The sequence below is a fragment of the Curvibacter sp. GW821-FHT01G03 genome (genome assembly GCF_059422285.1).
Genome location: NZ_JBWKWP010000002.1, coordinates 169,119 through 225,673, shown reverse-complemented (window position 1 = coordinate 225,673; position 56,555 = coordinate 169,119). Strand labels below are relative to the sequence as shown.

Sequence of the window (56,555 nt, the reverse complement as noted above, 5' to 3'; positions counted from 1 at the left end):
TCAGCGTGCAACAGACCTGCCCCACCTGCCGCGGCAGCGGCAAGGTGATCCCCGAGCCCTGCACCGCGTGCCATGGCCAGGGCAAGATCAAGAAGCAGAAGACGCTGGAAGTGAAAATCCCGGCCGGCATCGACGATGGCATGCGCATCCGCAGCGTCGGCAATGGCGAGCCCGGCACCAATGGCGGGCCACCGGGCGACCTGTACATCGAAATCCGCCTCAAGAAGCACGACATCTTCGAGCGCGACGGAGATGACCTGCACTGCTCCGTTCCGGTCAGCTTCATCACCGCCGCCCTGGGTGGCGAGATCGAAGTGCCCACACTGCAAGGCAAGGCTGCCATTGACATCCCTGAAGGCACCCAGGCGGGCAAGCAGTTCCGTTTGCGTGGCAAGGGTATCAAGGGCGTGCGCTCCAGCTACCCTGGCGACCTGTACTGCCACATCGCGGTCGAAACGCCGGTCAAGCTCACCGAGTACCAGCGCAAGCTGCTGCGCGAACTGGAAGAATCGCTGAAGAAGGGGGGCGGCAAGCACTCCCCCAGCGGCGACAGCTGGACCGACCGACTGAAGAATTTCTTCAGCTGATCCCAGCCCCCCCCCCCCCCCCCCCAAAGCCCGAGCCCGCTTCAAAGCGGGCTTTTTTTCGCCTGAATCCGGGAGCACGGCCTGCCCCCAGGCGAACCCAGCTCCCACTCTCAACGACGGAAGCCATCGCCGATAGAGATGCCAAGACCCTAGAATAGCCACGAAAATACTCATCGCATCTCAATCCGAGATGAAAACACCCCATGAAAAGCTCCGAGCGCAACTTTGCCCGCCGAATCGACCTGACCTCGCTGCAGCTGTTTGTGGCTGTCTGCGAGCTGGGCAGCATTGGCAAAGCCGCAGAGCGTGAATTCATCGCCGCCTCGGCCGTCAGCAAGCGCCTGAGTGACCTGGAGGCGACCGTCGACACCCAATTGCTGTACCGACACAGCCGCGGTGTGCGCCTGACCCCGGCCGGCGAGAGCCTGCTGCACCACGCCCGAACCGTCTTGTATGGATTGGAAAAGATGCAGGGCGAGTTGAGCGAATACGCCGACGGCGTGCGCGGCCATGTGCGCATCCACGCCAACATCTCGGCCATCGTTCAGTTTCTGCCCGAAGACCTGGGCGCCTTCACCCGTGAGCACGAGCAGATCAAGATCGACCTCGAAGAACACCTGAGCCCCGACGTCATGCAGGCCGTGACCGAGGGTGCTGCCGACCTGGGCATCTGCCATGTGCGCGATCAAGCCAGCACCGGTGCGCCATTGCAGACCCTGCCCTACCGGGAAGACCGCCTGGTGCTGGTGGTGCCACACCACCACCCCCTGGCCCAACAGGACAGCGCCCACTTTGCCGACGTGCTTGACCACGACATCGTGGGTCTGCACGCCAACAGCAGCATCAGCCTGGCCATGCAGCAGGCTGCCGCACGCGCAGGACGGGCACTGAAGTTGCGCATCCAGGTCACGGGGCTGGATGCCATGTACCGCATGATCGACAACGGCCTGGGCGTGGGCGTGCTGCCTGACCGGGCCTTTGCCCTGATGCAAGGCGTTGGCCAACTGCAGGCCGTGGCACTCAAAGATGACTGGGCCCACCGCGAGTTGCGCATCGTGGCCCGCGACTTCCAGGCCCTGCCGATGACCGCACGCCTGCTGGCCGACCACCTGCGCGGCAGCAGTCCGCCGCCACGGCCTCATGCCGCCAGCATCGCGGACACCGCCCTGCCCGCCGAGCCCCTGCCCGCCTAAAATCACCCTCCTCACGAAAGACCAGAGACCACCATGGGACGCACCCTTTACGACAAGATCTGGGACGAGCACGTCGTCCACACCGAAGAAGACGGCACCGCCGTGCTTTACATCGACCGCCATCTGGTGCACGAAGTGACCAGCCCGCAAGCCTTCGAAGGCCTGCGCGAGGCCGGCCGCAAGGTCTGGCGCGTGAGCTCCATCGTGGCCACCGCCGACCACAACACCCCCACCACCGGCTGGGAACTGGGCTACGACGGCATCACCGACCCGATCAGCAAAGAGCAGATCACCACCCTGGACACCAACATCAAGGAATTCGGCGCTGCCGCCTTCTTCCCCTTCATGTCCAAGCGGCAGGGCATCGTGCACGTGATCGGCCCGGAAAACGGCGCCACCCTGCCCGGCATGACCGTGGTCTGCGGTGACTCGCACACCTCCACCCATGGCGCCTTTGGCGCACTCGCCCACGGCATCGGCACCAGCGAAGTCGAACACGTGATGGCCACCCAGACGCTGCTGGCCAAGAAGGCCAAAAACCTGCTGATCAAGGTCGATGGCACCGTGGCCAAGGGCGTCACGGCCAAGGACATCGTGCTGGCCATCATCGGCAGGATCGGCACGGCCGGCGGCACCGGCTACACGATCGAATTTGCCGGCTCGGCCATCCGGGCGCTGTCCATGGAAGGCCGCATGACGGTCTGCAACATGGCCATCGAAGCCGGTGCGCGCGCCGGCCTGGTGGCGGTGGACGACAAAACCATCGAATACGTCAAGGGCCGCCCGCTGGCGCCCGCGGGTGTCGAGCTGGAGCACGCCATCACCTACTGGAAGACCCTGCACTCCGACGCCGACGCCACGTTCGACGCCGTGGTCGAGCTGGATGCCGCCCAGATCGTGCCGCAGGTCACCTGGGGCACCTCGCCCGAAATGGTGCTGGGCGTGGACGCCCGCGTGCCGGATCCCGACAAGGAAAAGGACGCCAACAAGCGTGGCGCCATCGAACGCGCCCTGACCTACATGGCGCTGGAGCCCGGCAAGCCCATCAATGACATCTTTGTCGACAAGGTGTTCATCGGCTCCTGCACCAACAGCCGCATCGAAGACATGCGCGAAGCCGCTGCCGTGGTGAAAAAGCTCGGCCAGAAAGTGGCCAAGAACATCAAGGTGGCCATGGTCGTGCCAGGTTCTGGCCTGGTGAAGGAACAGGCCGAGCGCGAAGGCCTCGACCAAATCTTCAAGGCCGCTGGCTTTGAATGGCGCGAGCCCGGCTGCTCGATGTGCCTGGCCATGAACGCCGACCGCCTCGAACCCGGCGAGCGCTGCGCCTCCACCAGCAACCGCAACTTCGAAGGCCGTCAAGGCGCCGGTGGCCGTACCCACCTGGTGAGCCCGGCCATGGCCGCCGCCGCCGCCGTGCACGGTCATTTCGTCGACATCCGTCAATTCGCCTGACCCCGAAGGAGACCCTTGCCATGAACCGCATCACCACCTTCCTGACCCTGTCCGCCCTGGTCGCCCTGATGGGCTGCAACACCGTCAAGGGCCTGGGCGAAGACGTCCAGAAAGCCGGCTCGGCGATCGAAAACGCGGCCAAGAAATAAGCCACAAGGCCCTGACTCATCATGCAAAAATTCACCGTACACAAGGGCATCGTGGCCCCGATGGACCGCGAGAACGTCGACACCGACGCGATCATCCCCAAGCAGTTCCTGAAATCGATCCGCAAGACCGGCTTCGGCCCCAACCTGTTTGACGAATGGCGCTACCTGGACCACGGCGAACCCGGCCAGGACCCCGCCAGCCGCAAGCCCAACCCTGACTTCGTGCTGAACCAGCCCCGCTTTGCCGGCGCGTCCGTGCTGCTGGCGCGCAAGAATTTCGGCTGCGGCTCCTCACGCGAACACGCCCCCTGGGCTCTGGACCAGTTCGGCTTCCGCGCCATCATTGCGCCCAGCTTTGCCGACATCTTCTTCAACAACAGCTTCAAGAATGGCCTGCTGCCCATCGTGCTGCCCGAAAGCACCGTGGCCCAACTGTTCGACGAAGTGCTGGCTTTCCCGGGCTACCAACTCACCATTGATCTGGATCGCCAGGTCATCGTGCGCCCGCAAGGCGAAGAGATCCCCTTCGAGGTCAACGCCTTCCGCAAGTACTGCCTGCTCAACGGCCTGGACGACATCGGCCTGACCCTGCGTCATGCCGACAAGATCCGGCTGTACGAGGCCGAACGCCTGGCCCAGAAGCCCTGGCTGGCCCAGACCATGGTCGGCTGACCACCTCACGTCCACTTCAACCCAGGCCGCCCCATCGGGTCGGCCTCACCTGATCCATCCCATGAAAATCGCAATCCTGCCGGGTGACGGCATTGGCACCGAAATCGTCGCCGAGGCCGTCAAGGTCCTGAATGTTCTCGACCTGAAGTTCGAAACCGAGACCGCCCTGGTCGGCGGCGCCGCCTACGAAGCCCACGGCCATCCGCTGCCCGAATCGACCCTGAAGCTGGCCAAAGAAGCCGACGCCATCCTGTTTGGTGCTGTCGGTGACTGGAAATACGACAAGCTCGACCGCCCGCTGCGCCCCGAACAAGCCATCCTGGGCCTGCGCAAGAACCTGGGCCTGTTTGCCAACTTCCGCCCCGCCATCTGCTATGAGCAGCTGGTGGGCGCCTCCAGCCTCAAGCCCGAGCTGATCGCCGGCCTGGACATCCTGATCATTCGTGAACTGACGGGTGACATCTACTTCGGCCAGCCCCGGGGCCGCCGCACCGCCGTGGATGGCCACTTCCCTGGCGCCGAAGAGGCCTTCGACACCATGCGCTACTCGCGACCTGAGGTGGAACGCATTGCCCACGTCGCCTTCCAGGCAGCCCGCAAGCGCAGCAAGCGCGTGACCAGCGTGGACAAGGCCAACGTGCTCGAGACCTTCCAGTTCTGGAAGGACATCATGATCGAAGTGGGCCAACAGTACCCCGACGTGGAACTGGACCACATGTACGTCGACAACGCCGCCATGCAACTGGTCAAGGCGCCGAAGAAATTCGACGTGGTGGTGACCGGCAACATGTTCGGCGACATCCTGTCCGACGAAGCCGCGATGCTGACCGGCTCCATCGGCATGCTGCCCTCGGCCAGCCTGAATTCGAGCAACCAGGGCCTGTACGAACCCAGCCACGGCAGTGCCCCCGACATCGCGGGCAAGGGCATTGCCAATCCTTTGGCTACAATACTGTCCGCTGCCATGATGCTCCGCTTCTCCCTCAACCAAGCCGAAGCCGCCGACCGAATCGAGTCCGCGGTGCAATCGGTGCTGGCTGCTGGCCTCAGAACCGTTGACATCTACTCGGAAGGCACCACCAAGGTCAGCACCCGCGAGATGGGTGATGCCGTGGTGGCCGCCATTACCAAGACGACCATTAAAGGCTAAGCAGTAGCCCGGTTCGTCACGCCCTCCCCGGCCCGACGAGCCGGGGTGAAGAAGATTTCATTTTTCTGAAAGGGCAATGTGATGAAGGTAGGTAATCTTGTAGGTTTGGTGGGTTGGCGCGGCATGGTCGGCTCGGTGCTGATCGACCGCATGACGGCTGAAGGCGACTTCGGCCTGATCGAACCCGTTTTCTTCTCGACGTCGAATGCCGGTGGCAAGGCCCCCGCGCAAGCCAAGAACGAAACCGTTCTGCAAGACGCCTACGACATCGCAGCCCTCAAGCGCTGCGACATCATCATCACCGCGCAAGGCGGCGACTACACCACCGAAGTCTTCCCGAAGCTGCGCGCCGCCGGCTGGAATGGCCACTGGATTGACGCCGCGTCCACCCTGCGCATGAAGGATGATGCCGTCATCATCCTGGACCCGGTGAACCTGCCCGTGATCCAGAGCGCGCTCGCCAAGGGCGGCAACAACTGGGTGGGCGGCAACTGCACGGTCAGTTGCATGCTCATGGGCGTGGGCGCACTGTACAAGGCGGGCCTGGTGGAGTGGATGTCCACCCAGACCTACCAGGCCGCATCGGGCGGCGGTGCTCAGCACATGCGTGAACTGCTGACCCAGTTCGGCACCCTGAACGCCGAAGTGCGCAACCTGCTGGATGACCCCAAGAGCGCCATCCTGGAAATCGACCGCAAGGTCATCGCCAAGCAGCGCAGCCTGAGCGACACCGAAACCGCCAACTTCGGCGTGCCCCTGGGCGGCAGCCTGATCCCCTGGATCGACAAGGACCTGGGCAACGGCGTCAGCCGCGAAGAATGGAAGGGCATGGCCGAAACCAACAAGATCCTGGGCATCGGCGAAGGCTTCAGCGCCCCCGCCATCCCGGTCGACGGTTTCTGCGTGCGCGTGGGCGCCATGCGCTGCCACAGCCAGGCCTTGACCTTCAAGCTCAAGAAGGATGTGCCGGTGGCTGACATCGAAGCCATGATCGCCGCTGACAACCCCTGGGCCAAGGTGGTTCCCAACACCCGCGAAGCCACCATCAAGGACCTGACGCCCGTGGCCGTGACCGGCACCCTGACGATTCCCGTGGGCCGCGTGCGCAAGCTCGCCATGGGACCGGAATACGTGGGCGCCTTCACCATCGGCGACCAGTTGCTGTGGGGTGCGGCGGAACCGTTGCGCCGCATGCTGCGCATCCTGCTGGACGCGTGATCATTTACAAAGGTAACTAAACGAAACCGTTCGGACGTTGTCAATTGGCAACGTCCAAACGGCTCGTTCAGCAGGCCTCAAAGCGTGCCGCGAGCTTCCAAGGCACGTCAGCTTGTCAGCATAAGGCCTTGATGCTATGGTGCTTTTTCACTATTTGAGTTCGGGACAAGTTACAAATGTTGAAAAAAGATTTGCCATGCAACCTGCTCCCGAGCACCAAGGCATGAAGAACCCCGCACGCAAGAATCGTTGGCAATGCACGGCCCTGGCAGCACTGTTGGTCTGCTCGGCAGGACTGTGGGGGGTTGAAGCCCAGGCACTGACACTGGGCAAGCTGACGGTTCAGTCGGCCCTCGGCGAACCCTTGCGCGCCGACATCGAACTGCCCGACATCACCAGCACTGAATTCGAAAGCCTCAAGGCCACCCCAGCCAACTCGTCGGCCTTCAGAGCGGCCGGCTTTGAGTACAACCCCGCCATCTCGGGCATGAACATCGACGTGGTACGCCGGGCTGACGGGCGTGCTTTTCTGCAAATCAAGAGCGACCGCGTCATCAATGACCCCTTTCTGGATCTGATTCTGGAGGCCAATTGGGCATCGGGTCGCATCGTGCGCGACTACACCCTGCTGTTTGACCCCCCAGCAGCGCGCCAGGCCGCGCCCAGCCCGATCAATCCGGCACAGGCCTCAGTGGCCAGCCCATCTGCGAGCCCATCCATCCGGTCGGCACCGCCCGTGGTGCTGGCACCCCAACCCGCACCCGCCCCGGCGGCCCCCAGTCGGCCGGTCTCACCCGCGGTGGTGGCCAAGCAGGCGCCAGCCCCAGCAGCGGCCCCCAACGGAGACACCCTGACCGTGAAGCAGGGCGACACCGCGGGACGGATTGCCGCCAGCATCAAACAGCCACAGGTCTCTCTCGATCAGATGCTGGTCGCCCTGATGCGAGCCAACCCCGAGGCCTTCCTGCGTGGCAACGTGAATCGCATCAAAGCCGGCGCTGTGCTGGCCTTGCCTGACAACGCCAGCGCCGCCTCGGTGCCAGCAGCCGAAGCCCGCCAGATCATCCAGGCGCAAAGCCGCGACTTCAATGATTTCCGTCGCAAGCTGGCAGATCAGGCCCCTCACGTGAAGGTGGCCGCAGCTGAGCGCAGTGCCAGCGGGCAGGTGCAGACCCAGGTCGAAGAAAAGAAGCCAGCCACCGCGGCCCCGGACAAACTCACCCTGTCCAAGGGTGCGCTGGAAGCGAAGAAGGCCGACGCCGCCGCAGAACAAAAGGTTGCCGAAGAAAAACAAGCCAAGGCGCAGGCCGAACGGACCGCCGAGCTGAACAAGAATCTGGCCGATCTGAACAAGGTAAGTGCCGCCGCACCAGCACCAGCACCAGCACCAGCACCAGCACCAGCACCAGCACCAGAAGCCCCATCGACCCCCGCAACACCGGCGGTCACTGCGCCATCAGTTCCTGCGCCCGCGCCCGCCGTGCCGCCCGAAGCGCCCGAAGCGCCCAAGGCGCCCCCACCCGCCCCGCCCAAACCTGCGGCGCCCCCCGTCGTGCCGGCACCCCAAGAAGAGGCCGGCCTGCTCAGCTTCCTTGGTGACGATCCGCTGATCCCTGCCGCGGGCGGCGGCATCCTGGCCCTGCTGGCAGGCCTGGTCGCCTACCGATACGTGAAGCGTCGGCGAGCCAACCACGTGGACAGCTCCTTCCTGGAGAGCAAGCTGCAGCCCGATTCGTTCTTTGGCGCCAGCGGTGGTCAACGCATTGACACCAATGATTCGACCAATGGCTCGTCGTCCATGGCCTACTCGCCCAGCCAGCTCGACGCTGGCGACGTTGACCCCGTGGCCGAAGCCGATGTGTACCTGGCCTATGGCCGGGACCTGCAAGCCGAGGAAATTCTCAAGGAAGCCCTGAAAATCAACCCAAGCCGTGTGGCGATCCACGCCAAGCTGGTTGAAATCTATGCCAAGCGGCGCGATGTGGTGGCCGTCAACGCAATGGCACTGGAGGCCTTCAAGCTCACCCAGGGCAAAGCCCCCGAATGGGACCGCATCCGCGAGCTGGGCCATGAGCTGGACCCAACCAACCCGCTGTACACCGATGGCGGCTTGCCAGAAGCACCGCCCCCCAGAGAAGGGCCCGCGTCTGTGCCGTTCTCGGCACCTACGCAGCCGCTCGGCCCAGACCTCGATCTGGACCTCGATCTGGACCTGCCACTGGACGATGTTCCCTCGCAGCCCGCACCGGCCCCGCTGCCCTCGGATGACCCGTTTGGCGACCTGAATCTGGACCTGGAACCACCACCGGCTGCCGTTCTCGAACCTGAGGAAGCGCCATTGCCAACGTCCGATGACATCAGCATCGACCTGACCGAGGAACTCGACTTTCCCAGCAGCAATGCCACCGAACCGGCGCGACTGACCCCGGTTGAGCCCGAGCTTGCGCCGGCTCCGAGTGACCCGGGCATGATTGAATTCGACCTCGATTCGCTGTCGATGGAACTTGAAAAGAGCCCTGAGCCCACCCAGGTCACTCCGCTGCCGGAGCCTCTGCCCGAGATTTCGGAGCCCGCCCCTCTGGTCGAGCCCACACTGGACTTCGAAGATGAGGATGACGAACTCGACATCCACCCCGAAGATCCCTTGGCCACCAAACTGGCACTCGCCGAAGAGTTCAACGCCATTGGCGACGCCGATGGTGCTCGCGCCCTGGTCGAGGAAGTCATTTCCGAAGCCTCCGGCGCGCTGAAGACCAAAGCCGAGCGTTTGCTCGCCCAGTTGGCTTGAAGGCGCAACCCACCGAACCCAGGCCCCCCGTGCGCATGGCCCTGGGTTTGAGCTACCAGGGCCGTGCCTACGCGGGTTGGCAAAGCCAGCCCACGGTGCCCACCGTACAAGACGCACTGGAAAAAGCACTGGCTCGCTTCGTTGACGCCCCCATCGTCACGCTGTGCGCCGGTCGCACGGATGCGGGTGTGCACGGTCTGATGCAGGTGGTGCATTTCGACACGCATGCCGACCGCCCCGACTTCTCCTGGGTGCGTGGCACGAACACCTTCCTGCCTTCGGACATCGCCGTTCAGTGGGCCCGCCATGTGCCGCAAAGCTTCCACTCGCGGGCCTGTGCACTGCGGCGCCGCTATGTCTACGTGGTGCTGCAGTCGCCGGTGCGGCCCAGCCTGGAGGCCGGCGCCGTGGGCTGGGTGTTCCGCAAGCTCGACCACGCCGCGATGGACAAGGCCGCTCAGTTGCTGGTGGGTGAGCATGACTTCAGTTCCTTCAGGGCATCTGCCTGCCAGGCGCTGACGCCCATCAAGACGCTGCACCACATCCACATCCACCGCCGACCCGCTCGCGCACTCGAAGATGGCAGCACCGACACCCGCCACAGTTTCGAGCCCTGTTACTGGCGTTTCGAGTTTGAAGGCAATGCCTTTCTGCACCACATGATCCGCAACATCATGGGTTGCCTGCTCATGATCGGCCAGGGTCTCAAGCCCCCGGAGTGGATGGCCCAGGTGCTGGCAGCCCGCTCACGGGATGCAGCGGCCCCCACCTTCTCGCCCGATGGCCTCTACTTCGCGGGACCCATCTATGGGTCGCAATGGGGCTTGCCCGAGCGCACTCCAGCCTATGATTGGCTGCCATGAAGACGATTGCCCTCCCCTCGCACCGCACCCGAATCAAGATCTGCGGCATCACCCGCGAAGAAGACCTGGATGCCGTGGTGGCCGCGGGTGCCGACGCGGTCGGTTTTGTGCTTTACCCCCCCAGCCCACGTTTCGTGAACCCCGCACGTGCGGCCGAACTGGCACGCAGACTGCCGCCTTTCGTGACGCCAGTGCTGCTGTTCGTCAATGCGAGCGCCACCGACGTGCAAGCAGCCTGCGCCCAGATCCCAGGTGCTCTGTTGCAGTTCCATGGCGATGAAAGCCAGGCAGACTGCCTCGCTGCGGCGGGCCCCGCCGGTCGCACCTGGGTCAAAGCGGCGCGAATTCCGCTCGGACCTGAAGCCCAGGCCTTCGACCTCGTAAAATACGCAGCAGATTACTCAGAAGCCAGTGCCATCCTGCTAGACGCCCATGTCGACGGCTACGGTGGCAGCGGCAAAACATTCAATTGGTCACTTCTTCCACCAAACGTCAGCTCTCACCTCGTTTTGTCTGGTGGACTCACGCCTGCAAACGTGACCGATGGCATTTTGCAAGTGCGCCCGCGTTGCCCCACGCTGGCCGTTGATGTGAGTTCGGGTGTCGAGGTGTCCAAGGGCATCAAGTCACCCGAGAAGATCTTCCAGTTCGTCGCCGCCGTGCGCGCCGCCGACGAACAACTTGCAAAGAGTTTTCAACATGTTCGAGTACCACCAACCTGATGCCTCCGGCCATTTCGGCCCCTATGGCGGCAGTTTTGCCAGTGAAACCCTCACCCATGCACTGACCGAGCTGCGCGAGGCCTACGCCAGATACCAGCACGACCCGGATTTCCAGGCCGAATTCCGCTATGAGCTGGCCCACTTTGTGGGTCGCCCTTCGCCGGTTTACCATGCCGCCCGCATGAGCCGCGAAATGGGTGGCGCTCAGATCTTTCTCAAGCGAGAAGACCTGAACCACACCGGGGCCCACAAGGTCAACAACACCATCGGCCAAGCCATGCTGGCCAAACGCATGGGCAAGCCCCGCGTGATTGCCGAGACCGGTGCCGGCCAACACGGCGTGGCCACAGCCACCATCTGCGCCCGCTATGGACTGGAATGCGTGGTGTACATGGGCAGTGAAGACGTCAAGCGCCAAAGCCCCAACGTGTACCGCATGCACCTGCTGGGTGCCAAGGTGGTGCCGGTCGAGTCCGGCAGCAAGACCCTGAAAGACGCGCTCAATGAAGCCATGCGCGACTGGGTCACCAACGTCGAAAACACCTTCTACATCATCGGCACGGTGGCCGGCCCGGCGCCCTACCCGGCCATGGTGCGCGACTTCCAGAGCGTGATCGGCGAGGAATGCCTCACCCAGATGCCCCAGCTGTTCAGGCACCTGAACATGGCCTCGGAACAGCCCGACGCCGTGGTGGCCTGCGTGGGGGGCGGCAGCAATGCCATGGGCATCTTCTACCCCTACATCCCGCATGAAAAAACCCGGCTGATCGGGGTCGAGGCCGCGGGCGAAGGCCTGGACAGCGGCAAGCACTCGGCCTCACTGCAAAAAGGCAGCCCGGGCGTGCTGCACGGCAACCGGACCTACATCCTCCAGGACGACAACGGCCAGATCACCGAAACCCACAGCGTGAGTGCCGGTCTGGACTACCCCGGCGTGGGCCCCGAGCATGCCTACCTGAAGGACATCGGCCGGGCCGAGTACGTGGGTATCACCGACCGCGAGGCGCTTGACGCCTTCCATTACCTGTGCCGCACCGAGGGGATCATCCCGGCTCTGGAGTCCAGCCATGCCGTGGCCTATGCCATGAAACTGGCCAAGACCATGCGTTCCGACCAATCCATCCTGGTCAACCTGTCGGGCCGAGGCGACAAGGACATCGGCACCGTGGCCGACCTGAGCCAGGCCGAGTTCTTCTGCCGCCCCAGCTGCCGCGGCCAATCCGTCAAAGGCGCCGAACAAGTCATGCAGGTGGTGAAATGAGCCGAATCGAAGCAACCCTCCAGGCCCTGAAAGCCCAAGGTCGAAAGGCCCTCATCCCCTACGTGACGGCCGGGTTTCCGCAAGCCGACATCACACCCGACCTGATGCACGCCATGGCAGCCGCCGGGGCCGACATCATCGAGCTGGGGGTTCCGTTCTCGGACCCGATGGCTGATGGCCCGGTGATCCAGCGTGCCGGAGAGAAGGCCCTGACCTTCGGCATCGGCACGGCCCAGGTGCTGGCCATGGTCAAAGCCTTCCGCGAACGCGACAACCGCACGCCCGTCGTGCTGATGGGCTATGCCAACCCGGTCGAGCGCTACGACCAGAAGCACGGCGACAATGCCTTCATCCGCGACGCTGCAGCCGCCGGTGTCGATGGCGTGCTGATCGTCGACTACCCGCCCGAAGAATGCCGCGACTTTGCCAGTCGCCTCAAGGAGGCCGGCCTGGACCTGATCTTCCTGTTGGCCCCGACCAGCACCGATGAACGCATCCAGCAAGTCGCCGAAGTGGCCACGGGCTATGTGTACTACGTGTCGCTCAAAGGCGTGACGGGCGCAGGCCACCTGGACACCGATGCGGTGGAGGCTGCGCTGCCCAAGATCCGCAAGCATGTCAAAATCCCGGTTGGCGTGGGCTTTGGCATCCGTGATGCCCAGACCGCTGTCGCGGTGTCCCGCGTTGCCGATGCCGTGGTCATCGGCAGCAAGATCATCCAGCTGATCGAAGACCTGCCTCGAGAAGAAGCCATTGCCCAGTGCAGCAGCTTCCTCGCCGGCGTCCGATCAGCACTGAACCAAAGCCAGGCCTGAACAAGCCCCTGGCATCAAGGAGAAACGCATGAGCTGGCTCGAAAAACTGCTACCGGCCAAAATCCAACAGACCAACCCCAGCGAGCGCCGCAGCGTGCCCGAAGGGCTGTGGATCAAGTGCCCCAGCTGTGAATCGGTGCTGTACAAGACCGATCTGGAACACAACCAGAACGTGTGCCCCACCTGCGGTCACCACCACCGCATCGGCGCCCGGGCCCGGCTCAATGCCTTCCTCGATGCCGAGGGCCGTTACGAGATCGGCCAGGAGGTGATCCCGGTCGACGCCCTCAAGTTCAAGGACAGCCGCAAGTACCCCGAGCGCCTGAAAGAGGCGCTTGAGAACACCGGCGAAACCGACGCCCTGGTGGTGATCGGCGGCTCGGTGCACAGCATCAACCTGGTCGCGGCCTGCTTTGAATTCGACTTCATGGGCGGCAGCATGGGCTCGGTGGTCGGCGAGCGCTTTGTGCGCGGTGTCGAGACCGCCATCGAGCAAAAAGTGCCCTTCCTGTGCTTCACAGCCACTGGTGGTGCGCGCATGCAAGAGGGCCTGCTGTCCCTGATGCAGATGGCCAAGACCAATGCGGCCCTGACCCGCCTGGCCAAGAAGGGCCTGCCCTACATCAGCGTGCTGACCGACCCGACCATGGGTGGCGTCAGCGCTGGCTTCGCCTTTGTGGGGGACATCGTGATTGCCGAACCCAAGGCCCTGATCGGCTTTGCCGGCCCTCGCGTGATCGAGTCCACCGTGCGGGTGACGCTGCCCGAGGGCTTCCAGCGGGCCGAGTTCCTGCAGTCCAAGGGAGCCGTCGATTTCATCTGCGACCGCCGGGAACTGCGCAAGACCGTGGCCAGCGCACTGGCCATGTTGCAGCGCCAGCCGGCCGACGCCGTGCTCTGAGCCCCTCCCCTCACATCTCCCTCAAAAGGCCTTTTCAAAGGCCTTTTGCTTTGTCAGGCCCAGCCCATGGAATCATCCACCCCGCCCACCTCACCCATCGCCCCCACCTTCTGGCAGGCCCTGCGTTACTGGTTCAAGCTGGGCTGCATCAGCTTCGGCGGGCCAGCCGGGCAGATCGCGATGATGCACGAGGAGCTGGTGGAACGCCGGCGCTGGATTTCAGAGCAGCGCTTTTTGCACGCCCTCAATTACTGCATGCTGCTGCCCGGGCCCGAAGCCCAGCAACTGGCCACCTACATCGGCTGGCTGCTGCACCGGCGTTGGGGCGGTTTGGTGGCGGGGGGGCTGTTCGTGCTGCCCTCGCTGCTGCTGCTGATGGGCTTGTCGTGGTTGTACATGCGCTTTGGCAGCACGCCGGCCGTGGCCGCCGCCCTGTATGGCGTCAAGCCTGCAGTGACCGCCATCGTGCTGGCGGCGGCCCACCGCATCGGGGGGCGCGCCCTCAAGAACACCCCTCTGCGCCTGATCGCGCTGGCGGCCTTCGTGGCCATTTTTGCCCTGAACCTGCCGTTCCCGCTGATCGTCCTGGGCGCTGCCGGGATCGGGTACCTCGGTGGCCGCTGGGCACCGGCCGCCTTCAGCCTGGGGGGCGGCCATGCCAGCGCCCATCAAGCCCGGCACGCCCCCGCCCTGATCGATGATGACACCCCCACCCCGGCCCACGCGCGCTTCAGCTGGGGTGGCTTCGCACGGGTGCTGCTGGCAGGCCTCGGCTTGTGGGCCCTGGCACTGGGCAGCCTCGTGGCCCTGCAAGGCTGGGACGGCCCACTCACACAGATGGCCTGGTTCTTCACCAAGGCCGCCCTGCTGACCTTTGGCGGTGCCTATGCCGTGCTGCCCTACGTCTACCAGGGGGCGGTCGAGCACTTCCACTGGCTGAATGCCACCCAGATGATGGACGGCCTGGCCCTGGGTGAAAGCACACCGGGCCCCCTGATCATGGTGGTGTCCTTTGTGGGTTTTGTGGGCGGCTGGGGGCAATCGCTGTACGGGCCTGAGGCCCTGCTGGCGGCTGGCATGGCCGGTGCAGCCGTGGTGACCTTCTTCACCTTTCTGCCCTCCTTTGTGTTCATCTTCCTGGGAGGGCCTTTCATCGAATCCACCCATGGCAAGCTGCATTTCACGGCGCCGCTGACGGGCATCACGGCCGCCGTGGTGGGCGTGATCCTCAACCTGGCGCTGTTTTTTGCCTGGCATGTGCTGTGGCCCGCTGGCTGGCAGGGGCCGTTTGAATGGCCTGCCGCAGTGATTGGGCTGGCGGCGCTGGCCGCCCTGATCCGCTACAAAGTGGGCGTGATGACCGTGGTCGGGGCGGCCCTGATGGCCGGCCTGGCCTTGCAGTGGCTGCGCTGACTCAGAACCCGATCAAAAGCCCATCAACACCGACGCCTGCACATACCCCAGCACCAGGTTGCCAATGTGCAGCGCCACCAGCAAGGCCAGTGGCGCCAGATCCACCCCACCGACCAACGGAATCACGCGCCGGAACGGGGTCAACAAAGGATCACACAGGCGCTGCAGCACATGGAACATGGGGTTGGGCGACTGCACCCAGGACAGGATGGCAAACACGATGACCAGCCCCGTCATGCCCGTGAGGGCCAGCTTGAGCATGCCGAACACCGCCAGCACCGGCAGACTGACCAGGCTGGCATGACCGCCCAGCAAGGCCCACAGCAGCAAAAATTGCAGCAACTCGATCAACCAGGCGCCCAGCAGGCTGGACACATCCCAGCGCCCGATCGGCGGCACCACCCGGCGCAAAGGCAGCACCAACCAATCGGACAAGGCAAACACCATCCGCCCCACCGGATTGCCGAAGGGCACGCGTTGCAGTTGCATGTACCAGCGCAACAAACAGGCGCCGCCGAACAGGCCGGCCACCACATCCAACAAAAGTGAAGCGATTTGATAAAGCATGATCGGAGCAGAACCTTTGAAGACGTGCAATGCCGCACCCAGCTGATTATCAACGCAGCACAGCGGTGACCTGGCTGCAGCCCTGCAAGCCATGCGCACAAGCGCTGGATCCATCGCTGCGAACGCATCGAATCCGCTTCGATCTGTACCAAGGCACCGGCAAAAAACTAAAATACGCGGTTTGGTCCTTAGAGACCCCCATTTGACCCGTTCAACGAACGCATTCCATGTCTGAAAACCAACACACCGCGCACGCCACCCCCGCCCAGGACGACAACCAGCTGATCGCAGAACGCCGCGAAAAGCTCAAAGCCCTGCGCGAAGCCCAGGCCCGCGGTGAAGGTGTGGCCTTCCCGAACGACTTCAAGCCCGAACACCATGCCGATGCCCTGCATGCGGCCTACGGCCACTCCGAGGCCGAAGACCTGACCGCCCGCCCCGTGACCGTCAGCGTGGCAGGCCGCATGATGCTCAAGCGCGTCATGGGCAAGGCCAGCTTTGCCACGGTGCAGGACGCCACCGGCCGCATTCAGCTTTATGTGACCCGCGATGCCCTTGGCGAAGCGCATTACGGGGCCTTCAAGCACTGGGATCTGGGCGACATCGTGGGCGCCGTGGGCACCCTGTTCAAGACCAAGACTGGCGAACTGTCGATCCATGTGACCCAGTTGCGCCTGCTGACCAAGAGCCTGCGCCCGCTGCCCGACAAGTTCCATGGCATGAGCGACCAAGAGCAGAAGTACCGCCAGCGTTACGTGGACCTGATCACCGACGAGCATGCCCGCAAGCGCTTCGCGGCCCGCAGCAAGGCAGTGAGCGGACTCCGTGAATTCATGGTGCAGCACGGCTTTCTGGAAGTTGAAACCCCCATGCTGCACCCGATCCCGGGTGGCGCCAACGCCAAGCCCTTCGTGACGCACCACAACGCGCTCGACCAGGAGATGTACCTGCGCATCGCGCCCGAGCTTTACCTCAAACGCCTGATCGTAGGTGGGTTCGAGCGCGTCTTCGAGATCAACCGCAACTTCCGCAATGAAGGCATCTCGGTGCGCCACAACCCCGAGTTCACGATGATGGAGTTCTATGCGGCCTACTGGAACTACCAGGACCTGATGAGCTTCACTGAAGCCCTGATCCGCGACGCCGCCCAGAAGTCCGTTGGCACCCTGCAACTGACCTACCAGGGCAAGGCCGTGGACCTGGCCCAGCCCTTCGAACGCCTGACCATCCGTGAGGCCATCCTCAAGCACACCCCCGACGCCCAGGTGGACGACGCGGCCTGGCTGATCCAGAGCCTGAAGAAGATCGGCCTGTCGGAAGAAAAAAACAAGCTCAGCGGCCGCAGCGTGGCCAGCCTGCAGGTCCTGCTGTTCGAGGAAACCGTCGAAGAGAAGCTGTGGCAGCCGACCTTCATCATGGAACACCCGACCGAGATCTCGCCCCTGGCCCGTGCCAATGACCAGCGCCCCGAAGTGACCGAGCGCTTCGAGCTGTACATCACCGGCCGTGAGTTCGGCAATGGTTTCTCCGAGCTCAACGATGCCGAAGACCAGGCCGCACGCTTCCACGCCCAGGTGGCCGCCAAAGACGGTGGCGATGACGAAGCCATGTTCTTCGACCACGACTTTGTGCGAGCCCTCGAATACGGCCTGCCCCCTACCGGCGGCTGCGGCATCGGCATCGACCGTTTCATGATGCTGCTCACCGACAGCCCCAGCATCCGCGACGTGATCCTGTTCCCGGCACTGCGCCGCGAGGCGTGACAGTGGGGGGAGGGAAAGCCCTCCCTTGGTAGGTCAAGACGGTCAAACCAGGGAGAAATGCCGGATTCGACAGTTCAAGTGACCCAAAAGCCCCTTAGCATGGGGCCCTAGATCGAATGCCTGAAGTGAGACCCAACATGCCTCTTTCTTACGGAAGCCCCTTCACGGTTCTGGTGGTCGACGATCAGGAGGCCATTCGCTTGGCGCTGGCGCTGGAGCTCAGACAAGTGGGCGTACAAACCGTGTGGCAGGCCGGCTCTGCCGAGGAAGCACTGGAAGTATTTGCCACCAAGCGCCCTGATCTGGTGCTGCTCGACATCCGCATGCCCGGCCATGATGGTTACTGGACCGCCCAGAAGATCCGCGACAGCGAGCCGGGCAACTGGACACCCATCATCTTTCTATCGGGCATGGACCGCGACGAGGACCTTTGGCGAGGCATCGAGGCGGGCGGCGATGACTACCTGATCAAGCCGGTGACCTCCACCGTGCTGGCTGCCAAGCTGCGGGCCATGCAACGCCTGCTGGGGATGCAGCGCCGCCTGGTGGCAGTGACAGAAGAACTGAACCTCGCCAATCAGAAGCTCAACGAACTGGTCGAGCGCGATCCGCTCACCGGCCTGGTGAACCGCCGCGGCCTGGACAGGCTGCTTTACGCCGAGATCCGGCAGGCCCGACGCGACAGCAAACCCCTGACCTTGATGCTGTGCGACATTGACCACTTCAAGCTCTACAACGACCGCCTGGGGCATGTCGAGGGCGACCAGTGCCTGCAGAAGATCTCGGGCATGCTCAGCACGATCTGCAAGCGGCCCTCAGATGTGGCGGCTCGCTACGGTGGCGAAGAATTCGCCCTGATCCTACCCGACACCCCTAAATCGGGAGCCATGACCTTTGCCCGGGCCTGCGCCAAGATGCTGCGGGGCCTGAAGCTGGCGCACCCCGACTCACCCACCGAACCCTGGGTGACGATATCGGGCGGTATCACCACCTGCCTGCCCGACGAGTCCACCAGCCCGGAAGGCATGCTGATGCGGGCAGACGAGGCACTTTATGCGGCCAAGGCCCAGGGCCGCAACCGCTTCTTCAGCTTCGAGTTCCAGATGGACACGGTGGAGCACCTGCAAAGCTGAGCGTGCCCCGCACAGCCTCAGGGCAGCAGACGTGCGGCCCTGACAGCGCGCCCTTCAGGGCAACAATGCCAGCGCGTTCAGATAGGCCGGCTGCAGCATCAGCTCATCCCAGGCCTGCGGCAGGGTCTCGGGCAGCAAGGCCAGTCGGCGCGACTCACTGTCCTGGCTGGGGTGCCAGAGGCCAGCAGCCCGCGCCGCAGTCAGGCCGTCCAGCAAACCGTCGACCGCACTGCCATCGCCCAGGCTTTGGTTGCACAACAACACCAGATCGCAGCCCGCGTTCAGGGCGGCCGCACCCGCCTCGGTGTAGCTCACCTCCCGGCCATCCAACAGCCGGGCACCAGCCATGCTGAGGTCGTCGCTGAAGATCGCCCCATCAAAGCCCAGTTGACGGCGCAGGATCTCCTGTAGCCAGCGGCTGGAAAAGCCCGCCGGGCGGCGATCCACCTTGGGGTAGATCACATGGGCCGGCATGACGCTGGTGAGCGTGCTCGACAACCAGGGGTAAGGTGCAGCATCGTCGGCCAGGATGGCCTTGAGGCTGCGCTTGTCCACCGGGATCTCGGTGTGTGAATCCGCCTTGACGAAGCCATGGCCGGGGAAGTGCTTGCCGCAATTGGCCATGCCCGCCTGCAGCAGGCCGTGCATCAGGCTCTTGGCCAGCAGGGACACCACACGCGGATCACGATGGAAAGCCCGGTCACCGATCACACCGCTTTCACCCCAATCCAGGTCCAGCACCGGGGTGAAGCTGAAATCGACGCCGCAGGCCCGCAACTCGCTGCCCAGCACATAGCCCACCGCGGTGGCAGCGTTGGTGGCGGCCAGCGCACCGCTGCCTGGGCCGCCCTTGCCGTCCTTCATCCACAGGTCACCCAAGGCGCGCATGGGCGGCAAGTGGGTGAAACCATCCGAGCGGAAACGCTGCACACGCCCCCCTTCGTGATCCACGCAGATCAGCAAGTCGTCGCGCACCGCCTTGATGGCACTGGTGAGCGCCAGCAACTGAGACCGGTTTTGCCAGTTGCGCGAAAACAGGATCACGCCGCCGGTCAACGGGTGGGCCAGGCGGCGACGGTCCGCGGCGCTGAGTTCGGTGCCGGCGACGTCGAGAATCAGAGGGGCATGGTCGGACATGGTGCGGGGTCTTCCAACGGGAAACAGAAAAAGAAATCGGGTTCAGGCCGCAGTGGCGGCGCCAGGTGCGGTGTGCTCCACCACCACAAAGCTGGCGGCGTAATCGGTCTCATCGGTCACGGTGACATGGGCACGCAGCCCGCGGGCTTCAAACCAGGTCTTGAGTTCGCCGTGCAGCACGATCACCGGCTGCCCACTGGGCAGCTTGGCAATCTCGCAGGAACGCCAGGTCATGGGCATGCGCATGCCCATGCCCACGGCCTTGCTGAAGGCCTCCTTGGCCGAGAAACGGGTGGCCAGGTAGCGAACACCACGCTCAGGCCAGCGTTCAGTGCGTTCACGCCAGGTTTGCAGCTCGGCGGGCGCCAGCACACGCTCGGCAAAGCGATCGCCATGCTGGGCCAGGCTGGCCTGGATGCGACGGACGTCGCAAATGTCGGTACCGATGCCGTAGATCATGACAAGACCCGCGACTCAGGCTGGCTGGGCCGCCACGATGCAGCGCAGGTAATCACGCACCGTGGCCTCGTAGCCCAGCTCCAGGGCATCGGCGATCAAGGCGTGTCCGATCGAGACCTCCAACACGCCAGGCACGCCCCGCAGAAAGGCGCTGAGGTTGTCTCGGGACAGATCGTGGCCGGCATTGAGCCCCAGGCCAACCGCCAGTGCAGCCTTCGCCGTGTCGGCAAACTGCGCCAGCACGCGGGCTTCATCAGGGGTGCCATGGGCACGCGCCCAGGTCTCGGTGTAGAGCTCGACACGGTCCGCGCCAAGGGCGCGTGCGGCCGCCATGGCTTCCGGAATCGGGTCCATGAACAAGCTGACCCGAACGCCGAGGGCGTGGGCTTCGTCAATCAGCGGTTTGAGGCGGCCGGCATCCTGAGGGAAGCTCCAGCCATGGTCGCTGGTGAACTGACCTTCGGTATCGGGCACAAACGTGGCCTGGTGCGGCCGGAACTGGCGCACAGAGTCCATCAGGTTGTGGAAGGGATTGCCTTCGATGTTGAACTCTGCCGCCGGCCACTGCTTGAGCAAGGCCGCCAAGTCGCCCACATCATCCGCGCGGATGTGGCGCTCATCAGGACGGGGGTGCACGGTGATGCCGGCTGCACCGGCCTGCAAACAAAGCGTTGCCGCCCGGGTGACGCTGGGGATGCCCAGGTGTCGGGTGTTGCGCACCAGTGCCACCTTGTTGAGGTTGACCGACAGGGCGGTGAGCGGATGCAGGGAGGAGGTCGCAGCGTTCATAGGTTTTGCAGGTCGATCATGAGTTGCCGGGTGCGCAAGGTGCGCGAACCGCAATGGTAGTGGAGCAAGGCCCGCAGTTGGTGCTTGAGCTCGGCCGTGCCATCTGCGCTGGCGCGCAAGGTGGCCGCCAGTGGCGCGGGCTCATCGAGGGCCCGCTGCAGTCCGATCCACCAGGCACCGGGCAGACCGCCACGCTCCTGAGGTCCGGCTTCGCGCAGCCCCCCCTCGGCCACCAGCACGTAAAGCCTTTGGGCGCTCAAGGGGGCCAGCGTAGCGGTTTGCTGGTCCAGCGCAGGCAGCAGGCCCAGGTCGCGCAGCAGCACCAGCTCAAACGCCCGCAGCACGGGCTGCAAGGCATCGCCATGTTCACTGGCCAGCACACGCACCACCGCGGCATAGGCATCGAACAGGCCCGGATGCGGGTCGTCACGCGCCAGCAGACGCATCAACAGCTCGTTGAGGTAGTAGCCTGACAACAAGGCATCGCCGGTGGGCATGATGTGCCCGCCCACCCAATCAGCCGCTTTGAGGGTGTGGATTTCGGCCTGCGGATCCGGTGTCAGGCTGTAGCCCAGGCGCAGTGGCTGCAGCGGCAACAGCACGGGCCGGAAATTGGAGGTGGGCTTCTTGGCACCCTTGGCCACCAAGGCCTGGCGGCCGTGGTGCCGGGTCATGACCTCAAGGATCAGGCTGGACTCACTCCAGTCGTAGCGGTGCAGAACGAAGGCGGGTTCGTCCGCAATGCGCTTCGGGGGCGCCACGGCGAGGTCGCTTACTCGTAGCCGAAGCTGCGCACACGGGCTTCATCGTCAGCCCAACCCGAACGGACCTTGACCCACAACTCCAGGAACACCTTGGCATCCATGAGCTTCTCAAGCTCCTGACGGGCTTCGGTACCAATGCGCTTGAGGCGCTCGCCCTTGTCACCGATCACCATGGCCTTGTGGCCGTCGCGCTCGACCACGATGGTGGCCGAGATGCGCAGCATGCGGTTATGGGTCTTGCTTTTTTCTTCGTCGAACTTGTCGATGACCACGGTCGAGGTGTAAGGCAACTCGTCACCGGTGAAGCGGAACAGCTTTTCACGCACCGTTTCGGAGGCCAGGAACTTCTCGCTGCGGTCGGTCAGCTCATCGGCGCCATAGAACCAGGCCTGTTCGGGCAGGTATTTCTCACAGATGCCAAACAAGCGTTCGATGTCGCCCTTGTTCTTGGCCGACATGGGCACAAACTCATTGAAGGGGTGGCGCTCCTGCATGCCCTTGAGCCAAGGGGCCAGTTCGGCGCGGCGGTTCACGGTGTCGAGCTTGTTGGCCACCAGCAGCGCTGGAATGCCCGGCTTGAGCAAGGACAGCACTTTGGCGTCGGCCAACGTGAAATTACCCGCCTCAACCACGAACAGCACCAAGTCCACATCACCGATGGCGCCCATCACGGTCTTGTTGAGCGATTTGTTGAGCGCCGTGCTGTGGCGCGTCTGGAAGCCAGGGGTGTCCACAAACACGTATTGGGTCTGACCCAGGGTGCGGATGCCGGTGATGCGGTGACGCGTGGTCTGAGCCTTGCGCGAGGTGATGCTGATTTTCTGCCCGATCAAGGCATTGAGCAGCGTGGACTTGCCGACGTTGGGCTTGCCCACAATGGCAATCACACCGCAGCGCTGACCTTCGATCGGGGCGGCGCCAGCCACCACATCAGCAGCGGTCACTGGGGCTGCGCCTGGCTTGGCCGCGGCCAGCATGGCTTCGAGGTCGGCATTCGTGCCGGCTACAGGCTTTGTAGCGTCGTTCATTTGTATTTCGCTTTCAGGGTGAGCAGCATCGCTGCTGCGGCGGCCTGCTCGCCGGCACGCCGGGAGCCGCCGATGCCTCGCTCGGTCAGGCCCAGTTCGGGAATTTCACACTCGACATCAAAGGTCTGGCGATGCGCCACCCCGGTGGTGAGCACCACGCGGTAGGACGGCACTTTCATTTTGCGAGCCTGCAACCACTCCTGCAAGCCCGTCTTGGCGTCCTTGCCCATGGCTTGCATCTGAGGGTTGATCTCCACGGCCTGGTAAAGCCGATGCACCAAGGCCTCAGCCGAGCCATAACCAGCGTCGAGGAACACCGCGCCGATCAGGGCCTCTACGGCATCGGCCAGGATGGAGGGGCGCTTCTGTCCTCCAGAGCGCGACTCCCCCTCACCCAGGCGAAGCACGCCGGGCAGATCAAGGTCCAGCGCCAGTTGGTGCAGGGTGTCTTGCTTGACCAGATTGGCCCGGGTGCGGGACAGATCGCCCTCGGTCAAGGTGCCCAGGCGCCGGTACAGCAGGCTGGACACCGCCAGGTTGAGCACGGAGTCGCCCAGGAATTCAAGACGCTCGTTGTGGTCAGCGGAAAAACTGCGGTGGGTCACCGCCCGCTGAAACAGCTTCGGGTCCGCAAATGTGTGTTGCAGCTTCTGCTGCAGGGTTTGAAGTCGAGGGTCCACCTAGTTGGTCTGCGCGCTGTATTTCATGACCAGATAAGCTGGCCCGATGAGATGAATTTCACGGACATAGGCGAAGGAGACAATGATTTTGTCGCCGTTCTTCCGAATGTCGAGGTCTTTGCCCGTGATCGATGTGATGTCGTCGATGGCCGCAGAGCGATCAAACGCCTGCTGGATTTCTGCCACCGTGTCGCCCGACTTGGCCCGGTCAATGGCCCGCTTGGCCGCGACATATTCAATGCCCGTGGGAACCACTTGAGCGCCCACGGCCAGAACAGACACGATCAGCGCTGCCATCAGCACCAAGGTGATGAACGACATGCCGCGCTGTGAAGAGCGGCCAATTGACATGCGTCTTTTCATATTTAAACCCCTCCTGTGCCCCGGAAACGGTGCATGCACACCTGCGCCCGACTCAATGGAATGGCCCGATGCGCTTCAGATTGCCGAAGTTCATCCAGACAAACACGGCCTTGCCGACGATGTTGGCATCAGGCACAAAGCCCCAATACCGTGAGTCGAGCGAATTATCGCGATTGTCGCCCATCATGAAGTAATGGCCTTCAGGCACCTTGCAGGTCACACCTTCAACGGTGTAGTGGCAGTTGGCCTTGAACGGAAAGTCTTCCACGCCTGGCACAAAGGCAGGACGGTCCGGGTCGTTGAGCAGACGGTGAGGCCGGTCACCCAAGGCTTCCTCGAACTGCTTGAAGTAGCGCACGGCATCTTCGTCGAAGAAATCAGGGACGGCTGTCGTCTCAAGGGGCTTGCCGTTGATGGTCAGGCGCTTGTTGAGGTAGGCCACTTCATCGCCGGGCACGCCGACAACACGCTTGATGTAGTCCAGGCTCGGCTTGGGAGGGTAGCGGAACACCATCACATCGCCCCGCTGCGGTGGGGTGCCATCGGTGATTTTTTTGTTGATCACCGGCAAGCGGACGCCGTAGGTGAACTTGTTCACCAGGATCAGGTCACCCACCAGCAAAGTCGGAATCATCGAGCCCGACGGGATCTTGAACGGCTCAAACAGAAAAGACCGCAAAACGAAGACCGCCGCGATCACCGGGAACAGGCCGGCGGTCCAATCGAGCCACCAGGGTTGCATCAGCAAGCGGCTCTTGGTGTCTTCGACATCGCCATCGACCTGCTTGATGCCCATGCGGGTGAGTTCCTCGCGGCGCTGGATTTGAGCCGCTTCCACAGCCACCACAGCCTGGCGCCGGCGTGGCAGAAAGTACAGGCGCTCTGCCAACCAGTACGCACCGGTGACCAGCGTGGCCAGGAACAGCAGCAGCGCAAAGTTGCCTTCGATGCCACCGATGTTCAGGTACCAGGCCCCGATGTAGGCCGCAAAGCCGGCCAGGATGATGGCCGTGACCGTTGACATGGCATTCATCATCAATCCTCCACCTGCAGAATGGCCAGGAACGCCTCTTGTGGCACCTCGACCGAACCGATCTGTTTCATGCGCTTTTTACCCGCCTTTTGTTTCTCGAGAAGTTTGCGTTTGCGGCTGACGTCACCGCCGTAGCACTTGGCCAGCACGTTCTTGCGCAGGGCCTTGATGGATTCGCGGGCAATGATGTTGGCACCAATGGCGGCCTGGATGGCCACGTCGAACATCTGCCGGCTGATGATTTCACGCATTTTGGCTGCGACCGCCCGGCCTCGATATTGGGACTGGCTGCGGTGCACGATGATGGACAAGGCGTCGACCTTTTCGCCATTGAGCAAGATGTCCACCTTGACCACGTCAGAGGCCCGGTACTCTTTGAACTCATAGTCCATCGAAGCGTAGCCGCGACTGACCGACTTGAGCTTGTCGAAGAAATCGAGCACGATTTCGCCGAGCGGCAGTTCGTAGGTCAACATCACCTGGCGACCGTGGTAGGCCATGTTCATCTGCACGCCACGCTTCTGATTGGCCAGCGTCATCACGGCACCGACATAGTCTTGTGGCATGTACAGGTGCACCGTCACGATGGGCTCGCGGATCTCCTGAATGCGAGCTTGGTCAGGCATCTTGGCAGGGTTCTCCACCATGATGACCTCGCCATCGCCCTTCACCACCTCGTAGACCACGCTGGGCGCGGTGGTGATCAGATCCTGATCGAACTCGCGTTCCAGACGCTCCTGCACGATCTCCATGTGCAACAGGCCCAGAAAGCCGCAACGGAAACCAAAACCCAGCGCCTGTGACACTTCGGGCTCAAATTGCAATGAGGCGTCGTTGAGCTTGAGCTTCTCCAGACTGTCGCGCAGAGAGTCGTACTGGTTGGCCTCGGTCGGGTACAGACCTGCAAACACCTGCGGCTGGATTTCCTTGAAACCTGGCAGCGCTTCGGAGGCCGGGCCAAGGTTGTTGGGCAATTTCTTTTCGAGCGTGATGGTGTCGCCGACCTTGGCAGCCTGCAACTCCTTGATGCCGGCGATGATGTACCCCACCTCACCGGCCTCAAGCGACTCGCGCGGCAGGTTGGCGGGCGTGAACACCCCCAGGTTGTCGGCGTTGTAAACCGTGCCCGTGGCCATCATCTTGAAGCGCTCGCCACGCCCCAGACGACCATCGACCACACGCACCAGCATCACCACGCCGACATAGCTGTCAAACCAGCTGTCGACGATCATGGCCCGCAGGGGCGCGTTCGGGTTGCCCTTGGGGGCCGGGATCTTGGCGACGATGGCTTCAAGAATCTCGTCAATGCCCATGCCTGTCTTGGCCGAGCAGGGAATGGCATCGGTGGCATCAATGCCAATCACATCCTCGACTTCAGCCTTGGCGTTCTCGGGATCAGCCTGTGGCAAATCCATCTTGTTGAGCACGGGCAGCACCTCGACACCCAGGTCGAGCGCGGTGTAGCAATTGGCCACGGTCTGGGCCTCGACACCCTGCGAGGCATCCACCACCAGCAGCGCGCCTTCACAGGCTGACAAGGACCGACTCACCTCATAAGAAAAGTCCACGTGGCCCGGGGTATCGATCAGATTCAGGTTGTAGATCTGCCCGTCCTTGGCCTTGTATTGCAGCGCGGCGGTCTGTGCCTTGATGGTTATCCCACGCTCTTTTTCGATATCCATCGAATCGAGCACCTGCGCCTCCATCTCACGCTCTTCAAGCCCTCCGCAGCGCTGAATCAAGCGGTCGGCCAGCGTTGATTTGCCATGGTCGATGTGGGCGATGATCGAAAAATTTCTGATGTGATTCATCAACGAGAACGCTTAAGTAATTGAATTGTCTGGGAGAGACGCAAGAAAAAAGGGCGCGTCTTGTGGCGACGCGCCCTGAACCAACAATCTATGGCAACTGCGATAGTTGGAGCTTCATTGTAGGCAAAAAGCCTGGGACGTACAGCCCGAGCAAGACCAAGACCCTGTCGTTGCAACGTTGCAACAGGAAACTTATCAACAGTTTATCCACAAATTTCTTCAGAACGTTCTGAGTCACATGTGGGCGATCTGTGGATCACTCTCCTCGGAGGGCCCGGCTTCCCGTATCGTGGTTTTCAGTCTTCTCGATATGCCTTAGCGCATCGGTCAACAGCGCGATTCTACCTAAACGGCGCATTAGGACTTGAATAGGTAAGTACCCGCAAACTTTTTATCCCCAAGCCCACCGCCGTTTGAAAAAAGCGCCAAGCCCATGAAAAACAGGGCCTGAGACCAAACAAACCCGAGCGGTCAGCAGGGTTGAAACAAGCCCGGCGTCCCGCTCAACGTGCGGGTCGCAACGTCGCCAGCTGCGTCCACTCGCCACGACGGAACAGCATGCTGATGACTTTGTTGCGGTCAGCCTTGGCCAAGGCCTGCTCAAAATCCTTCACGGAAAGTGTTTCACTGTTGGCCACAGAGAGAATCACATCGCCCTCGCGCAAGCCAGCCCGGGCGGCAACATCAGTCGCCGCGTCAACACGGACGCCGCCTTTGAGCTTGAGCTCTTTCTTCTGGGCAGCCGTCAGCTCGGTGACCACCAGCCCCAAGGACTGAGCCGCCGACGAGCTGCGCGGCTTGTCGTCACGTTCGGTTTTGCGTGCGGCCACCGAATCAGGCTCAATCTCAGCGACGGTGATCGCCAGATCGCGATTGCCCCCTCGCCGGAAGACCGTCAATGTACTGCGCGAGCCAGGCTTGGTGTTACCCACCAGACGTGGCAGATCGGCACTTTTCTCAATCGGCTTGCCGTCAAAACGCAGAATCACATCACCCGGCTCCACGCCCGCCTTGTCTGCCGGTGATCCAGACTCGACCCCCCTGACCAGGGCGCCCTGCGCCTTGCTCAGGCCCACAGAGTCGGCAACCTCTTTGGTCACCTGATCGATCTGCACGCCGATCCGGCCCCGGGAGACCCGGCCACTGACACGCAACTGGTCACTGACCCGGATGGCTTCGTCGATCGGAATCGCAAAGGAGATGCCCATGAAACCACCCGATCGGGAGTAGATCTGGCTGTTGATGCCAATGACCTCACCGCGCATATTGATCAGGGGGCCGCCCGAGTTACCCGGGTTGATCGCGACGTCCGTTTGAATGAAAGGCAGGTAATCACCTGTTTCACGCTGCTTGGCACTCACGATGCCGGCCGTGACCGTGTTCTCCAGGCCAAAGGGAGAGCCGATGGCCATCACCCATTCGCCGACTCTCAGACGGGACACCTCACCCAGCTTCACAGCCGGCAGGCCTGCGGCTTCAATCTTGACGACAGCGACATCGGTGCGTTTGTCCGAGCCAACAATGCGGGCCTTGAATTCGCGTTTGTCAGTCAAAGTGACCAGCACCTCATCCGCATCCTCGACCACATGAGCATTCGTCATGATGAAGCCGTCCGGCGTCAAGATGAAACCCGAGCCCACACCACGAGGCTGGGCCTCTTCTTCGGGCTGGGGGCGCTGAGGCTGCTTGGGGCCTTGTCGAGGTACCTGGGGCACCGGCAAGCCGAAACGCCGGAAAAACTCCAGCATGTCTTCGTCCATACCCGTGCCGGCGCCAGGCCGGCTTGAGACCTTCTCAAGCGTTCGGATATTGACCACCGATGGCCCCACCTGGTCCACGAGGTCCGTGAAGTCAGGCAAGGTTCGCTGCGTCGGGGCACTTTGGGCTTGGGCAGCGTGGGCCGGGAACAGAGACAGTGCGGAAGCACTGCCCACCGCAGCCAACAGCACCCAGGCATTCAGGTTTTTTTTCCAAGGGACGATCGGCATCATGGTCCTTTCAAGAATCGATTCATGCACCAGGTCCGAAACAGCTCAGGCCCGTCGCCGGATCAGCAACGAGCCGATGGACTCTGGGGAGGGATTTATTTGAGCCGCTCAAGGTTCTGAGCAAACAACTTCAAGGTCTGTGCGGGAACCTCGCCAACAAGGGTTACCCACCAATCGCCGAGCACACGCTTGCCCAGGGTTTGTGTGGCGCCCATGGAGAGCTGCACCTCATCGGCGGCGCGAGGCTGACGATCGTAGGGCTCAATGAACAGCGAAACGGTGGCCAGGCCATCAGAAAACGTCCATTGCAGGGTGGGTTCCGGCGGGCCCTTGGGGCCGATCGTGGGCGCAGGGGCCATCCCGCGCCTGTAGCAACTGACCGTCTGAAAGCCAGCCACAGGACTCTTGAGGGCCCAGCCCTCTTGCTGAGCCGTCGTCTTGGTCAGATCGGGGTGCTCCACCCGGTAGCCGCTGGTGGCCGCCATCATCTGGGCGAGCTTTTCCATTTTGACACTGGCATCGAGGTCCAGTTCGGAGAAGGCCGCCTGCTCCAGAACACGCCCGTCGGCATCCAGGGTCTGGATCTTGACCACCAACCCAGACTTTTTTTCACTCCAGATGCGGTAACCAAATCGTTGGGCGTCCTTGGGCTGGATCAGCACCACATCGGCATCGAAGCCTGCCACACGGTCCACGCCCTGAGCGCTGGCCTGGTACAGAGTGGCCAAGGCCGGATCGCCGCCTCGGCGCAAATTGGGGAAGACGCCGAAAGACTCGCGTTTCTCAGCCCTCGCCACCCTCAACTCGGGCAAAAAGGTGATGACCTGATCGTTGCGACGCAAAGTCGAACGGGGGGGGCCGGTCAGAGCGTCGATGCGTTCCATCTGCACATCGCCATCACAAACGTGCCAGATGCGCGAGCTGTACATGCCACCTGCAGCCGACATGACCACAAACGTCCCGACATAGGCTTTGCGGCTCGACGCATTGTGCATGCGCAACAACCACTGGTTCAAGTCAAGCTCTGGCGCGGCCGGCTTGGCGATCGGCGCTGGCCCCACGGTGGCCTGCACGGGCGGCTGCGCCTGCACCGCAAAAGCGCCAGACTGCAGACCCAATGCCACCATCAGAGGCAGCAATGCACGACCGATCCTCCGGGGCATGCCATCGGCACCAGGGGCAAGGCTCACCGTGATGCCCCCTCAAAAGTCGCGTTGCGCAGAAAGCCGGCCGGCGTCTGCAAAGCAGAGGCTCCGGCCGCCTGCTTGTGGGCGGCCAACAACTCATCCAGACGAGGATCGCGCAGCATGACAGCACCCTCGTCACCCGGCAGCGAGACGGCCACGGCCTGCACACCGGCAGCCGCACCGCCGTTCGCGGCCATTTGCTCACCCATGCGCGCGGGCTGCTGGTGGGCAATCACGCCCCAGCCCACAGCCGCAACCGCCACCACTGAAGCCAAGCCGGCAACCATGCGCCAGCGGAAAAGAGGTTGATTGGCTGCTTCTGCTTGAAATGTTCGCGGCGCCTCTGGCTGGGGCTGCAAGGCAGGCACCAGGGGTTCAATCTGCTCGTCAGCCAGACGGGCACGCAAACGCACCATGAAGTCAGGCGACAGGTCTGGCACGGCAGCGGCCACATTTGCGCTTGAACCCCACTCACCACGAAGCACGTCCCGGCTGAGGTGGTAGACCTCCCACGAGACGGCAGCATCGTCGTCTGCATTCAACTGATCCAACAACTTGGCAGCATCGGCGTCATCAAGGCGCCCATCAGCCAAGTCAGAGATCAACTCGCGGTTTTCAAGCTTTCGGTCCATTTGCAATCCCTTGGTTCATCACCAACGTTTCCCAGTCTGATTGGTCAGCAACGGCTTGACCTTGGCCGAAATGGCCTCCCGGGCGCGAAAAATCCGGGAGCGCACCGTACCAATCGGACAATTCATCACCTCAGCGATTTCGTCGTAACTGAGTCCTTCGATCTCCCGCAGCGTGACGGCCTGCCGCAAGTCTTCAGGCAAGGCTTCCATGGCAGAGTTCACCGCTTCGCCGATTTCTTTGGCAGCCAAGACGGTTTCCGGGGTTTCATCGCTGCTTAGTTCGTTTGAAACCGGGGAAGTTTCATCATCATCGTCACGACCGCGCAGCGCGCTTTCGTTCATCACCGGGTTGCGGCGCAGATCGACCAGGGCCTTCTTGGCGGTGTTGACCGCGATCCGATAAAGCCACGTATAAAACTGCGCATCACCCCGAAATTGATGCAGCGCGCGGTATGCCCTGATGAAGGTCTCCTGCACCACGTCATCGACCAGATCGGAATCCCGGACCATGCGCGCCACCAGGCGGGCAACGCGCCGCTGGTACTTCAGAACCAGAAGCTCAAATGCGCGCTGATCACCAGCGACCGCGCGTTGAACCAACAACAGATCACTGTCGTCCGGCACTGGCAAAAGGGTTGTGGGGGTGAGGGTCATGAAAACGAAGACAACACCGAACTCAAGGCCCGATGGGCTCTTTTGACGGCTCGTGTGCAGCGCGCGAATATACCGCACAGCGCAGCAGGTGCCAGCGAGAAGGCTGGGTTCGGCGTTCCAGCCAGATCCATTTCCCGGCCAGCAAGCCCTCTGCCCGCCAACGCAGCAACAGGACGACCTGCAAATCCAACAGCACATTCAGCGAGCCATGCCCGACCCAGACAGACGCGCGACGCGTCTGCAAATGGAGCGACCAGGCCATGCCGTCCCAAGCAAGCTCCCCAGGCAGGGCACGCCAGGTTGACTGCACCATGAGCGCCAAAGCAAGAAGACACAGGCTCAAGGCGTTCAGCCCCCAAGCCATGGGAGGCGTGGTCTGATAGACCCAGAGACCCAGGCAGAACAGGGTGAAAACGAAAACGCCCCCTTCACCAAGCCGTCGAAGCCGCGAGGGCTTGATCGGATAGCGGACAGGGGGCGCGGCATGCATCAATCAGCAACCGGCATGAAGTGTGTATTGATCAGAGACCACAGGGCGAGCCGCCCTGTGCCGCCGGATCAAGCCAGACGCTTGAAGACCAGCGTGCCGTTGGTACCGCCAAAACCGAAGTTGTTCTTGACGGCCACATCAATCTTCAGATCACGGGCCTCATTGGCACAGTAGTCCAGATCGCAATCCGGATCCTGATTGAAGATGTTGATGGTGGGTGGGCTCTTCTGGTGGTGGACCGCGAGTGCGGTAAAGACACTTTCGATACCACCCGCGCCACCCAGCAAGTGCCCGGTCATCGACTTGGTCGAATTGACCACGGTCTTGTAGGCATGATCGCCCAGCGCCGCCTTGATGGCATTGGTTTCGTTGGTATCACCCAAGGGGGTCGAGGTGCCATGCGCATTCAGGTAATGGACCTGATCCGCATTGATCCCCGCATTGCGCAAGGCCATTTCCATGGAACGACGCGGGCCGTCCACGTTGGGGGCTGTCATGTGGTACGCATCGCCGGACATGCCAAAGCCTATGATCTCAGCGTAGATGCGGGCACCCCGCGCCTTGGCGTGCTCATACTCTTCGAGCACCATGACACCAGAGCCCTCACCCAGAACAAAACCATCACGGTCCTTGTCCCAGGGGCGAGAAGCCGTCTTGGGATCATCGTTGCGGGTGGACAGCGCACGGGCTGCGGCAAAGCCCCCGATGCCCAGAGGCGACACGGTCGACTCGGCGCCGCCCGCCACCATGACATCACAGTCGCCATACTCGATCATGCGAGCCGACAAACCGATCGCGTGCAGACCGGTGGTGCAAGCGGTGACCACGGCCACATTGGGACCCTTGAAGCCGTATTGAATGGAAACATGACCCGAGATCATGTTGATGATCGAGGCCGGCACGAAGAACGGCGAAATTCTACGCGGGCCCCGGTTGGTGTATTCGCCATGGGTCTGTTCGATCATCGGCAAGCCGCCGATGCCAGAACCAATGTTGCAGCCGATACGGGCTGCCTGCTCTTCGGTCAACGCGTCGCCGGTGGGCAAACCCGAGTCAACCACCGCCTGCATGGCAGCAGCCATCCCCAGGTGAATGAAGCGATCCATGTGACGCGCTTCTTTCTCCGGGATGTACTGGGTGATGTCAAACCCCTTCACTTCGCCAGCAAACTTGCAGGCGAAAGAGCTGGCATCGAACGACTTGATCAGGTCGATACCAGACTGGCCGGCCAGCAAATTGTTCCAGGACTCGGCAACCGTATTGCCTACGGGGCTGATACAACCCAGGCCAGTGACGACAACGCGACGACGGGACATATGAAAATCTCAGTTTGGCCGGACGCAAAGCGCCGGCGGTCTGTGACAAGCCAGGCAAAGCCGCAAGGCCCTGCCGGCCCGCACTCCAAAAGTGTAGGACCGGTCCGCCAGGGACTCAGGCCTTGTGGTGCGTGTTGGCGTAGTCGATCGCGTTTTGCACCGTGGTGATCTTCTCGGCATCTTCGTCCGGGATTTCGATGCCGAACTCGTCTTCCAGAGCCATCACCAGTTCCACCGTGTCCAGAGAGTCTGCGCCGAGGTCTGCGACAAAGGCTTTTTCGTTAGTCACTTGAGACTCTTCCACGCCGAGTTGTTCGGCGATGATTTTTTTGACACGTGCTTCGATATCGCTCATGGTTCCCTCTGAGGGTTGTGAAAAGATCCGTGATTTTAGCCGCCCCGGAGAACAATCCCGAAGCATTTGCCGCACGGACCAATCGGCTTTGATTTGCTGTTAATTTACATGTACATGCCGCCATTGACATGTAACTCTTGCCCAGTCACATACGAGGCCTGCGGCGAGGCCAGGTAAGCGACGGCATGAGCGATGTCGGCGGGCTGACCCAGATGACCCAAAGGGATCTGGGTCAGCAAGGCTTTTTGCTGCTCTTCTGGCAGCGAAGCCGTCATGTCGGTGTCGATGAAGCCCGGGGCCACACAGTTCACAGTAATGCCGCGGCTGCCCAATTCACGGGCCAGCGCACGTGTCATGCCAGCCACCCCCGCCTTGGCGGCAGCATAGTTGGCCTGCCCGGGATTGCCCGAGGCACCGACGACACTGGTGATGCTGATGATGCGTCCATAACGCTGCTTCATCATCTGACGCATCACGGCACGGCTCATGCGGAAGACCGACTTCAAATTGGTATCAAGCACCGCATCCCAATCCGCATCCTTGAGGCGCATGGCCAACATGTCGCGCGTGATGCCAGCATTGTTCACCAGGACCTGCAGAGCGCCCTGCTCTTTCACGATGCGATCGATCAGCGCATCGACGGCGGCACCATCATTGACATCCAGCCTGGCTCCCAACCCACCCACGGGGGCCAGCGTGGCGGAGATTCGGTCGGCACCCTCATCCGTCGTGGCCGTACCGATCACCTTCAAACCCCGCCGAGCCAACTCCATGGCGATCGCCGCACCAATACCGCGGGATGCACCCGTGACCAGGGCAACCTGTCCTTCAAATTTCACGTCAGTCATGCCAACAATCCTTTGGTTTCTGCCAGTGTTGCGGGATCCAGCACCACGCCACCCACCAGCTCTGCATCGATGCGCTTGGTCATGCCAGCCAAGACTTTGCCGGGACCGCATTCAATGACATGCGCCACACCGCGGGCCTTGATCGCCTGGATGCACTCCACCCAGCGAACAGGCTGAAAAGCCTGGCGGTACAAGGCATCCCGGATTCGCTCAAGATCCGCCTCGACTTGCACGTCGACGTTATTGACCACAGGAATCTGTGGCAGCCCCAGCGTCAGGGTTGCCAATTTTTCGCGCAGTTTTTCTGCAGCAGGCTTCATCAGACTCGAATGGAACGGCGCCGACACCGGCAAAGGCAAAGCCCGCTTGGCGCCTTGAGACTTGAGGTACTCGCATGCCTTTTCGACCCCCGCCTTGCTACCGGCAATCACCGTCTGCATCGGATCGTTGAAATTGACCGCCTCCACGACCTCCGGCGAGCCTGCGCCAAATTCGGCCGTCACAGCCTGGCAGCCCGCCACGACCTGCGCCGCGGGCATGCCCAGAATGGCGGCCATGGCCCCCACACCAACGGGCACAGCCTCCTGCATCGCCGCGGCACGGAAACGAACCAAAGGCGCGGCCTGCGCCAAAGTCAACACACCAGAGGCCACAAGCGCGGAGTACTCACCCAGGGAGTGACCCGCCACCACCGCAGGCGCCATGCCCGTCTCAGCCATCCATGCCCGGTAGGCCGCCACCGCAGCCACCAACATCACAGGCTGCGTGTTGGTGGTGAGCGCCAAAGCCTCTTTGGGACCTGAATGGATCAATGCAGCAACATCCTCACCCAAGGCGTCGGACGCCTCACTCAAGGCACTACGCACTTCGGGGTGATCACCCCAGGCATCCAGCATGCCCACCGACTGGGAGCCCTGGCCCGGAAATACAAATGCAAATGGAGTCATGTTTTTTTGGAGACTGGACAAACGAGAACCACGTCACCCCAACACCCGGCTGCGATAGAGCACAGGGGAGGCGACACCCAGACAGAGGCCAATCTGCTCAGGCCAGCCCTCATGCCGGCCTGCAGATATCCCCTAACGGTACCTATCAATAGCGCAGGAAAACCGCACCCCAGGTAAAACCACCCCCCACCCCTTCCAGCATCAGGTGCTGGCCTCGCTTGACCTGGCCGGCGCGCACCGCCGTGTCCAACGCCAGGGGAATGGAGGCTGCCGAGGTATTGCCATGCTGGTCAACCGTTACAACCACCTTGTCGAGGGGAAGCTTCAATTTGCGCGCCGTGCTCTGCATGATGCGGATATTGGCCTGGTGCGGAATCAGCCAGTCAATGTCAGCATCTGTCTTGCCGGCCTTGGCCAAAGTGGCACGTGCAGCATCTTCCAACACCCCCACTGCCAGCTTGAAGACGGCCTGACCGTCCATCTTGAGCAAAGGATCGCCCAGGACCTGACCACCCGAGACATGCCCCGGCACACAAAGAATCCCCACATGCTTGCCATCCGCATGCAAGTCCGAAGCCAGAATGCCCGGCTCATCCGAAGCCTCCAGCACCACAGCACCCGCACCATCGCCAAACAGCACACAGGTCGTGCGATCCGTGAAGTCCAGCAGACGCGAGAAAACCTCTGAGCCCACCACCAGGGCGCGCTGCGCCGCGCCAGACTGGATCATGGCATCCGCCACCGTCAGCGCGTACACAAAGCCACTGCAGACAGCCTGCACGTCAAAGGCCGCCGCACCGGCGTTGCCCAATTTATGCTGAAGAATGCAAGCCGTGGAAGGAAACACCATGTCGGGCGTCGACGTGGCCACAATGATCAAATCAATCTGCGAAGCTTCCAAGCCTGCGGCCTCCAAGGCCCGTCGACTGGCCTGCAAGGCAAGATCGCTGCTACCCATGTCGGGCGCTGCAAAGTGCCGGGCACGAATTCCAGTGCGCTCGACAATCCACTCATCTGAAGTTTCGACACCCTTGGCAGCCAGTTCGGCAGCCAGATCTGCGTTCGTCAGTCTGCGGGGGGGGAGATAACTGCCGGTACCGGCTATGCGCGAATAACGTCTCATTGTGCGGAGGAGCCCGCCACGCCGGCCCCGGCTTCACCCGGCACCGCCGCCAACAAAGGCGCAGCGCGAGCAATCCGGACCTTCACGCGGTCAAGCAGGTTGTTTCGGGCCGCATCATACGCCCGGTTCAAGGCCTGCTCGAAAGCGAACTCATCTGCCGAGCCGTGGCTCTTGAACACCAGGCCCCGCAAACCCAAAAGAGCCGCCCCGTTGTAGCGACGATAGTCCATTCGCTTCTTCAAAGAAGAAAGGACCGGATAAGCACAGATGGCCGCTATTTTTCGAAAGATGTTGCGAGAAAACTCTTCACGCAAGAAGCCGACGATCATGAAGGCCAAGCCCTCCGTGGCCTTCAAAGCCACGTTGCCGACAAAGCCATCACAGACCACGATCTCGGTCGTACCCTTGAAGATGTCATTGCCTTCAACGTTGCCAAAAAAATTCAGATCCCCCGAACCCGCAGCAGATCGCAGCAACTCACCCGCTTTTTTGATCGTGTCATTGCCCTTGATGACTTCCTCACCAATGTTGAGCAAACCCACAGACGGATGAGCCTCATCTTTGAGGACAGACACCAGAGCCGACCCCATGACCGCAAACTGCAACAGGTGCTCGGCCGTGCAATCCACATTGGCGCCCAGGTCCAGCACGGTGGTAGCCTGGCCTTTGATGTTGGGCATCAAGGCAGCAATCGCCGGGCGATCAATGCCATCGAGGGTTTTGAGCAAATAGCGGGCAATGGCCATCAAGGCCCCGGTATTGCCAGCAGAGACCGCCACATCGGCACGGCCGTCCTTGACCTGCTGGATGGCCACACGCATCGAAGAATCCTTCTTCTTGCGCAGCGCCACTTCCACCGTATCGTCCATGCTGACGACTTCAGAGGCCGCCAACACCTCGGCGCGGTCATGCACCAAACCCGTCAGCGCCTCAGGCTTGCCAACCAGCAAAAGCCGCGCATCCGCATGCTGCTCCAGAAAATGCCGGCATGCAGCCAGCGTGACGCGGGGGCCATGGTCGCCCCCCATGCAGTCAACAGCCAGTGTGATCATTCAGAGCTCAATCAACCGCCCAAGCGGCTTCGAAATGGATAGCCAACAAAAGAAAAGCCCGCGCTACTTGGAATGTAGCATCGGGCTTCGATGGCTCCGGAAGCAGATCAGGCTTCGGACTTGTTCTTCAGAACCTGACGACCACGGTAGAAGCCGTTGGGGCTGATGTGGTGACGCAGGTGGGTTTCACCGGTGGTAGGTTCCACGGCGATGCCCGGCACGTTCAGGGCATTGTGCGAGCGGTGCATACCGCGCTTGGAAGGGGACTTTTTGTTTTGCTGGACGGCCATGTCAGGCTCCTGGACTAAAGGGTTGTTACATGAGCCTGGGGCCAGCGAGAAAATCACGCCAGCACAGGCAGTTCTGTGCGAAATCAGTGAGAAATCAACTCACAATCAACTCAATCAGCGCGGCAACCAGATCAAAAAGACGCCGAGGAATTCGCGCGAAGCCTTTGATTATAGCTCATCTCAAAAGGCAAGCCCAGTCACTCTTTTTTGAGCTTGGCCAATGCCGCAAACGGATTGGGCTTGGCGGCCTCGGCAGCCTGGTATTCCTCGTCCTCCACCGCCATGGGCAACACCTCGGGGCAGACCTCATGGCGTGGCACCACGGGCAGCTCCATCAACAACTCATCTTCAATCAGCTCATGCAGATTGAACTCGCGACTGAGCACCAACACATCTTCTTCGGATTCATCATCTTCAGCTTCTGCTGTGGCCTCATCACGCACAAAGCGGAAGGAACGCTGACACGACAGCAACACCTCCACCGGCCCCAGGCAGCGCTGACAGATCTGCACCAGGCTGGCCTGAGCCTCCAGGTGCAGCCACACCTGATCGGCGCCACCGGTCACGGGCCGCGATTCACCTTGCGCCAACCAACGAACCTCGTGCTCGTCAATATGCGCCGTCACGGCCTCTTCAGCCAAGCGCGCAAAAGACAGCAAAGGCGCCTGCCCAGACAGGGTGTCGCCAGCCTGCGCCAACGCCTTCAGGTCGAGGCGCTCCATGAAATACTCTTTCTTCATGCGCGCAGTGTAAGAGAATCCCCGGCATGACCCCAAGCGCACCCACCCACCCCAGCCCATCGCGCACACTGGTGCTGGGCTCCACCTCCCGCTATCGCAAAGAGTTGCTGAGTCGACTCGGCCTGCCCTTTGAAGTGGCCTCCCCCGAAGTGGACGAGACGCCGCAGGCCTGCGAAGCCCCGGCCGAACTGGCCAAACGCCTGGCCCTCGCCAAAGCCCACGCCGTGGCCAGGCAGTTCCCCTCGGCCGTTGTCATCGGCTCCGATCAGGTGGCCGACCTCCATGGCGAACCCCTGGGCAAGCCTGGCAACCACGAGCGTGCCGTGGCCCAGTTGCGGCGCATGCGAGGCCAGACTGTTGTGTTCCAGACGGCGGTGGCCGTGGTCTGCCAGGCCACCGGTTTTGCCCAAAGCGATCTGTCCGCGGTGCGGGTGCAGTTTCGCCAACTCAGTGACGCTGAAATCGAAACCTACCTGCAGCGCGAGAAACCCTATGACTGCGCAGGCAGCGCCAAAAGCGAAGGACTGGGCATTGCCCTGCTCTCCTCGATCGAGAACGATGACCCCACCGCCCTGATCGGCCTGCCGCTGATCCGCACCTGCCGACTGATCCAGGCCGCCGGCATCGAGGTACTGACATGAGCAACACCCATTCAAGCCCTGCAGGCCGCCTGTTCCTGGTTCCAGCGCCGCTGGATTTCGGCTGCAACCAGCAAGCGCCGGTGACCGATGTGATCCCAAGCAAGACCCTCCTCACGGCCGCCGGATTGCGTCATTGGGTGTGCGAGAACGCCAAAAGCACGCGCGCCTACCTCAAGCGCATTGGCGAACACCACCCCTTGGCAGCGCCCATTCAAGAGCAATCCCTGCAAGAACTGCCGCGTACCGTGCACAAAAAAGGGGACCACCAAGCCGGCCAGTTTGACGCCCGCCCCCTGCTGGCGCCAGCCCTGGCGGGTCACGACATGGGGCTGATCAGCGAAGCGGGCATGCCCGCTGTGGCAGACCCAGGCTCGTCGGTGGTGCGCGCCGCCCACGACCTGGGCATTGAGGTGGTGGCACTGACAGGCCCGATCTCTCTGCTGTTGACCCTGGCCGCCAGCGGGCTGAACGGACAGAACTTCGCCTTTGTGGGCTACCTGCCCCAAGACAACGGAGAACGCAACCAGCGCCTGCGAGAACTCGAATCACTGGCACTCAAGACCGGACAGACCCAATTGTTCATTGAAACGCCCTACCGCAATCAAGCCCTGTGGCAGGGCCTGCTGCAGAGCCTGCAACCCAATACCCGCCTGGCCATCAGTTACGGCCTGACCCTGGACCAGGGGAAAAACCGCAGCAAGCTGGTGAAGGATTGGCGCCAACAGGCCCATCAAGACCCGAAGGCCTCCGGAAAAACCAAGGACTTCCCACCCAATGACCTGCCGGCGGTCTTCGGCATCGGGCGCTGAACGCCCCGTGCAAGCACCCTGTGCTCTCAAACCTCAGCGCAAGGCAGGTACAGAGCGCAGGGCACGCACGGCACCCTCTCCAAAAGCCGCACCAAAGCGCTTGGCCAGGCGTTCGGCCACGTTGTCACGGCGGGTGTAATCCACCAGATCTTCGGCCTTGACCACCTCACGGGCCACGTAGTCGAGGTTGCCAAGCTGATCGGCCAGCCCCATCTCAACGGCCTGCTCACCGGTCCAGAACAAGCCACTGAACATCTCCGGTGTTTCTTTCAGGCGCTTGCCGCGCCCATCCTTCACCGCCTTGATGAACTGCTGGTGAATCTGGTCGAGCATGGCCTGGGCGAACACACGCTGGCGCTCGGTCTGGGGGCTGAATGGGTCCAGAAAGCCCTTGTTCTCGCCGGCCGTCATGAGGCGCCGCTCCACGCCCAGCTTGTCCATCAGCCCCGTGAAGCCGAAACCATCCATGAGCACACCGATGCTGCCCACGATGCTGGCCTTGTCGACAAAGATCTGATCTGCCGCCGCAGCGATGTAATAAGCGGCCGAAGCACAGGACTCCTCCACCACCACATACACCGGCTTGGAATGCTTGGCCTTCAGCCGCCGGATCTCGTCATTGATGATGCCGGCCTGAACTGGGCTGCCACCGGGTGAGTTGATCAGCAACACGACCGCCTGAGCGCCGTCGTCCTCAAAGGCGCTGCGCATGGCGGCCACCACAAACTCGGCACTGGCGTCAGCCCCTGCGGCAATCTCGCCTTTGATTTCAACCACGGCCGTGTGGGGAGAGCTTTTGTCGGTCACTGGGGCGGCCCGACTGAACAACATCCAGGCACTGACCGACAGCAGCAGCAGCCAGGCCAGCCGGATGATATTGCGCCAGCGCCGCGCCGCCTGCTGCTCACGCAGCGAAGCAAAGGCCAGCTTTTCAAGGGTTTCACGCTCCCAACCGGACGGCAGGGGCGAAGCCGTTGCAGAGGAAGCAGGTGCCGCAGCAGACACCGTCGGCGCAACAGGCTCAGGAGCCGGCGTCAACACGGGCTCATCGGTGGGTTCGGGCGTGCGGGGATCCGTCATCTCAGAATTCAACAGGGTGCAGGTTATAGGCAGTATGCCAGTGCACCACGCCATCCCTTTCCGACAGTTCGATGCGGATCAAGCCGCTTCGGCAGGGGCCGCCTCGGCACTGCCCCGTGTCGGGCGCATAGACCGCACCATGTGTGGCACAGAGCAGCCACCGGCCCGAATCATCAAAAAAACGATTCGGCTGGTAGTCCATTTCCATGGCCACATGGGTGCAGCGGTTCAGGTAGGCGTGGGCACGACCCTCATAGCGTATGGCAAAGGCACGGCAGGTCTGCCCGGCATAGGCCACATCAAAGGGTACTCCGTCCCCGCCGTCGATCAGATCGTTGCTGTTACACAACGGAATCATCACTTCCATCACCCCTCCCTGACCCCACCAGCACTGGCGTGGCCTTCAAGTTCAAGCGTTATTGAGCAGCCACTGGTGCAGATCAGCCACCGAATGCGCCACATGGCGCGGTCGCAGGACCTCAAACGCATCAGGCTCATGGGCACCATAACTCACCCCCACGCTGGCACAGCCGGCGTTCAGCGCCATCTGCAGATCATGCGTGGTATCGCCAATCATCAAGGTTCGTTCGGGCGCCACGTCAAACTCGGCCATCAACTCGTGCAGCATGCGAGGGTCGGGCTTGCCTGCCGTCTCATCGGCCGTGCGCGACCCATCAAACACCCCGCGCAAGGCCACAGAATGCAGCGCCTCATTCAGGCCCCGCCGGCTCTTGCCCGTGGCCACCGTGATGAGGTGCTGGCGTTCGCGCAGGGCGGCCAGCAGCGGCAACACCCCGTCGAACAACGCAATGTCGTCCTGATGCTTTAAATAGTGAAAGCGGTAACGATTCCCGAGCTCGGCGTACTTCTCAGGCGGAACATCGGGTGCCGCATGGGCCAAGGCCTGCATCAAGGCCATCCCGATCACATACGAGGCCGCCTCGTCGCTGGGACGCGCGCCCCCCACGTCCACCACGGCCGCCTGGATGCAGCGCACGATGATCTGGGTGGAGTCAAACAGGGTGCCGTCCCAATCGAAGGCAATCAGATCGAACTGGCGGGGTCGGCTGGAGGCGGTCATGGGCGGGGTTGGGCGTCAATGAAAGATTGCAATTCGGGTGGCAGGGGCAATTCCAACTGAATGGCCTCGCCGCTGGCAGGGTGCTTGAACTGTAACCGCCATGCGTGCAGAAACATGCGCTTGAGGCCATGCCTGACCAGGCGCTTGTTCAGTTCGAAATCGCCATATTTGTCATCACCCGCAATCGCGTGCCCACTGCTCGCCAGGTGCACCCGGATCTGGTGGGTGCGCCCGGTCTTGATCGTCACCTCCAGCAGCGAGAACGCAGGAAGCCCCGCCCACTGAACTGGTGGCAAAGCCGAACGCACGCGGACCAGGGTGACGGCGCGCATGGCGTCCGGATGATCCTTGTCGACCACCTTCACACGCCGCTCGCCGTCCGGGAGCAGGTATTTGTGCAAAGCCGAATCGATCACCTTCTTGTTGGCCGGCCAGGCCCCGATGGCCAGCGCCAGGTAGGTCTTGCCGGTCTCGCGGTCGCGGAACTGGTCTTGCAGATGCGTCAGCGCCGAGCGCTTCTTGGCCAGCAGCAAGATGCCCGAGGTCTCTCGATCCAGCCGGTGCACCAGTTCCAGAAAGCGCGCCTGGGGTCGTGCCTGGCGCAACTGCTCGATCACACCAAAACTCACGCCACTGCCGCCGTGCACGGCCACCCCGGCCGGCTTGGCAATGGCCAGCACATGATCATCTTCAAAAAGAATCGGAAATTCACGGGCTGGTGCCGGGGTTTCCGCCTTCTCAACGGCACGATCAGACAGACGGACGGGCGGCACACGGACGGAATCGCCGGCCTGCACCCGGGTATCGGCGGCCACCCGCCCCTTGTTGATGCGCACTTCACCACTGCGAATGATGCGGTAGACATGCGTTTTAGGCACCCCTTTGAGGTGCCGGATCAGAAAGTTGTCGAGGCGCTGGCCGGCGGATTCTTCGTCCACCAGCAAGAGGCTGGCCGCAGCGGCGGCGGGCTTGATTTGAGGGCCGACTTTGCCCTCTATAATGTGTTTCACTAGCGCTTTGCTGTAACTGGTTGATTCGTCTGGAGTTTAGTCCAGTCCCACCTCCGCAGCGCTGGCAAGGTCGATGCCGACTGACTTGTGAACTGTAGATCACGCACCAGAGTTCGTGATGACAGTGTCCCAAAGCCAGATGGGCCGGCACTTTGAAACACCGATACGGAATACCCATGCCTGAGAGCCCGCTGAAATTGCCGGGGTCTCGGGCGGATCAAAGCGAGACAACCTGTGCTGATGGCGCTGATTCAGACCTGCTTGCGGTGGCTTATGCCACCGTCAAATGGCATGCAATCGCCCATGGTGCCCGCCTACCGGTCACCTGACGCCGCACCCTTTGCGGCCACACAGCCCCTACACTCACTCGCCCCCATCCACGCGCCCCCGCCCGATACCTGAGCCACCAGCTCAGGCGTCTGTGCACCCACGGCAATTCCCTTCGTTTCAAAGCGTCTGTTCCGGCATCGTTGGCTCATTTCGGGCCTGTTGAAGATTTGACGATTGCATGGACCTACAGGGTCCAGGAAGGACACGCATCATGAAGCGGATGCTGATCAACGCCACCCAGGCAGAAGAACGCCGTTTGGCCATCGTGGACGGGCAGAAACTGCTCGACTACGAAATCGAAATCGAAGGGCGCGAGCAGCGCAAGGGCAACATCTACAAGGCCGTCGTCACCCGCGTCGAGCCCAGCCTCGAAGCCTGTTTTGTCGACTACGGCGAAGACCGCCACGGCTTTCTGCCCTTCAAGGAAATCTCGCGCCAGTACTTTGCCCCGGGCGTGTCGCCCAGCCAGGCGCGTATCAACGACGTGATCCGTGAAGGCCAGGAACTGCTGGTCCAGGTCGAAAAAGAAGAACGCGGCAACAAGGGCGCGGCCCTGACCACCTTCGTGAGCCTGGCCGGCCGCTACGTGGTGCTGATGCCCAACAACCCCCGCGGTGGCGGTGTCTCGCGCCGCATCGAAGGCGAAGACCGGGCCGAGCTCAAAGAAGCCATGGACCAGTTGGACTACCCCAACGGCATGTCCATCATTGCCCGCACGGCCGGCATCGGCCGCAGCGCCCCTGAACTGCAGTGGGACCTGAACTACCTGCTCAAGCTCTGGACCGCCATCGACGGCGCGGCCAAGGGCGGCAAGGGCGCCTACCTGATCTACCAGGAATCCAGCCTGGTCATCCGAGCCATTCGTGACTACTTCAACCACGACATCGGCGACATCCTGATCGACACCGACGACATCTACGAACAAGCGCACCAGTTCATGGCGCATGTCATGCCTGAGCATGCCGCCCGCGTGAAGCGCTACCGCGACGATGCCCCGCTGTTCAGCCGCTTCCAGATCGAACACCAGATCGAATCGGCCTATGCCCGCACGGTGACCCTGCCCTCGGGCGGCGCCATCGTGATCGACCACACCGAAGCCCTGGTGTCGGTGGACGTCAACTCGGCCCGCGCCATCAAGGGCGGCGACATCGAAGAAACCGCCACCCGCACCAACCTGGAAGCCGCTGACGAAGTGGCCCGCCAGATGCGCCTGCGCGACCTGGGTGGCCTGATCGTGATCGACTTCATCGACATGGAAGAGTCGAAGAACCGCCGCGAAGTGGAAAACCGCCTGCGCGACGCGCTGCGGCAGGACCGCGCCCGCGTGCAGTTCGGCACCATCAGCAAGTTCGGCCTGATGGAAATGAGCCGCCAGCGCCTGAAGCCGGCGCTGTCGGAGGGTTCGTCCATCCCCTGCCCGCGCTGCGGTGGCTCGGGCCACATCCGCGACACCGAAAGCTCGGCGCTGCAGATCCTGCGCATCATCCAGGAAGAGTCCATGAAGGACAACACCGCGGCCGTGCACGTGCAAGTGCCGGTCGAGGTGGCCTCGTTCCTGCTCAACGAAAAGCGCACCGAGATCGCCAAGATCGAGGTCAAGCAGCGCCTGAGCGTGATGCTGGTGCCCAACAAGGCGCTGGAAACCCCGCACTACAAGCTGGAACGCCTCAAGCACGACGACCCGCGCCTGGACCACATGGAAGCCAGCTACAAGATGGCCGAAGTGATCGAGGACCCGACCACCGTCACCCGCCGCTCGCAAGAGCCCACCAACAAGCAAACCCCGGTGATCAAGGGCGTGCTGCCGGACGCCCCGGCGCCCCAGGCCCTGCCCAAGCCCGAAGGTGCGCCCTCGGCCGCCCGTGGCCGCCAAGCCGACAAGGCCGCTCCGGCCGCACCGGCTGCCGCGCCCGCCCCGGCTGCGCCCGCAGACACCGGCTTCTTCGGCTGGCTCAAGGGCCTGTTCGGCGTGAAGCCAGTGGCGGCACCCGCTCCGGCGCCTGTGGCTGCCGAGGCCAAGAAGGACGAAAAGCGTGAAGGCCGCAACGGCGAACGCGGCGAGTCGCGCAACGGCGAAGGCCGTGGTGGCCGCCGCGGTGAACGTGGCGAAGGCCGCAACGGTGAGCGCACGGAACGTGGCGAAGGCCGTGGCCCGCGCCGCAACGGCGAGCGTGGCGAAGGCCGCAACGGTGAACGCGGTGAGCCGCGTGCCCCGCGTGACGGTGAAGCCCGCGCCCCGCGCTCCGAACGCCCCGAGGGTGAGGCTCCGCGCCGCGAAGGCCGCCCGGACCGCGCCCCCCGTGAGCGCCGCCCCGAGAACCAGGGTGCCAATGGCGCCCCGGCCGAACTGCGCAGCCAAGGTCTGAGCGAAGGTGCCCCGGAAGCCGCCGTGGCCAACCTGGCCCTGGACGAAGCTGGTAATCCGGTGAACACCGAAGCCCGCGCCGAGCGCCCACGCCGTGAGCGTGGCGAACGCGGTGAGCGTGGCGAGCGCCGTGAACGTGGCCCACGTCAAGACCGCGCCCCGCGCGCCGAAGGCCAGGGCGATGTGCCCCAGCCCCTGGAAGGCCAAAACGCCGTCAACACATCGGCAGATGCCCAGGCTGAAGGCCAGGCGTTCAGCACCCCGGTGGAAGGTGGCGGCGAAGAACGCCGTGAACGCCGTTCGCGTGACCGCTATGGCCGCGACCGTCGTGAACGCCAAGGTGAGCGCGCGCCGCGTGACGGCCAGGCCAACCCGGAAGGCCGTGAAGGCCAGGAGCAGGCCGAGTTCGAACCCCGCGCCAGCTACTTCAGCAACGTGACACCGGCCGAACCCACCGCAGCGCCCGCCGAAGCCTTTGTGGCCCCGGTCGAAGCTGCTGCGCCAGCGCCAGCACCGACCCAAGCCGAAGTCGTGGCCCCGGTGATCGCCGAGATCGCGCCCCCGGCAGCCGCTCCAGCGCCTGTCGCCGCGCCTGTCCCCAGCCCGGTGGAAGCCGGCCTGCCCAAGGTGCAAGCCTTTGAGCTGCCGATCCCCACGCTGCAGGAACTGGCACAAAGCGCCGGCCTGGAGTGGGTCAACTCGGACGCTGACAAGGTGGCCACCGTGCAGGCGGCCATCGCCGCCGAGCCCAAGCCCGTGCACGTGCCGCGCGAACGCCCCCCGTTGGTGGTGCTCGACGAAGGCCCGCTGATCCTGGTGGAAACCCGCCGCGACCTGAGCGAGCTCAAGCTGCCCTTTGAACAGCAAGCCTGAGCCCCGGCCGGCCTGAACCGGCCGCCGATCTGATCAAGCCCGGCCCCTCTTGGGGGTGCCGGGCTTTTTCTTGGGCCTTGGCGCAATCCAGGGTGCCCTGCCGGGTCTCCGGCTTGTGGGCACAATCGGACGCTGCCAAGGCAAGCGGGTGGCGCCTTCAGTTGCCCGATGCCCCACTGCCTTACTCGCTTCGACACCCACGCCATGCTGTTCCTGATCTCTCCAGCCAAGTCCCTTGACTACGACACCCCTGTGCCGGCCGGGCTGCCGCACACCCTGCCCCAGTTCCTGCCCCAGTCCCGGCAATTGATCGACGTGCTGCGCCAGAAGACGCCAGCCGACATCGCCAGCCTGATGAGCCTCAGTGACAAGCTGGCCAGCCTCAACGTGGCCCGTTACGAGGCCTGGTCGGATCAGTTCACCGCCGACAACTCGCGCCAGGCCGTGCTGGCCTTCAACGGCGATGTGTACGACGGCCTGCAGGCTCGCAGCCTGTCGGCTGCCGACCTGCAATGGGCCCAACAGCACCTGGCCATCCTGAGCGGCCTCTACGGAGTGCTGCGTCCTCTCGACCAACTGCAGCCCTACCGGCTTGAGATGGGCACCCGCCTGGCCAACCCGGGCGGCAAAGACCTGTACCAGTTCTGGGGCCCCCAGATTGCCGAACACCTGAACCAGCGCCTGCAGGCCGACGCCTCGCCGGTGGTCGTCAACCTTGCCTCGCAGGAGTACTTCAAGGCCGTGCAGCAAAAAGTGCTCAAGGCCCGGGTGATCGAATGCGTGTTCGAAGACTGGAAAGGCGGCGTCTACAAGATCATCAGCTTCCATGCCAAGCGCGCTCGGGGCCTGATGGCGCGCTACGCCATCACCCACCGGATTCAACTGCCCAGCCAGCTCGAAGGCTTTGACCTCGATGGCTATGCCTTCCAGGCCGCGGCCTCGGAGGTTGACCGCCTTGTCTTCCGGCGGCGCCTGAGCTGACAGGTCTGGCGCCGGTCCGCCCGGACAGCCTGAACGGCCTTTGCGCCAGCCGGGGCCCCAAGTCCGCCTGCATGACCGTCGGGTCGACCTAGAGTGCCTTTCGTTTTTGAAAGGCACCCTCATGTTCACCCTAGACCCCCTCCAGGCCACACACCCAAACGCACACCCAAACGCACACCAAAGCGCCTACCAGACTGCGCTCCAGACCGCACTTCGCACCATCGGCCTGACCCTGGCCCTGAGCTGGGCCTGCACGACCCAGGCCGAAGAGCCAGGCCACGCCCACTGGGCCTACCGTGGCCCCCACAACGCCGCCCACTGGGCCGAGATCGAACCCGACTTCAAGGGCTGCAAAACCGGCCATCAACAATCCCCCATCGACATCCGCCACGCCATCCAGGCCGACCTGCCCCCGCTGGCATGGGACTACCTTGCCAGCCCCGCCACGGTGATCAACAACGGCCACACCGTCCAGGTCAACCTGAGCCAGGCCGGCGCCCTGCTGCTGGATGGCCAACGCTTTGAGCTGCAGCAGTTTCACTTCCACACGCCCAGCGAAGAGCGGGTCAACGGCCGTACCCACCCTCTGGAGGCCCATCTGGTGCACCGCAATGCCGAGGGCGAACTGGCTGTGCTGGCGGTCTTCATTGACCAAGGGCCTGCCAATGCCGCCCTGCAGACCGTGTTCGAGCATCTGCCCCCCAAAGCGGGTGAGGTCCAGCCGCTGGCCAGCCCCGTGCAAGTCAGCGACTGGCTGCCCACGTCCCGGCGCTACTACCGCTACCGGGGCTCGCTGACCACCCCACCTTGCAGCGAAGGCGTGCGCTGGCAGGTGCTGCAGCAGCCCATCACCGCTTCGGCTCAGCAAATTCGGGCCTTTCAGCGCCTGTACCCGTTCAACGCCCGCCCAGTTCAGCCCCTGCACGGTCGCAAGGTCGAAGCCAACTAGGGCCCTGGGGCCTTGTCAATCGGCTTCGGCTTGACGGCGCTCAGGCTGGCTTGGCGTTAGCATTGGCGCCTCATCCAGCCCTCGCCGACTCCCGATGACACTCACCTCCAGCAGCACCACCACGCAAACCATCACCCCTGCCCTGCGCCAGTGGATCGTGGAACAGGCCGAAGCCGGCCATGACGCGCCCAGCGTGCTCAAGGCCATGCTGGCATCGGGCTGGTCTGAAGAGGTGGCCATCGAGGCGATGGAGGCCACCCTCAGCGACCACCTGGAAGCCCAGGCCCTACAACAAGGCCTGCCAGCGCGCAGCCCGGTGCCCGAACCCGCACTGGCCGATGCCCCCTTGCGCGTGGATGCCGGCGACCGGCCGGTGCCGGTGCTGCTGGCCATGGTCCAGCCCCGCATCGTGGTGTTCGGTCAATTCCTGTCGGACGAGGAATGCGAGGCCCTGATCGCCGCCGCCAGCCCACGCCTGGCACGCTCACGCACCGTGGCCACCCAGACCGGGGGCGAAGAAGTCAGCGTCGACCGCACCAGTGATGGCATGTTCTTTTCGCGCGGCGAAAGTGCGCTGATCCAGCGCATCGAACAACGCATCGCACGGCTGCTGAACTGGCCCCTCGAAAATGGCGAAGGCCTGCAGGTGCTGCGCTACCGGCCCGGCGCCGAATACAAGCCCCATTACGATTACTTCGACCCACACGAGCCAGGCACCCCAACCATCCTGCAACGCGGTGGCCAGCGCGTGGGCACCCTGGTCATGTACCTGAACGAGCCCGAACAAGGCGGGGGCACCACCTTCCCCGACGTTCACCTCGAAGTGGCCCCGCAGCGTGGCAATGCGGTGTTCTTCAGCTACGAGCGCCCCCACCCCAGCACCCGCACCCTGCATGGCGGCGCGCCGGTGATCGCCGGCGAGAAATGGATCGCCACCAAGTGGCTGCGCGAACGCGAATTCAACTGAACCTCATGAACAACACCCCCGAACAATCCCAGCTCGGCAAGGCCTCGGCCTACGTCGACCAATACCAACCCGGTCTGCTGTTCCCCATCCCACGCCTCGGCAAGCGCGAGGAGATCGGCATCAGCGGCCACCCACCGTTCTTCGGGGCCGACCTGTGGACGGCCTTCGAGCTGTCCTGGCTCAACCTGCGCGGCAAGCCACAGGTGGCGATCGCCCATGTCACCGTGCCCTGCGAAAGCCCCAACATCATCGAGAGCAAGTCGTTCAAGCTGTACCTCAACAGCTTCAACAACACCCGTTTCGCTGACGCCGCCGAGGTGCAGGCCCGGCTTCGGGCCGACCTCAGTGAGGCCGCCTGGCGAGGGGCCCCCCACCCCGGCAGCGTGGGCGTGAAATTGCTGGCCCCAGAGGCCTTTGACCGTGAACCGGTGCACGAACTCGACGGCCTGAACCTGGACCGACTGGACATCGAATGCCAGCACTACACACCGGCCCCGGAGCTGCTGAGCGCCCAGGTGGGCGAAGCCCCCGTCACCGAGACCCTGACCAGCCACCTGCTCAAAAGCAATTGCCTGGTCACCGGCCAGCCCGACTGGGGCAGCGTGCAGATCCGCTACAGCGGCGCCCAGATCGACCAGGCTGGGCTGCTGGCCTACCTGGTGAGCTTCCGCAACCACAACGAGTTCCATGAACAATGCGTGGAGCGCATCTTCATGGACCTCTGGCGCCGCTGCCAACCGATCAAGCTGTCGGTGTATGCGCGCTACACACGGCGCGGGGGCCTGGACATCAACCCCTTCCGCACCAGCCACCCCCAGGCGCTGCCTGCCAACACCCGCACGGCCCGCCAGTGAGGTAGGCGGTGGGCAGCGCCCGTCTCAATGGAGCCGGAACACGCTGACCGAACGCTGCAAAGAGCGCGCGCTCTGGCTCAGGGTCTGGGCCGCCGCGGCAGACTCTTCTACCAAGGCGGCATTCTGCTGCGTGGTCACATCGAGTTGGGTCACGGCCTCGTTGATCTGGGACAGACCGGTCGACTGCTCGCGGGCCGCCGCACTGATCTGAGCCACCAGGGTGCTGACCCGCGACACCGACGCCACCACCTCGTCGATGGTGTGGCCCACGCCCTGCACCTGACGGGCCCCGTCTCCCACCTGCTGGGCCGAGTTGCCGATCAGCTCCCGGATCTCCTTGGCGGCCGTGGCACTGCGCTGGGCCAGGGCCCGCACCTCGGAGGCCACCACCGCAAAGCCCCGACCCTGCTCGCCCGCCCGGGCCGCCTCGACCGCCGCATTGAGCGCCAGGATGTTGGTTTGAAACGCGATGCCCTCGATCACCGCGATGATCTCGCTCATCTTGGCCGACGAACGCTCGATGGTGCCGATGGCCTCGGCGGCCTCACGCATCGCAGCGCCCCCACGCTCTGCCAGAGCCAGACTTTGCTCGCTTTCATGCGACACCTTGCCCGAGGTGTCTGCCGTCTGACGCACGGTGCTGGAAATCTCCTCCATCGATGCCGCCGTCTCCTCCAGGCTGCTGGCCTGGGTTTCGGTGCGGCCGGACAGATCGTCGGCCCCCTGGGCAATCTCGCTCGCCGCCTGGGTGAAGCCGGCCACCTCAAAGCGCACATCGCCCACCACGGCCTTGAGGTTGACCTGGATCTGCTGCAGACGCTGCATCAACCCCCCCAATGGTTCAGGGTAATTGAGCGCCACCGAGGTAGAGAGATTGCAACCCGACAGATCCCCCGCAAAACGCACCGCCTCATCCAGGCTGCGGCTGACCCGGGCATGGAACCAGGCCACCACCCCAGCCCCCCCGAGCAGCAACACGGCCAGTCGGATCCCCAGTGCCATGTCGCTCGACACGCCGGTCACATCAGGCAAGACCACGCCACAGGCGATCAGAAACAACCACAGCCCCAGGGTGCTGGGCAAGTCCAGGCGGGTCAGGCGAATCAGGCGTGAACCCCAGTCGCGGTTGATCACCTTGCCACCACGCAGCATCACCGTGGTACGCCCCTGCTCTTCGTCACGCCGCAGCCGCTCGTAAAGGCGCTCGGCCTCCTGCACCTGTTCACGGCTGGGTTTGATGCGCACCGACATGTACCCGGTGGGCTTGCCGTTGGACATCACGGGCGTCACATTGGCCAACACCCAGTAGTGGTCACCGTTCTGGCGCCGGTTCTTCACCAGGCCTGTCCAGGGCCGACCACGGCCGATCGTGGCCCACATGTCCTTGAAGGCCGCCGCGGGCATGTCCGGGTGGCGGATCAGGTTGTGGGGCTGCCCGATCAGCTCGTCGTAAGTGAAGCCGCTGACCTGCACAAAGGCCGGGTTGCAGTGGGTGATGACGCCACGGGTGTCGGTGGTGGACACCAGCAGTTGATCGTCATCGAACACGTACTCGTGCTGCGAGACCGGCAAATTGACGCGCATGTGAACCCCCATCCAGTAACAACTACAAAAGTAGCACCGACAGGATTGGCGCTCATCAGCCTCAACGGGGCTGTGCCGCACACGCTGCAGCAGAACGCCAACCTCCCCTGAGCCCGACGCATCGTTGGCGACTGGGCTCTTTTTTTGTAATAAATGACTGTAGCGCTTACGACTCGTCAGCGGTTGATTCGGGGCAAGAAAAACAACATGCAACGTCCGTCAGTCGAACACCCCCAATCGTCAACCCAGAGATTTGAAAGGTGTCAGTGCCGACAGCGATGGGAAGGCCCCTGCGCGCTTTTGCTTCATGGCCAGCACGGCCTCGCGCACATGAGCATTGCTCCAGATGGCGCCCTGCAGCCAGCCCATCTGGCGCAGCGAATCCTCCACCGAATGGTCGCGGGCATAGTGGATGGCTTGCTTGGTGCCCCAGATGGCCACGGGGGGCTTGGCCGCGATCTCACGCGCACACTGCAGGGCCGCGGCCAGCGTGGCTTCGGCGTTGTCGAACACCTCGTTCACCAAGCCATGCGCCAGGGCCCGATCGGCGGGCAAGCGGCGGCCGGTATAGGCCAGCTCCTTGACCAGGGCCTGCGGCAACAGTTTGGGCAGGCGCTGCAGCGTGCCCACGTCCGCCACCATGCCGATGTTGATTTCCTGCACACAGAAGAAGGCATCGGCGCTGGCATAGCGGATGCAGCAGGCCGTCACCATGTCCACCGCACCGCCAATGCAGCCGCCCTGGATGGCCACGATCACCGGCATGCGCAAGGTCTCCAGACGGGTGAAGGTGGCCTGCATGTCGGTCAGCAGGTCAAACACAGCCGCCCGCCCCTCGGGACTCTGGTCGTCCATGCTGATGGCACCGGCAAAAGTGTCCAAAGACATGCCTGCGCTGAAATGCTTGCCCGTGCTCGAGATCACCAAGGCACGCGCCTGGCCCTCGCGGTTCAACTGGTCCAGCACCTCATCAAGCTCACGCCAGAAGGTGGGGTGCATGGTGTTCAAGGCCTCGGGCTGGTTCAGCACCAGGTGGGCGATGTGGTCGGACTGGGTCAGAGAAAAGCACTTCATGAGGTCTCCGTCTTGTGGGGGTGGGGGGGGCCGCAAACCGCTCGCGACCAAACGTTTCAATTTAACGTGCGCTCCAGCCCAGCCACTGGCAAACGGGCGACACCGCAACACTGAACACGTCAGAACAAGGGCTCAGTGAGCAAGTCCAGGCTGCGTTGCCCACCCGCATCAGCCCCCCCTGTCTCAGGGGGCAGCGGCTGGCCATCCGGCCCCAGGCGCTGCAAGCTGCCGACCCGCACGCCCAGCAGCCGAAAACGCCGCGTCAGATCCACCCGCTTCAGGCATTGGCCAGCAGCCCGTCGGATCAGAGCCGCATCCGAGGTCGGCTGCAACAAGGTCTGGTCGCGCGTCACGCTCTTGAAGTCGTCGTAGCGCAACTTCACGCCGATGGTGCGCCCCACATAGCCCTTGCGTTGCAGGTCGGCCGCCACGCGCTCGCACAGGTGGGTGAACACCGCACCCAATTCCACCTTGTCGTGCACCGCATGCAGATCACGCTCGAACGTGGTTTCACGGCTCACCGACACGGGCTCGCTCTCGGTCACCACCGGGCGCTCATCGTGGCCCCAGGCGGCATCGTGCAACCAGGCCCCGTAGCTGCGACCGAAATGGGCCACCAGCCAGACGCGGTCGCGGGCCGCCAGATCGCCCAAGGTGTGGATGCCATGCGCCGCCAGACGGGCCTCAGCCTTGGGACCAATGCCGTTCAACTTGCGGCAGGCCAGCGGCCAGATCACCGTTTGCAGATCGGCCTCCTGCACCACCGAAATGCCGTTGGGCTTGTTGAACTCGCTGGCCATCTTGGCCATCAGCTTGTTGGGCGCCACCCCCACCGAACAGGTCAGGCCGGTCACGTCAAAAATGCGCTTCTGGATCAGGCGGGCCAGCACCCGCCCGCCCTCGCGCTGGCCACCGGGTACCTCGGTGAAATCGATGTACACCTCGTCCACCCCGCGGTCCTCCATCACCGGCGCGATCTCCGTCACCACCTGCTTGAACTGGCGCGAGTACTTGCGGTATTCGTCAAAATCCACTGGCAGCAGGATGGCCTGCGGGCACAAGCGGGCCGCCTTCATCAGCCCCATGGCCGAGCCAACCCCGAACTGGCGCGCCGCGTAGGTGGCGGTGGTGATCACGCCCCGCCCGGTGTAGCCCGACAGGCGGGCAAATGCTTCGAGCGGCAAGGCGGCGCCTGCCGCCAGCACCGCGTCCTCCTGGCGGCGCCCGCCGCCAATCACCACCGGGAGCCCCTTGAGCTGCGGATAGCGCAGCAACTCGACCGACGCATAAAACGCATCCATGTCCAGGTGCGCGATGCGGCGCAAATGAGGGGGCGTGATGGCCGGCTGGTTCATGGCAGCCAAGCATAGCGCCCCAGACATCCCTCCAAACCAACCGCAGGACGGCCACCCCGCCAAGGCGGTCAGAGATGCCGCAGCCAGGCCCGATAAGGAGCCGGCAAACCTGAGATGCTTGCGCACCATGCTCACGCCAGACAACTTTCTGCTGACCCGATCCGAGACGGTTGACTCGGTGGTCTACGCCAGCCGTGCCTGCTTCGAAGGCACCCCCCTGGCCCAGGTCCGGCACATCGGTGCCTCGGCCGCCACACGCAACACGGCCATGGGGGTGGCCTCCACCCTGCTCTATCAGAGCGGCTGGTTCGTGCACTGGCTGGAAGGCCCGGGTTCGGCCATCGACCAGGTACTGACCCGCATCGCCCGCGATGCCCGTCACCGCCACATGCGCCTGCTGCACCGCGAACCCGCCCAACGTCGGCTGCTGGTGCCCTGGTCCAGCGCTGTCATGGAAAGCCCGGAAACCCCCGACAGCCTGGGCCGCCGCATCGACCAGTTCCGCCATGCCCGGCGCGAGCGGCTGGCGCTGGCGCCAAGCCAGCTGCTGCGCCTTCTGTCCACCCCCCTGGCCGGCACCGGTGGCAACCCTTTCCTGCCACCGCAGCCCATCCAGCGCCTGATGGTCTGTGCCCGGCAAAGCGAGCGCGCCACCAGCCTGGTGCACTGGCTGGCCAAAAAACACCGGCGCAAGGTCGGCCACGGCCGCTTCAACGGCGGGGCCGCCCCCACCCTGTCGATCCACTATGTCGATTTCGGACAGCAGGGTCAGCCCCGGCGCGTGGTCAGCCTGCCGCCATCCGGCTTGAGACTCGGGATCGTGCAGGCCTTGCTGGCCGACTACGGCCACTTGCTGTGTTTGTTCGAGGGCGATGCGGAGCACGACCGCTGCTTGATGCAAGACGCCCTGCGTTGCCTCGCCCTGCTGGACCCGCAGCAGCGCCCCAGCCTGATCGGCCTGGGCCTGGCGCCCAGCCTGCAACACGAACTGATCGCCCTGGCCGCGCAAGCCGGGCTGAGCTTCCGCCCCCTCGACGGCCAAGCCCCAGGCGCCACCGACACCCCCTGGTCAGGGTTGTGGCCCGGCTTGCAGGGCCTGTTCAGGCAGGCGCCCCTCCTCAAACCCCAGGATGACGCGCCCAGCCCCCCTGGCCAAACTCAGTAAGTCCCCGGCAGCAGAATGCCCTTGTCCACGGTGTCGATCTGCGTGTGGCCGCAGAAGGCCATGGTCACATCCAGTTCCTTGTGGATGATTTGCAGGGCGCGGGTCACGCCGGCCTCGCCATAGGCACCCAGGCCATACAGAAAGCTGCGGCCGATCAGGGTGCCGCGGGCGCCCAGGGCACGGGCCTTGAGCACGTCCTGACCGCTGCGGATGCCGCCATCCATCCACACCTCGATGTCCTTGCCCACGGCCTCGGCGATGGCGGGCAGGGCCTTGATCGACGAAGGCGCGCCATCGAGCTGGCGCCCACCGTGGTTGGACACCACCAACGCATCGGCGCCGCTGTTGGCGGCCAGTCGCGCATCCTCGGCATCCATGATGCCCTTGAGAATCAGCTTGCCACCCCAGCGCTTCTTGATCCACTCCACATCGCCCCAGTTCAGGCAGGGGTCAAATTGCTCGGCTGTCCAGGACGACAGCGAAGACAGGTCACCCACCCCCTTGGCATGGCCCACGATGTTGCCGAACGAGCGGCGCGGCGTGCCCAGCATGCCCAGGCACCAGCGCGGCTTGGTGGCCAGGTTGATCAGGTTGCGGATCGTGGGCTTGGGCGGTGCCGACAGGCCGTTCTTGATGTCCTTGTGCCGCTGGCCCAGGATCTGCAGGTCCAGCGTGAGTTGCAGGGCCGAGCAGTTGGCGGCCTTGGCACGATCGATCAGGCGCTCGATGAAGTCACGGTCTTTCATCACATACAGCTGGAACCAGAACGGATGCCCCTGGGTGTGCTGAGCGATGTCCTCGATTGAGCAGATGCTCATGGTCGACAGCGTGAACGGGATGCCAAAGGCCTTGGCAGCCCGCGCGCCCAGGATCTCGCCGTCGGCGTGCTGCATGCCGGTCAGGCCGGTGGGGGCGATGGCCACGGGCATGGCCACGTCCTGGCCGATCATGGTGCTGCGGGTGCTGCGCCCAGCCATGTTGACGGCCACGCGCTGGCGCAGCTTGATGCCCTGGAAATCGCTTTCGTTAGAGCGGTAGGTGCCTTCGGTCCAGGCGCCCGAATCGGCGTAGTCGTAGAACATGCGCGGCACCCGCCGCTGG

The 56,555-nt window shown here is 63.3% G+C and carries 55 protein-coding genes (2 of these 55 cut by a window edge); 24 read left to right on the top strand and 31 right to left on the bottom strand.

What is annotated here, in order from left to right; genetic code table 11:
• The 14 genes from dnaJ to chrA all read left to right on the top strand — a co-directional run.
• On the top strand, positions 1-587 hold the 3' portion of the coding sequence (gene dnaJ / locus AC07VS_RS03220) for a molecular chaperone DnaJ (RefSeq protein ID WP_492346823.1). The gene continues 547 nt to the left of window position 1, outside the view; the window shows 587 of its 1,134 coding nt (coding positions 548-1,134); the start codon falls outside the window, past its left edge; the stop codon is at positions 585-587.
• Between the two features lie 203 nt (positions 588-790).
• The gene (locus AC07VS_RS03215; RefSeq protein WP_494750213.1) at positions 791-1,780 is read left to right on the top strand and encodes a LysR family transcriptional regulator; all 990 of its coding nucleotides are present in this window, start codon (positions 791-793) and stop codon (positions 1,778-1,780) included.
• 33 nt (positions 1,781-1,813) lie between these two features.
• Complete coding sequence (leuC, locus tag AC07VS_RS03210) at positions 1,814-3,235, top strand: 3-isopropylmalate dehydratase large subunit (protein WP_492346821.1); 1,422 nt, start codon at positions 1,814-1,816, stop codon at positions 3,233-3,235.
• A gap of 20 nt (positions 3,236-3,255) precedes the next feature.
• Positions 3,256-3,384 carry an entericidin A/B family lipoprotein gene (locus AC07VS_RS03205; RefSeq protein ID WP_019574995.1) on the top strand — a complete coding sequence of 43 codons (129 nt, stop codon included), beginning with the start codon at positions 3,256-3,258 and terminating at the stop codon, positions 3,382-3,384.
• 21 nt (positions 3,385-3,405) lie between these two features.
• Complete coding sequence (gene leuD, locus AC07VS_RS03200; protein ID WP_492346820.1) at positions 3,406-4,056, top strand: 3-isopropylmalate dehydratase small subunit; 651 nt, start codon at positions 3,406-3,408, stop codon at positions 4,054-4,056.
• Positions 4,057-4,117: 61 nt separating this feature from the next.
• Positions 4,118-5,206, top strand: coding sequence for a 3-isopropylmalate dehydrogenase (gene leuB, locus AC07VS_RS03195; RefSeq protein WP_027475758.1), 1,089 nt, complete (start codon positions 4,118-4,120; stop codon positions 5,204-5,206).
• Between the two features lie 81 nt (positions 5,207-5,287).
• Positions 5,288-6,424, top strand: coding sequence for an aspartate-semialdehyde dehydrogenase (gene asd / locus AC07VS_RS03190; RefSeq protein WP_492346819.1), 1,137 nt, complete (start codon positions 5,288-5,290; stop codon positions 6,422-6,424).
• A 196-nt stretch (positions 6,425-6,620) separates the two neighbouring features.
• Complete coding sequence (locus AC07VS_RS03185; protein ID WP_494750212.1) at positions 6,621-9,212, top strand: motility hub landmark protein FimV; 2,592 nt, start codon at positions 6,621-6,623, stop codon at positions 9,210-9,212.
• A 29-nt stretch (positions 9,213-9,241) separates the two neighbouring features.
• Complete coding sequence (gene truA, locus AC07VS_RS03180; RefSeq protein ID WP_494750279.1) at positions 9,242-10,075, top strand: tRNA pseudouridine(38-40) synthase TruA; 834 nt, start codon at positions 9,242-9,244, stop codon at positions 10,073-10,075.
• A complete protein-coding gene (locus AC07VS_RS03175; protein WP_494750211.1) occupies positions 10,072-10,797 on the top strand; it encodes a phosphoribosylanthranilate isomerase in 726 nt (241 codons plus the stop codon). The genes truA and AC07VS_RS03175 overlap by 4 nt, the downstream gene beginning before the upstream one ends.
• Positions 10,775-12,058, top strand: a complete 1,284-nt coding sequence (gene trpB / locus AC07VS_RS03170) for a tryptophan synthase subunit beta (RefSeq protein ID WP_492346816.1) — start codon at positions 10,775-10,777, stop codon at positions 12,056-12,058. Before AC07VS_RS03175 ends, trpB begins: the two co-directional genes overlap by 23 nt.
• A complete protein-coding gene (gene trpA, locus AC07VS_RS03165) occupies positions 12,055-12,873 on the top strand; it encodes a tryptophan synthase subunit alpha (protein WP_492346815.1) in 819 nt (272 codons plus the stop codon). The genes trpB and trpA overlap by 4 nt, the downstream gene beginning before the upstream one ends.
• Positions 12,874-12,901: 28 nt before the next feature.
• Positions 12,902-13,774: an acetyl-CoA carboxylase, carboxyltransferase subunit beta gene (accD, locus tag AC07VS_RS03160; protein ID WP_019575003.1), complete on the top strand. Its 873-nt coding sequence runs from the start codon at positions 12,902-12,904 to the stop codon at positions 13,772-13,774.
• Between the two features lie 66 nt (positions 13,775-13,840).
• Positions 13,841-15,187: a chromate efflux transporter gene (gene chrA, locus AC07VS_RS03155; protein WP_494656368.1), complete on the top strand. Its 1,347-nt coding sequence runs from the start codon at positions 13,841-13,843 to the stop codon at positions 15,185-15,187.
• Between the two features lie 12 nt (positions 15,188-15,199).
• Here chrA and AC07VS_RS03150 read toward each other — a convergent pair whose 3' ends face one another.
• Positions 15,200-15,754 carry a YggT family protein gene (locus AC07VS_RS03150; protein ID WP_492346813.1) on the bottom strand — a complete coding sequence of 185 codons (555 nt, stop codon included), beginning with the start codon at positions 15,752-15,754 and terminating at the stop codon, positions 15,200-15,202.
• Positions 15,755-15,981: 227 nt separating this feature from the next.
• Here AC07VS_RS03150 and lysS point away from each other — a divergent pair, with 227 nt between their 5' ends.
• On the top strand, positions 15,982-17,517 hold the full coding sequence (lysS, locus tag AC07VS_RS03145; RefSeq protein WP_492346812.1) for a lysine--tRNA ligase: 1,536 nt from the start codon (positions 15,982-15,984) through the stop codon (positions 17,515-17,517).
• Positions 17,518-17,654: 137 nt separating this feature from the next.
• Positions 17,655-18,650: a GGDEF domain-containing response regulator gene (locus AC07VS_RS03140; protein WP_492346811.1), complete on the top strand. Its 996-nt coding sequence runs from the start codon at positions 17,655-17,657 to the stop codon at positions 18,648-18,650.
• A gap of 54 nt (positions 18,651-18,704) precedes the next feature.
• Here the strand turns inward: AC07VS_RS03140 and nagZ are convergent, their stop codons facing one another.
• The 22 genes from nagZ to AC07VS_RS03030 all read right to left on the bottom strand — a co-directional run bounded on the left by nagZ (position 18,705) and on the right by AC07VS_RS03030 (position 38,336).
• Positions 18,705-19,787 carry a beta-N-acetylhexosaminidase gene (gene nagZ, locus AC07VS_RS03135; protein WP_494750210.1) on the bottom strand — a complete coding sequence of 361 codons (1,083 nt, stop codon included), beginning with the start codon at positions 19,785-19,787 and terminating at the stop codon, positions 18,705-18,707.
• A 42-nt stretch (positions 19,788-19,829) separates the two neighbouring features.
• Positions 19,830-20,246, bottom strand: a complete 417-nt coding sequence (gene acpS / locus AC07VS_RS03130; protein WP_494656367.1) for a holo-ACP synthase — start codon at positions 20,244-20,246, stop codon at positions 19,830-19,832.
• A 15-nt stretch (positions 20,247-20,261) separates the two neighbouring features.
• A complete protein-coding gene (locus AC07VS_RS03125) occupies positions 20,262-21,035 on the bottom strand; it encodes a pyridoxine 5'-phosphate synthase (RefSeq protein WP_492346808.1) in 774 nt (257 codons plus the stop codon).
• Entirely contained in the window at positions 21,032-21,796 is a 765-nt protein-coding gene (gene recO, locus AC07VS_RS03120; protein ID WP_492346807.1) for a DNA repair protein RecO, read from the bottom strand. Before recO ends, AC07VS_RS03125 begins: the two co-directional genes overlap by 4 nt.
• A gap of 11 nt (positions 21,797-21,807) precedes the next feature.
• Entirely contained in the window at positions 21,808-22,827 is a 1,020-nt protein-coding gene (gene era / locus AC07VS_RS03115) for a GTPase Era (protein WP_492346806.1), read from the bottom strand.
• On the bottom strand, positions 22,824-23,507 hold the full coding sequence (rnc, locus tag AC07VS_RS03110; RefSeq protein ID WP_492346805.1) for a ribonuclease III: 684 nt from the start codon (positions 23,505-23,507) through the stop codon (positions 22,824-22,826). Before rnc ends, era begins: the two co-directional genes overlap by 4 nt.
• Positions 23,508-23,858 (bottom strand): DUF4845 domain-containing protein, encoded by a 351-nt coding sequence (locus AC07VS_RS03105; protein ID WP_494750209.1) that lies wholly within the window; start codon positions 23,856-23,858, stop codon positions 23,508-23,510.
• Positions 23,859-23,922: 64 nt separating this feature from the next.
• Positions 23,923-24,903: a signal peptidase I gene (gene lepB, locus AC07VS_RS03100; protein WP_492346803.1), complete on the bottom strand. Its 981-nt coding sequence runs from the start codon at positions 24,901-24,903 to the stop codon at positions 23,923-23,925.
• Between the two features lie 2 nt (positions 24,904-24,905).
• Complete coding sequence (gene lepA, locus AC07VS_RS03095; RefSeq protein WP_492346802.1) at positions 24,906-26,714, bottom strand: translation elongation factor 4; 1,809 nt, start codon at positions 26,712-26,714, stop codon at positions 24,906-24,908.
• A gap of 503 nt (positions 26,715-27,217) precedes the next feature.
• Positions 27,218-28,705: a DegQ family serine endoprotease gene (locus AC07VS_RS03090; protein ID WP_494750208.1), complete on the bottom strand. Its 1,488-nt coding sequence runs from the start codon at positions 28,703-28,705 to the stop codon at positions 27,218-27,220.
• A gap of 92 nt (positions 28,706-28,797) precedes the next feature.
• Positions 28,798-29,865 carry a MucB/RseB C-terminal domain-containing protein gene (locus tag AC07VS_RS03085; protein WP_492346801.1) on the bottom strand — a complete coding sequence of 356 codons (1,068 nt, stop codon included), beginning with the start codon at positions 29,863-29,865 and terminating at the stop codon, positions 28,798-28,800.
• A 23-nt stretch (positions 29,866-29,888) separates the two neighbouring features.
• The gene (locus AC07VS_RS03080; protein ID WP_494656363.1) at positions 29,889-30,521 is read right to left on the bottom strand and encodes an RseA family anti-sigma factor; all 633 of its coding nucleotides are present in this window, start codon (positions 30,519-30,521) and stop codon (positions 29,889-29,891) included.
• A gap of 18 nt (positions 30,522-30,539) precedes the next feature.
• On the bottom strand, positions 30,540-31,175 hold the full coding sequence (rpoE, locus tag AC07VS_RS03075) for an RNA polymerase sigma factor RpoE (RefSeq protein ID WP_492346799.1): 636 nt from the start codon (positions 31,173-31,175) through the stop codon (positions 30,540-30,542).
• A gap of 22 nt (positions 31,176-31,197) precedes the next feature.
• Positions 31,198-31,665 (bottom strand): hypothetical protein, encoded by a 468-nt coding sequence (locus tag AC07VS_RS03070; RefSeq protein ID WP_494750207.1) that lies wholly within the window; start codon positions 31,663-31,665, stop codon positions 31,198-31,200.
• A 68-nt stretch (positions 31,666-31,733) separates the two neighbouring features.
• Positions 31,734-32,981 carry a beta-ketoacyl-ACP synthase II gene (gene fabF / locus AC07VS_RS03065; RefSeq protein WP_494656361.1) on the bottom strand — a complete coding sequence of 416 codons (1,248 nt, stop codon included), beginning with the start codon at positions 32,979-32,981 and terminating at the stop codon, positions 31,734-31,736.
• 115 nt (positions 32,982-33,096) lie between these two features.
• Positions 33,097-33,336, bottom strand: a complete 240-nt coding sequence (gene acpP / locus AC07VS_RS03060) for an acyl carrier protein (RefSeq protein WP_019575021.1) — start codon at positions 33,334-33,336, stop codon at positions 33,097-33,099.
• A gap of 104 nt (positions 33,337-33,440) precedes the next feature.
• Positions 33,441-34,184, bottom strand: coding sequence for a 3-oxoacyl-ACP reductase FabG (fabG, locus tag AC07VS_RS03055; protein ID WP_494750206.1), 744 nt, complete (start codon positions 34,182-34,184; stop codon positions 33,441-33,443).
• Positions 34,181-35,131 carry an ACP S-malonyltransferase gene (gene fabD / locus AC07VS_RS03050; RefSeq protein ID WP_494656360.1) on the bottom strand — a complete coding sequence of 317 codons (951 nt, stop codon included), beginning with the start codon at positions 35,129-35,131 and terminating at the stop codon, positions 34,181-34,183. The genes fabG and fabD overlap by 4 nt, the downstream gene beginning before the upstream one ends.
• A 145-nt stretch (positions 35,132-35,276) precedes the next feature.
• Positions 35,277-36,254 carry a beta-ketoacyl-ACP synthase III gene (locus tag AC07VS_RS03045; protein WP_492346795.1) on the bottom strand — a complete coding sequence of 326 codons (978 nt, stop codon included), beginning with the start codon at positions 36,252-36,254 and terminating at the stop codon, positions 35,277-35,279.
• The gene (gene plsX / locus AC07VS_RS03040; protein ID WP_494656359.1) at positions 36,251-37,306 is read right to left on the bottom strand and encodes a phosphate acyltransferase PlsX; all 1,056 of its coding nucleotides are present in this window, start codon (positions 37,304-37,306) and stop codon (positions 36,251-36,253) included. The genes AC07VS_RS03045 and plsX overlap by 4 nt, the downstream gene beginning before the upstream one ends.
• 107 nt (positions 37,307-37,413) lie before the next feature.
• The gene (gene rpmF, locus AC07VS_RS03035) at positions 37,414-37,596 is read right to left on the bottom strand and encodes a 50S ribosomal protein L32 (protein WP_005794249.1); all 183 of its coding nucleotides are present in this window, start codon (positions 37,594-37,596) and stop codon (positions 37,414-37,416) included.
• A gap of 197 nt (positions 37,597-37,793) precedes the next feature.
• On the bottom strand, positions 37,794-38,336 hold the full coding sequence (locus AC07VS_RS03030) for a YceD family protein (RefSeq protein ID WP_492346793.1): 543 nt from the start codon (positions 38,334-38,336) through the stop codon (positions 37,794-37,796).
• A gap of 26 nt (positions 38,337-38,362) precedes the next feature.
• Between AC07VS_RS03030 and AC07VS_RS03025 the strand changes: the two genes are divergently transcribed.
• Positions 38,363-38,977: a Maf family protein gene (locus AC07VS_RS03025; RefSeq protein WP_494750205.1), complete on the top strand. Its 615-nt coding sequence runs from the start codon at positions 38,363-38,365 to the stop codon at positions 38,975-38,977.
• A complete protein-coding gene (locus AC07VS_RS03020; protein WP_494750204.1) occupies positions 38,974-39,786 on the top strand; it encodes an SAM-dependent methyltransferase in 813 nt (270 codons plus the stop codon). The genes AC07VS_RS03025 and AC07VS_RS03020 overlap by 4 nt, the downstream gene beginning before the upstream one ends.
• 33 nt (positions 39,787-39,819) lie before the next feature.
• On the opposite strand, the gene AC07VS_RS03015 is transcribed toward AC07VS_RS03020, so the two are convergent.
• Genes AC07VS_RS03015 through AC07VS_RS03000 form a run of 4 tightly spaced genes read right to left on the bottom strand, consistent with a single transcriptional unit; the run spans position 39,820 to position 42,957 of the window.
• Positions 39,820-40,866, bottom strand: a complete 1,047-nt coding sequence (locus tag AC07VS_RS03015; protein WP_492346790.1) for a S49 family peptidase — start codon at positions 40,864-40,866, stop codon at positions 39,820-39,822.
• Position 40,867: 1 nt separating this feature from the next.
• A complete protein-coding gene (locus AC07VS_RS03010; protein WP_494750203.1) occupies positions 40,868-41,233 on the bottom strand; it encodes a Rieske (2Fe-2S) protein in 366 nt (121 codons plus the stop codon).
• A gap of 42 nt (positions 41,234-41,275) precedes the next feature.
• A complete protein-coding gene (locus tag AC07VS_RS03005; protein WP_492346788.1) occupies positions 41,276-41,947 on the bottom strand; it encodes an HAD family hydrolase in 672 nt (223 codons plus the stop codon).
• Complete coding sequence (locus tag AC07VS_RS03000) at positions 41,944-42,957, bottom strand: RluA family pseudouridine synthase (RefSeq protein ID WP_494656357.1); 1,014 nt, start codon at positions 42,955-42,957, stop codon at positions 41,944-41,946. Before AC07VS_RS03000 ends, AC07VS_RS03005 begins: the two co-directional genes overlap by 4 nt.
• 541 nt (positions 42,958-43,498) lie before the next feature.
• Here AC07VS_RS03000 and AC07VS_RS02995 point away from each other — a divergent pair.
• The 5 genes from AC07VS_RS02995 (at position 43,499) to queF (ending at position 50,276) form a co-directional block, all read left to right on the top strand.
• Positions 43,499-46,525: an Rne/Rng family ribonuclease gene (locus AC07VS_RS02995; protein ID WP_494750202.1), complete on the top strand. Its 3,027-nt coding sequence runs from the start codon at positions 43,499-43,501 to the stop codon at positions 46,523-46,525.
• A 204-nt stretch (positions 46,526-46,729) separates the two neighbouring features.
• On the top strand, positions 46,730-47,506 hold the full coding sequence (gene yaaA, locus AC07VS_RS02990; protein ID WP_494656522.1) for a peroxide stress protein YaaA: 777 nt from the start codon (positions 46,730-46,732) through the stop codon (positions 47,504-47,506).
• Between the two features lie 121 nt (positions 47,507-47,627).
• A complete protein-coding gene (locus AC07VS_RS02985; RefSeq protein WP_494750201.1) occupies positions 47,628-48,455 on the top strand; it encodes a carbonic anhydrase in 828 nt (275 codons plus the stop codon).
• A 94-nt stretch (positions 48,456-48,549) separates the two neighbouring features.
• Positions 48,550-49,422 carry a 2OG-Fe(II) oxygenase gene (locus tag AC07VS_RS02980; protein ID WP_494750200.1) on the top strand — a complete coding sequence of 291 codons (873 nt, stop codon included), beginning with the start codon at positions 48,550-48,552 and terminating at the stop codon, positions 49,420-49,422.
• Between the two features lie 5 nt (positions 49,423-49,427).
• Entirely contained in the window at positions 49,428-50,276 is an 849-nt protein-coding gene (queF, locus tag AC07VS_RS02975; RefSeq protein WP_492346783.1) for an NADPH-dependent 7-cyano-7-deazaguanine reductase QueF, read from the top strand.
• 24 nt (positions 50,277-50,300) lie between these two features.
• On the opposite strand, the gene AC07VS_RS02970 is transcribed toward queF, so the two are convergent.
• From AC07VS_RS02970 to dinB, 3 genes are all read right to left on the bottom strand, one after another.
• On the bottom strand, positions 50,301-51,860 hold the full coding sequence (locus AC07VS_RS02970; protein ID WP_494750199.1) for a methyl-accepting chemotaxis protein: 1,560 nt from the start codon (positions 51,858-51,860) through the stop codon (positions 50,301-50,303).
• 240 nt (positions 51,861-52,100) lie between these two features.
• On the bottom strand, positions 52,101-52,934 hold the full coding sequence (locus AC07VS_RS02965; protein ID WP_492346781.1) for an enoyl-CoA hydratase-related protein: 834 nt from the start codon (positions 52,932-52,934) through the stop codon (positions 52,101-52,103).
• Between the two features lie 119 nt (positions 52,935-53,053).
• Positions 53,054-54,289 carry a DNA polymerase IV gene (gene dinB, locus AC07VS_RS02960; RefSeq protein WP_494750198.1) on the bottom strand — a complete coding sequence of 412 codons (1,236 nt, stop codon included), beginning with the start codon at positions 54,287-54,289 and terminating at the stop codon, positions 53,054-53,056.
• Positions 54,290-54,416: 127 nt separating this feature from the next.
• Here dinB and AC07VS_RS02955 point away from each other — a divergent pair, with 127 nt between their 5' ends.
• Complete coding sequence (locus AC07VS_RS02955; protein ID WP_492346779.1) at positions 54,417-55,454, top strand: BLUF domain-containing protein; 1,038 nt, start codon at positions 54,417-54,419, stop codon at positions 55,452-55,454.
• Here the strand turns inward: AC07VS_RS02955 and AC07VS_RS02950 are convergent.
• Positions 55,448-56,555, bottom strand: partial view of an alpha-hydroxy acid oxidase gene (locus tag AC07VS_RS02950; RefSeq protein ID WP_492346778.1) — the 3' portion only. It continues 50 nt past the right edge of the window; the window shows 1,108 of its 1,158 coding nt (coding positions 51-1,158); its start codon lies beyond the right edge, outside the window; its stop codon occupies positions 55,448-55,450. The genes AC07VS_RS02955 and AC07VS_RS02950 overlap by 7 nt on opposite strands.

What these genes read in the sequence shown, in the direction of transcription:
- AC07VS_RS03215 (WP_494750213.1), top strand. Translation starts at nt 791, where the DNA reads ATGAAAAGCTCCGAGCGCAACTTTGCCCGCCGAATCGACCTGACCTCG.
- leuC (WP_492346821.1), top strand. Translation starts at nt 1,814, where the DNA reads ATGGGACGCACCCTTTACGACAAGATCTGGGACGAGCACGTCGTCCAC.
- AC07VS_RS03205 (WP_019574995.1), top strand. Translation starts at nt 3,256, where the DNA reads ATGAACCGCATCACCACCTTCCTGACCCTGTCCGCCCTGGTCGCCCTG.
- leuD (WP_492346820.1), top strand. Translation starts at nt 3,406, where the DNA reads ATGCAAAAATTCACCGTACACAAGGGCATCGTGGCCCCGATGGACCGC.
- leuB (WP_027475758.1), top strand. Translation starts at nt 4,118, where the DNA reads ATGAAAATCGCAATCCTGCCGGGTGACGGCATTGGCACCGAAATCGTC.
- asd (WP_492346819.1), top strand. Translation starts at nt 5,288, where the DNA reads ATGAAGGTAGGTAATCTTGTAGGTTTGGTGGGTTGGCGCGGCATGGTC.
- AC07VS_RS03185 (WP_494750212.1), top strand. Translation starts at nt 6,621, where the DNA reads ATGCAACCTGCTCCCGAGCACCAAGGCATGAAGAACCCCGCACGCAAG.
- AC07VS_RS03175 (WP_494750211.1), top strand. Translation starts at nt 10,072, where the DNA reads ATGAAGACGATTGCCCTCCCCTCGCACCGCACCCGAATCAAGATCTGC.
- trpB (WP_492346816.1), top strand. Translation starts at nt 10,775, where the DNA reads ATGTTCGAGTACCACCAACCTGATGCCTCCGGCCATTTCGGCCCCTAT.
- trpA (WP_492346815.1), top strand. Translation starts at nt 12,055, where the DNA reads ATGAGCCGAATCGAAGCAACCCTCCAGGCCCTGAAAGCCCAAGGTCGA.
- accD (WP_019575003.1), top strand. Translation starts at nt 12,902, where the DNA reads ATGAGCTGGCTCGAAAAACTGCTACCGGCCAAAATCCAACAGACCAAC.
- chrA (WP_494656368.1), top strand. Translation starts at nt 13,841, where the DNA reads ATGGAATCATCCACCCCGCCCACCTCACCCATCGCCCCCACCTTCTGG.
- AC07VS_RS03150 (WP_492346813.1), bottom strand. Translation starts at nt 15,754, where the DNA reads ATGCTTTATCAAATCGCTTCACTTTTGTTGGATGTGGTGGCCGGCCTG.
- lysS (WP_492346812.1), top strand. Translation starts at nt 15,982, where the DNA reads ATGTCTGAAAACCAACACACCGCGCACGCCACCCCCGCCCAGGACGAC.
- AC07VS_RS03140 (WP_492346811.1), top strand. Translation starts at nt 17,655, where the DNA reads ATGCCTCTTTCTTACGGAAGCCCCTTCACGGTTCTGGTGGTCGACGAT.
- nagZ (WP_494750210.1), bottom strand. Translation starts at nt 19,787, where the DNA reads ATGTCCGACCATGCCCCTCTGATTCTCGACGTCGCCGGCACCGAACTC.
- acpS (WP_494656367.1), bottom strand. Translation starts at nt 20,246, where the DNA reads ATGATCTACGGCATCGGTACCGACATTTGCGACGTCCGTCGCATCCAG.
- AC07VS_RS03125 (WP_492346808.1), bottom strand. Translation starts at nt 21,035, where the DNA reads ATGAACGCTGCGACCTCCTCCCTGCATCCGCTCACCGCCCTGTCGGTC.
- era (WP_492346806.1), bottom strand. Translation starts at nt 22,827, where the DNA reads ATGAACGACGCTACAAAGCCTGTAGCCGGCACGAATGCCGACCTCGAA.
- AC07VS_RS03105 (WP_494750209.1), bottom strand. Translation starts at nt 23,858, where the DNA reads ATGTCAATTGGCCGCTCTTCACAGCGCGGCATGTCGTTCATCACCTTG.
- lepB (WP_492346803.1), bottom strand. Translation starts at nt 24,903, where the DNA reads ATGAATGCCATGTCAACGGTCACGGCCATCATCCTGGCCGGCTTTGCG.
- lepA (WP_492346802.1), bottom strand. Translation starts at nt 26,714, where the DNA reads ATGAATCACATCAGAAATTTTTCGATCATCGCCCACATCGACCATGGC.
- AC07VS_RS03090 (WP_494750208.1), bottom strand. Translation starts at nt 28,705, where the DNA reads ATGATGCCGATCGTCCCTTGGAAAAAAAACCTGAATGCCTGGGTGCTG.
- AC07VS_RS03085 (WP_492346801.1), bottom strand. Translation starts at nt 29,865, where the DNA reads ATGCCCCGGAGGATCGGTCGTGCATTGCTGCCTCTGATGGTGGCATTG.
- AC07VS_RS03080 (WP_494656363.1), bottom strand. Translation starts at nt 30,521, where the DNA reads ATGGACCGAAAGCTTGAAAACCGCGAGTTGATCTCTGACTTGGCTGAT.
- rpoE (WP_492346799.1), bottom strand. Translation starts at nt 31,175, where the DNA reads ATGACCCTCACCCCCACAACCCTTTTGCCAGTGCCGGACGACAGTGAT.
- AC07VS_RS03070 (WP_494750207.1), bottom strand. Translation starts at nt 31,665, where the DNA reads ATGCATGCCGCGCCCCCTGTCCGCTATCCGATCAAGCCCTCGCGGCTT.
- fabF (WP_494656361.1), bottom strand. Translation starts at nt 32,981, where the DNA reads ATGTCCCGTCGTCGCGTTGTCGTCACTGGCCTGGGTTGTATCAGCCCC.
- acpP (WP_019575021.1), bottom strand. Translation starts at nt 33,336, where the DNA reads ATGAGCGATATCGAAGCACGTGTCAAAAAAATCATCGCCGAACAACTC.
- fabG (WP_494750206.1), bottom strand. Translation starts at nt 34,184, where the DNA reads ATGACTGACGTGAAATTTGAAGGACAGGTTGCCCTGGTCACGGGTGCA.
- fabD (WP_494656360.1), bottom strand. Translation starts at nt 35,131, where the DNA reads ATGACTCCATTTGCATTTGTATTTCCGGGCCAGGGCTCCCAGTCGGTG.
- AC07VS_RS03045 (WP_492346795.1), bottom strand. Translation starts at nt 36,254, where the DNA reads ATGAGACGTTATTCGCGCATAGCCGGTACCGGCAGTTATCTCCCCCCC.
- plsX (WP_494656359.1), bottom strand. Translation starts at nt 37,306, where the DNA reads ATGATCACACTGGCTGTTGACTGCATGGGGGGCGACCATGGCCCCCGC.
- rpmF (WP_005794249.1), bottom strand. Translation starts at nt 37,596, where the DNA reads ATGGCCGTCCAGCAAAACAAAAAGTCCCCTTCCAAGCGCGGTATGCAC.
- AC07VS_RS03030 (WP_492346793.1), bottom strand. Translation starts at nt 38,336, where the DNA reads ATGAAGAAAGAGTATTTCATGGAGCGCCTCGACCTGAAGGCGTTGGCG.
- AC07VS_RS03025 (WP_494750205.1), top strand. Translation starts at nt 38,363, where the DNA reads ATGACCCCAAGCGCACCCACCCACCCCAGCCCATCGCGCACACTGGTG.
- AC07VS_RS03020 (WP_494750204.1), top strand. Translation starts at nt 38,974, where the DNA reads ATGAGCAACACCCATTCAAGCCCTGCAGGCCGCCTGTTCCTGGTTCCA.
- AC07VS_RS03015 (WP_492346790.1), bottom strand. Translation starts at nt 40,866, where the DNA reads ATGACGGATCCCCGCACGCCCGAACCCACCGATGAGCCCGTGTTGACG.
- AC07VS_RS03010 (WP_494750203.1), bottom strand. Translation starts at nt 41,233, where the DNA reads ATGGAAGTGATGATTCCGTTGTGTAACAGCAACGATCTGATCGACGGC.
- AC07VS_RS03005 (WP_492346788.1), bottom strand. Translation starts at nt 41,947, where the DNA reads ATGACCGCCTCCAGCCGACCCCGCCAGTTCGATCTGATTGCCTTCGAT.
- AC07VS_RS02995 (WP_494750202.1), top strand. Translation starts at nt 43,499, where the DNA reads ATGAAGCGGATGCTGATCAACGCCACCCAGGCAGAAGAACGCCGTTTG.
- yaaA (WP_494656522.1), top strand. Translation starts at nt 46,730, where the DNA reads ATGCTGTTCCTGATCTCTCCAGCCAAGTCCCTTGACTACGACACCCCT.
- AC07VS_RS02985 (WP_494750201.1), top strand. Translation starts at nt 47,628, where the DNA reads ATGTTCACCCTAGACCCCCTCCAGGCCACACACCCAAACGCACACCCA.
- AC07VS_RS02980 (WP_494750200.1), top strand. Translation starts at nt 48,550, where the DNA reads ATGACACTCACCTCCAGCAGCACCACCACGCAAACCATCACCCCTGCC.
- queF (WP_492346783.1), top strand. Translation starts at nt 49,428, where the DNA reads ATGAACAACACCCCCGAACAATCCCAGCTCGGCAAGGCCTCGGCCTAC.
- AC07VS_RS02970 (WP_494750199.1), bottom strand. Translation starts at nt 51,860, where the DNA reads ATGCGCGTCAATTTGCCGGTCTCGCAGCACGAGTACGTGTTCGATGAC.
- AC07VS_RS02965 (WP_492346781.1), bottom strand. Translation starts at nt 52,934, where the DNA reads ATGAAGTGCTTTTCTCTGACCCAGTCCGACCACATCGCCCACCTGGTG.
- dinB (WP_494750198.1), bottom strand. Translation starts at nt 54,289, where the DNA reads ATGAACCAGCCGGCCATCACGCCCCCTCATTTGCGCCGCATCGCGCAC.
- AC07VS_RS02955 (WP_492346779.1), top strand. Translation starts at nt 54,417, where the DNA reads ATGCTCACGCCAGACAACTTTCTGCTGACCCGATCCGAGACGGTTGAC.